Annotated in this window: 60 protein-coding genes (2 of these 60 running past the window's edge); 31 read left to right on the top strand and 29 right to left on the bottom strand. The window is 49.4% G+C overall.

Features of this window, described 5'->3' with window-relative positions; translation table 11 throughout:
• Positions 1-698, bottom strand: the 5' portion of a protein-coding gene (locus OSH01_RS03405; protein ID WP_266122636.1) for a LysR family transcriptional regulator. 271 nt of this gene lie to the left of the window's left edge; 698 of the gene's 969 nt are visible here — the first part of the coding sequence; its start codon is at positions 696-698; the stop codon falls past the left edge of the window.
• 184 nt (positions 699-882) lie between these two features.
• Here OSH01_RS03405 and OSH01_RS03400 point away from each other — a divergent pair, with 184 nt between their 5' ends.
• The 19 genes from OSH01_RS03400 to OSH01_RS03310 all read left to right on the top strand — a co-directional run bounded on the left by OSH01_RS03400 (position 883) and on the right by OSH01_RS03310 (position 21,436).
• Positions 883-1,491, top strand: a complete 609-nt coding sequence (locus tag OSH01_RS03400; protein ID WP_266122635.1) for a cysteine dioxygenase family protein — start codon at positions 883-885, stop codon at positions 1,489-1,491.
• Between the two features lie 16 nt (positions 1,492-1,507).
• On the top strand, positions 1,508-2,515 hold the full coding sequence (locus OSH01_RS03395) for a membrane dipeptidase (RefSeq protein WP_266122634.1): 1,008 nt from the start codon (positions 1,508-1,510) through the stop codon (positions 2,513-2,515).
• A 65-nt stretch (positions 2,516-2,580) separates the two neighbouring features.
• Positions 2,581-3,480 carry a branched-chain amino acid ABC transporter permease gene (locus OSH01_RS03390; RefSeq protein WP_266122633.1) on the top strand — a complete coding sequence of 300 codons (900 nt, stop codon included), beginning with the start codon at positions 2,581-2,583 and terminating at the stop codon, positions 3,478-3,480.
• Positions 3,477-4,364 carry a branched-chain amino acid ABC transporter permease gene (locus OSH01_RS03385; protein WP_266122632.1) on the top strand — a complete coding sequence of 296 codons (888 nt, stop codon included), beginning with the start codon at positions 3,477-3,479 and terminating at the stop codon, positions 4,362-4,364. The genes OSH01_RS03390 and OSH01_RS03385 overlap by 4 nt, the downstream gene beginning before the upstream one ends.
• On the top strand, positions 4,354-5,106 hold the full coding sequence (locus OSH01_RS03380) for an ABC transporter ATP-binding protein (RefSeq protein WP_266122631.1): 753 nt from the start codon (positions 4,354-4,356) through the stop codon (positions 5,104-5,106). The genes OSH01_RS03385 and OSH01_RS03380 overlap by 11 nt, the downstream gene beginning before the upstream one ends.
• 2 nt (positions 5,107-5,108) lie before the next feature.
• Entirely contained in the window at positions 5,109-5,828 is a 720-nt protein-coding gene (locus tag OSH01_RS03375) for an ABC transporter ATP-binding protein (RefSeq protein WP_266122630.1), read from the top strand.
• Positions 5,829-5,872: 44 nt separating this feature from the next.
• On the top strand, positions 5,873-6,997 hold the full coding sequence (locus OSH01_RS03370; protein ID WP_266122629.1) for an ABC transporter substrate-binding protein: 1,125 nt from the start codon (positions 5,873-5,875) through the stop codon (positions 6,995-6,997).
• Positions 6,998-7,064: 67 nt separating this feature from the next.
• Complete coding sequence (locus tag OSH01_RS03365; protein ID WP_266122628.1) at positions 7,065-8,759, top strand: FAD-dependent oxidoreductase; 1,695 nt, start codon at positions 7,065-7,067, stop codon at positions 8,757-8,759.
• A gap of 2 nt (positions 8,760-8,761) precedes the next feature.
• Entirely contained in the window at positions 8,762-9,532 is a 771-nt protein-coding gene (locus OSH01_RS03360) for a VOC family protein (protein WP_266122627.1), read from the top strand.
• A 306-nt stretch (positions 9,533-9,838) separates the two neighbouring features.
• On the top strand, positions 9,839-11,302 hold the full coding sequence (locus OSH01_RS03355) for an MmgE/PrpD family protein (RefSeq protein ID WP_266122626.1): 1,464 nt from the start codon (positions 9,839-9,841) through the stop codon (positions 11,300-11,302).
• Positions 11,303-11,312: 10 nt separating this feature from the next.
• The gene (locus OSH01_RS03350) at positions 11,313-12,557 is read left to right on the top strand and encodes an NAD(P)/FAD-dependent oxidoreductase (RefSeq protein WP_266122625.1); all 1,245 of its coding nucleotides are present in this window, start codon (positions 11,313-11,315) and stop codon (positions 12,555-12,557) included.
• Between the two features lie 1,040 nt (positions 12,558-13,597).
• Positions 13,598-14,011 carry a hypothetical protein gene (locus tag OSH01_RS03345; RefSeq protein WP_266122624.1) on the top strand — a complete coding sequence of 138 codons (414 nt, stop codon included), beginning with the start codon at positions 13,598-13,600 and terminating at the stop codon, positions 14,009-14,011.
• Positions 14,012-14,061: 50 nt separating this feature from the next.
• The gene (locus tag OSH01_RS03340; RefSeq protein ID WP_266122623.1) at positions 14,062-14,619 is read left to right on the top strand and encodes a fimbrial protein; all 558 of its coding nucleotides are present in this window, start codon (positions 14,062-14,064) and stop codon (positions 14,617-14,619) included.
• Positions 14,620-14,671: 52 nt separating this feature from the next.
• The gene (locus OSH01_RS03335; RefSeq protein WP_266122622.1) at positions 14,672-15,214 is read left to right on the top strand and encodes a fimbrial protein; all 543 of its coding nucleotides are present in this window, start codon (positions 14,672-14,674) and stop codon (positions 15,212-15,214) included.
• Complete coding sequence (locus OSH01_RS03330) at positions 15,180-15,932, top strand: fimbrial biogenesis chaperone (protein ID WP_266122621.1); 753 nt, start codon at positions 15,180-15,182, stop codon at positions 15,930-15,932. The genes OSH01_RS03335 and OSH01_RS03330 overlap by 35 nt, the downstream gene beginning before the upstream one ends.
• Positions 15,933-15,952: 20 nt before the next feature.
• Positions 15,953-18,439 (top strand): fimbria/pilus outer membrane usher protein, encoded by a 2,487-nt coding sequence (locus tag OSH01_RS03325; protein WP_266122620.1) that lies wholly within the window; start codon positions 15,953-15,955, stop codon positions 18,437-18,439.
• Positions 18,430-19,524, top strand: a complete 1,095-nt coding sequence (locus tag OSH01_RS03320) for a fimbrial protein (RefSeq protein ID WP_266122619.1) — start codon at positions 18,430-18,432, stop codon at positions 19,522-19,524. The genes OSH01_RS03325 and OSH01_RS03320 overlap by 10 nt, the downstream gene beginning before the upstream one ends.
• Positions 19,525-19,742: 218 nt before the next feature.
• Positions 19,743-20,177: an acyl carrier protein gene (locus OSH01_RS03315; RefSeq protein WP_266122618.1), complete on the top strand. Its 435-nt coding sequence runs from the start codon at positions 19,743-19,745 to the stop codon at positions 20,175-20,177.
• A gap of 38 nt (positions 20,178-20,215) precedes the next feature.
• Positions 20,216-21,436: a beta-ketoacyl-[acyl-carrier-protein] synthase family protein gene (locus OSH01_RS03310; protein WP_266122617.1), complete on the top strand. Its 1,221-nt coding sequence runs from the start codon at positions 20,216-20,218 to the stop codon at positions 21,434-21,436.
• 172 nt (positions 21,437-21,608) lie between these two features.
• On the opposite strand, the gene OSH01_RS03305 is transcribed toward OSH01_RS03310, so the two are convergent.
• A complete protein-coding gene (locus OSH01_RS03305) occupies positions 21,609-21,896 on the bottom strand; it encodes a hypothetical protein (RefSeq protein WP_266122616.1) in 288 nt (95 codons plus the stop codon).
• A 227-nt stretch (positions 21,897-22,123) separates the two neighbouring features.
• On the opposite strand from OSH01_RS03305, the gene OSH01_RS03300 reads away from it, so the two are divergent.
• Positions 22,124-23,491, top strand: coding sequence for an MFS transporter (locus tag OSH01_RS03300; protein WP_266122615.1), 1,368 nt, complete (start codon positions 22,124-22,126; stop codon positions 23,489-23,491).
• 68 nt (positions 23,492-23,559) lie between these two features.
• Here OSH01_RS03300 and OSH01_RS03295 read toward each other — a convergent pair whose 3' ends face one another.
• Positions 23,560-24,135, bottom strand: coding sequence for a BspR family type III secretion system anti-sigma factor (locus tag OSH01_RS03295; protein ID WP_266122614.1), 576 nt, complete (start codon positions 24,133-24,135; stop codon positions 23,560-23,562).
• 444 nt (positions 24,136-24,579) lie between these two features.
• Here OSH01_RS03295 and OSH01_RS03290 point away from each other — a divergent pair, with 444 nt between their 5' ends.
• On the top strand, positions 24,580-25,143 hold the full coding sequence (locus OSH01_RS03290; protein WP_266122613.1) for an RNA polymerase sigma factor: 564 nt from the start codon (positions 24,580-24,582) through the stop codon (positions 25,141-25,143).
• Positions 25,144-25,182: 39 nt separating this feature from the next.
• Here the strand turns inward: OSH01_RS03290 and sctC are convergent, their stop codons facing one another.
• The 20 genes from sctC to OSH01_RS03190 are packed head-to-tail and all read right to left on the bottom strand — an operon-like array spanning position 25,183 to position 40,231.
• A complete protein-coding gene (gene sctC / locus OSH01_RS03285; RefSeq protein WP_290459106.1) occupies positions 25,183-27,003 on the bottom strand; it encodes a type III secretion system outer membrane ring subunit SctC in 1,821 nt (606 codons plus the stop codon).
• A complete protein-coding gene (gene sctU / locus OSH01_RS03280) occupies positions 26,984-28,051 on the bottom strand; it encodes a type III secretion system export apparatus subunit SctU (RefSeq protein WP_266122612.1) in 1,068 nt (355 codons plus the stop codon). The genes sctC and sctU overlap by 20 nt, the downstream gene beginning before the upstream one ends.
• Positions 28,048-28,848 carry a type III secretion system export apparatus subunit SctT gene (gene sctT, locus OSH01_RS03275; protein ID WP_266122611.1) on the bottom strand — a complete coding sequence of 267 codons (801 nt, stop codon included), beginning with the start codon at positions 28,846-28,848 and terminating at the stop codon, positions 28,048-28,050. Before sctT ends, sctU begins: the two co-directional genes overlap by 4 nt.
• 10 nt (positions 28,849-28,858) lie before the next feature.
• Positions 28,859-29,122: a type III secretion system export apparatus subunit SctS gene (sctS, locus tag OSH01_RS03270; protein ID WP_266122610.1), complete on the bottom strand. Its 264-nt coding sequence runs from the start codon at positions 29,120-29,122 to the stop codon at positions 28,859-28,861.
• Between the two features lie 23 nt (positions 29,123-29,145).
• A complete protein-coding gene (gene sctR, locus OSH01_RS03265; RefSeq protein ID WP_266122609.1) occupies positions 29,146-29,814 on the bottom strand; it encodes a type III secretion system export apparatus subunit SctR in 669 nt (222 codons plus the stop codon).
• Positions 29,811-30,929 (bottom strand): type III secretion system cytoplasmic ring protein SctQ, encoded by a 1,119-nt coding sequence (gene sctQ, locus OSH01_RS03260; RefSeq protein ID WP_266122608.1) that lies wholly within the window; start codon positions 30,927-30,929, stop codon positions 29,811-29,813. The genes sctR and sctQ overlap by 4 nt, the downstream gene beginning before the upstream one ends.
• Before the next feature lie 4 nt (positions 30,930-30,933).
• Entirely contained in the window at positions 30,934-31,536 is a 603-nt protein-coding gene (locus OSH01_RS03255; RefSeq protein ID WP_266122607.1) for a hypothetical protein, read from the bottom strand.
• Positions 31,533-32,039, bottom strand: a complete 507-nt coding sequence (gene sctO / locus OSH01_RS03250) for a type III secretion system stalk subunit SctO (protein ID WP_266122606.1) — start codon at positions 32,037-32,039, stop codon at positions 31,533-31,535. Before sctO ends, OSH01_RS03255 begins: the two co-directional genes overlap by 4 nt.
• Complete coding sequence (sctN, locus tag OSH01_RS03245) at positions 32,036-33,373, bottom strand: type III secretion system ATPase SctN (protein ID WP_266122605.1); 1,338 nt, start codon at positions 33,371-33,373, stop codon at positions 32,036-32,038. The genes sctO and sctN overlap by 4 nt, the downstream gene beginning before the upstream one ends.
• Before the next feature lie 2 nt (positions 33,374-33,375).
• On the bottom strand, positions 33,376-34,014 hold the full coding sequence (locus OSH01_RS03240) for an HrpE/YscL family type III secretion apparatus protein (protein WP_266122604.1): 639 nt from the start codon (positions 34,012-34,014) through the stop codon (positions 33,376-33,378).
• A gap of 5 nt (positions 34,015-34,019) precedes the next feature.
• Positions 34,020-34,637, bottom strand: a complete 618-nt coding sequence (locus tag OSH01_RS03235) for a SctK family type III secretion system sorting platform protein (RefSeq protein ID WP_266122603.1) — start codon at positions 34,635-34,637, stop codon at positions 34,020-34,022.
• Positions 34,634-35,416: a type III secretion system inner membrane ring lipoprotein SctJ gene (gene sctJ, locus OSH01_RS03230; protein WP_266122602.1), complete on the bottom strand. Its 783-nt coding sequence runs from the start codon at positions 35,414-35,416 to the stop codon at positions 34,634-34,636. Before sctJ ends, OSH01_RS03235 begins: the two co-directional genes overlap by 4 nt.
• On the bottom strand, positions 35,413-35,838 hold the full coding sequence (sctI, locus tag OSH01_RS03225) for a type III secretion system inner rod subunit SctI (RefSeq protein WP_266122601.1): 426 nt from the start codon (positions 35,836-35,838) through the stop codon (positions 35,413-35,415). The genes sctJ and sctI overlap by 4 nt, the downstream gene beginning before the upstream one ends.
• Positions 35,835-36,353, bottom strand: coding sequence for a tetratricopeptide repeat protein (locus tag OSH01_RS03220; protein WP_266122600.1), 519 nt, complete (start codon positions 36,351-36,353; stop codon positions 35,835-35,837). The genes sctI and OSH01_RS03220 overlap by 4 nt, the downstream gene beginning before the upstream one ends.
• A complete protein-coding gene (locus OSH01_RS03215) occupies positions 36,350-36,838 on the bottom strand; it encodes a tetratricopeptide repeat protein (RefSeq protein ID WP_266122599.1) in 489 nt (162 codons plus the stop codon). The genes OSH01_RS03220 and OSH01_RS03215 overlap by 4 nt, the downstream gene beginning before the upstream one ends.
• Positions 36,839-36,852: 14 nt before the next feature.
• Positions 36,853-38,037, bottom strand: a complete 1,185-nt coding sequence (sctE, locus tag OSH01_RS03210) for a type III secretion system translocon subunit SctE (RefSeq protein WP_266122598.1) — start codon at positions 38,035-38,037, stop codon at positions 36,853-36,855.
• Between the two features lie 31 nt (positions 38,038-38,068).
• Entirely contained in the window at positions 38,069-38,809 is a 741-nt protein-coding gene (locus OSH01_RS03205; protein ID WP_266122597.1) for a hypothetical protein, read from the bottom strand.
• A 21-nt stretch (positions 38,810-38,830) separates the two neighbouring features.
• The gene (locus OSH01_RS03200) at positions 38,831-39,343 is read right to left on the bottom strand and encodes a SycD/LcrH family type III secretion system chaperone (RefSeq protein ID WP_266122596.1); all 513 of its coding nucleotides are present in this window, start codon (positions 39,341-39,343) and stop codon (positions 38,831-38,833) included.
• Between the two features lie 15 nt (positions 39,344-39,358).
• Entirely contained in the window at positions 39,359-39,892 is a 534-nt protein-coding gene (locus OSH01_RS03195) for a hypothetical protein (RefSeq protein WP_266122595.1), read from the bottom strand.
• Between the two features lie 33 nt (positions 39,893-39,925).
• Positions 39,926-40,231 (bottom strand): hypothetical protein, encoded by a 306-nt coding sequence (locus OSH01_RS03190; protein WP_266122594.1) that lies wholly within the window; start codon positions 40,229-40,231, stop codon positions 39,926-39,928.
• Between the two features lie 202 nt (positions 40,232-40,433).
• Here OSH01_RS03190 and sctX point away from each other — a divergent pair, with 202 nt between their 5' ends.
• From sctX to OSH01_RS03160, 6 genes are all read left to right on the top strand, one after another.
• Positions 40,434-40,805 carry a type III secretion apparatus assembly protein SctX gene (gene sctX / locus OSH01_RS03185; protein ID WP_266122593.1) on the top strand — a complete coding sequence of 124 codons (372 nt, stop codon included), beginning with the start codon at positions 40,434-40,436 and terminating at the stop codon, positions 40,803-40,805.
• 11 nt (positions 40,806-40,816) lie between these two features.
• Positions 40,817-41,179 carry a hypothetical protein gene (locus tag OSH01_RS03180; RefSeq protein WP_266122592.1) on the top strand — a complete coding sequence of 121 codons (363 nt, stop codon included), beginning with the start codon at positions 40,817-40,819 and terminating at the stop codon, positions 41,177-41,179.
• 3 nt (positions 41,180-41,182) lie between these two features.
• Complete coding sequence (sctV, locus tag OSH01_RS03175) at positions 41,183-43,264, top strand: type III secretion system export apparatus subunit SctV (protein WP_266122591.1); 2,082 nt, start codon at positions 41,183-41,185, stop codon at positions 43,262-43,264.
• Between the two features lie 22 nt (positions 43,265-43,286).
• The gene (sctD, locus tag OSH01_RS03170; protein ID WP_266122590.1) at positions 43,287-44,534 is read left to right on the top strand and encodes a type III secretion system inner membrane ring subunit SctD; all 1,248 of its coding nucleotides are present in this window, start codon (positions 43,287-43,289) and stop codon (positions 44,532-44,534) included.
• Between the two features lie 98 nt (positions 44,535-44,632).
• Positions 44,633-44,863 carry an EscE/YscE/SsaE family type III secretion system needle protein co-chaperone gene (locus OSH01_RS03165; RefSeq protein WP_266122589.1) on the top strand — a complete coding sequence of 77 codons (231 nt, stop codon included), beginning with the start codon at positions 44,633-44,635 and terminating at the stop codon, positions 44,861-44,863.
• 34 nt (positions 44,864-44,897) lie between these two features.
• A complete protein-coding gene (locus tag OSH01_RS03160; RefSeq protein WP_266122588.1) occupies positions 44,898-45,167 on the top strand; it encodes an EscF/YscF/HrpA family type III secretion system needle major subunit in 270 nt (89 codons plus the stop codon).
• On the opposite strand, the gene OSH01_RS03155 is transcribed toward OSH01_RS03160, so the two are convergent.
• A complete protein-coding gene (locus OSH01_RS03155) occupies positions 45,164-45,598 on the bottom strand; it encodes a CesT family type III secretion system chaperone (protein WP_266122587.1) in 435 nt (144 codons plus the stop codon). The two genes, OSH01_RS03160 and OSH01_RS03155, sit on opposite strands and share 4 nt — an antisense overlap.
• 105 nt (positions 45,599-45,703) lie before the next feature.
• Here OSH01_RS03155 and OSH01_RS03150 point away from each other — a divergent pair, with 105 nt between their 5' ends.
• Positions 45,704-47,221, top strand: coding sequence for a glutamate-cysteine ligase family protein (locus OSH01_RS03150; RefSeq protein ID WP_266122586.1), 1,518 nt, complete (start codon positions 45,704-45,706; stop codon positions 47,219-47,221).
• An 8-nt stretch (positions 47,222-47,229) separates the two neighbouring features.
• On the opposite strand, the gene OSH01_RS03145 is transcribed toward OSH01_RS03150, so the two are convergent.
• Together OSH01_RS03145 and OSH01_RS03140 are read right to left on the bottom strand one after the other, a co-directional pair.
• Positions 47,230-48,384 (bottom strand): ABC transporter substrate-binding protein, encoded by a 1,155-nt coding sequence (locus OSH01_RS03145; RefSeq protein WP_266122585.1) that lies wholly within the window; start codon positions 48,382-48,384, stop codon positions 47,230-47,232.
• Entirely contained in the window at positions 48,381-50,414 is a 2,034-nt protein-coding gene (locus tag OSH01_RS03140) for a SpoIIE family protein phosphatase (protein WP_266122584.1), read from the bottom strand. The genes OSH01_RS03145 and OSH01_RS03140 overlap by 4 nt, the downstream gene beginning before the upstream one ends.
• 157 nt (positions 50,415-50,571) lie before the next feature.
• On the opposite strand from OSH01_RS03140, the gene OSH01_RS03135 reads away from it, so the two are divergent.
• Positions 50,572-52,971 carry an MFS transporter gene (locus OSH01_RS03135; RefSeq protein ID WP_266122583.1) on the top strand — a complete coding sequence of 800 codons (2,400 nt, stop codon included), beginning with the start codon at positions 50,572-50,574 and terminating at the stop codon, positions 52,969-52,971.
• Here OSH01_RS03135 and alr read toward each other — a convergent pair.
• Both alr and OSH01_RS03125 read right to left on the bottom strand, forming a co-directional pair.
• Positions 52,937-54,076, bottom strand: a complete 1,140-nt coding sequence (gene alr, locus OSH01_RS03130) for an alanine racemase (RefSeq protein ID WP_266122582.1) — start codon at positions 54,074-54,076, stop codon at positions 52,937-52,939. The two genes, OSH01_RS03135 and alr, sit on opposite strands and share 35 nt — an antisense overlap.
• Positions 54,060-54,485, bottom strand: a complete 426-nt coding sequence (locus OSH01_RS03125) for an ATP-binding protein (RefSeq protein WP_266122581.1) — start codon at positions 54,483-54,485, stop codon at positions 54,060-54,062. Before OSH01_RS03125 ends, alr begins: the two co-directional genes overlap by 17 nt.
• Positions 54,486-54,724: 239 nt before the next feature.
• Here OSH01_RS03125 and OSH01_RS03120 point away from each other — a divergent pair, with 239 nt between their 5' ends.
• Positions 54,725-55,063 (top strand): STAS domain-containing protein, encoded by a 339-nt coding sequence (locus OSH01_RS03120; protein WP_266122580.1) that lies wholly within the window; start codon positions 54,725-54,727, stop codon positions 55,061-55,063.
• 61 nt (positions 55,064-55,124) lie between these two features.
• Here the strand turns inward: OSH01_RS03120 and tssE are convergent, their stop codons facing one another.
• Positions 55,125-55,562, bottom strand: coding sequence for a type VI secretion system baseplate subunit TssE (gene tssE, locus OSH01_RS03115; RefSeq protein ID WP_266122579.1), 438 nt, complete (start codon positions 55,560-55,562; stop codon positions 55,125-55,127).
• A gap of 53 nt (positions 55,563-55,615) precedes the next feature.
• Between tssE and tssF the strand changes: the two genes are divergently transcribed.
• Positions 55,616-56,273 carry the 5' end (the start) of a type VI secretion system baseplate subunit TssF gene (gene tssF / locus OSH01_RS03110; protein ID WP_266122578.1) on the top strand. It continues 1,073 nt past the right edge of the window, so only the first 658 of its 1,731 coding nucleotides appear in the window; the start codon lies at positions 55,616-55,618; its stop codon lies off the right edge, out of view.

Below are 56,273 nucleotides of genomic sequence, written 5' to 3'. Positions count from 1 at the left end.
TTTAGCAAGGGGAAAGTGGCGTCGAACTCATACCTGATGGGGGCATTCACCTCTAGGCGGCGTAAATGCCGGGCAACCTGTTGGCCAATTGTTGAGCGGGCGCTATAGCGGATGAGTGGGAGCTGTTTAGCAAGAGAGTGCAGGTCTGCCGGCGCTCGATGCAGCTCGGTATCGGGTGGGAGCACCAGTACGAATGGATCGCGAAATAGGTAGATGCTTTCGTAATCCTCTTGATCCTCCATCGGGTCAGTAGTGACAATTAAGTCTACTTGGCGCTGAGTTAAAGACTCTGTCAAAGAGGGAGTCAGCCCACTCCAAGCACTGACGGAGTGCGCTCGATTTTCCAGTGCGTTAATGAGTTCAGCTCCCAGCGCGGAGGCAAAAGAATCAACAAAACCGAGCCGAATCGAACTGAGGGGTTTATGGGTATTTCCTCTGACTAAGTCAGGAAGTTGCTCGGCTTGTTTGATGAGCTCGCTCGCGGCCTGGCGTAATCTTTCCCCCGCCGGCGTGACTGCCATAGGACGACAATCTCGATCGAAAAGAGTGACTTCCAAGTCAGTCTCTAGTTGACGTATCAACTGAGAGACTGCCGACTGAGTCACATTCATTCTTTGTGCCGCAGCGGTCATGGAACCGGTCTCGCAAATCAGAATAAATGCGTAGAGCTCTCGTAGGTCGGTGGGTAAAAGACTCATATTATCAATAATGATAGGCGTAGATTGAGGAGAGGGAAGAATAGCACGGGGCTCAGTATAAGAGCGATTACAGCTAAGTATAAGTTTGCATGAACTGGATCAGAGTTGATTTTTCGCTGATAGACTCTGCTCCATTACCAATATACAAAAAAACAATACTTACGTATTCTCTGGAGCAACACACATGTCGCAGATAACGTCACAGCGTGAAAAAGTGGTTCAAGAAGTGATGAGTCACGTAAAAAAAATCACAGCAAACTTCGAATCCCAAGAGCCCGAGCTTCACGAACTGAGGCAAATTAGAGATTTGGTTTTGACCTTAGCGGATCACCCAGAGCTGTTTCCCGACGAGCATTTTCCGGGGCCGGTAGGAAGTGAGATCGAAACCCTTTACGAAATATCTGTAGAGTCAGATTTAAGTAATGCTTTATATATATATCGTCCCGCGCCCGGTAAAGTGTCGCCGGTTCATGATCACGCGACATGGGCTGTAGTGGTTGGCTTGGAAGGGGAAGAAAATAATTTGGTATGGAAGCGTATGGGTGACAGCAGCCAGCCAGGACAATGCAAGTTAGCAGTTGAGCGCCTTGTTACGGTGGGCCCTAATCAGGGTGTTTACTACCGCAGCTCTGACATACACAGTATTTCTGTACCTTGCGACAAGCCGATTAAACATTTGCACCTGTACGGACGTTGCCTTTTGAATTTACCTGAGCGATGTGACTTTGATCCTGTCAGCGGCACTTACACCAAGCAGAAATCGGTGCCACGTGTGCAACAGCCCCGTGCCTAACGATCGCGAGAACTCTATGACTACCTACGCTGACGAAACCCTTGCCTTACATCACTCTTCATTCATATTTGATGGGCTGAGTCTGTTTTACACGCTGACTGAACCCTATTCTGAAAATATCCTCAAAGCAGGCGTTAACGCGATGAACGTTACCTTCGCTGCTGACGAGGACTGGGACACAACACTGCGAAACCTAGAGCGAGGGTTAAACCAAATCGAGGCAAGTCCTTACTTGAAGCTCGCGGTCACGACGCAAGATATCTGGCAGGCGAAAGCAGAAAATAAAGTGGCTGTGATACCTGGTACTCAGGGGTCTAGGATGCTAGAACACCGCATGGAAAATCTGGATGTTTTGTTCCGTTATGGTGTGCGTTTTTTTGGTTTGGCGTACACAGGAGCCACCCTATTTGGTGATGGCTGCGGTGAGCGACGTGACGCTGGGGTTTCGAGTTACGGGCACGAGTTAATCGACGCAGTCAATGAGTTGCCCATGATGTTAGATCTATCACACTGTGGCCACAGCACTCGTTTGCAAGCTGCTCAGCGAGCCCGAGCGCCTGTGTGCACGCACTCAAACTCGTACACAGTAAACCCGAATGACCGTAACACTCATGATGAAACCGCTTTGCTGATTGCCCAAAAGGGGGGCGTGATGGGGATGTGTTGCCTACCTAAAAGCGTGAGTCCGGTTGCTCCCTCTTTGGAGACCTTACTTGAGCACCAAGATCACTATCTTGCATTAATAGGTGATGAGCATATTGGTTTAGGACTGGATTTTACAGAAGGTTTAAAAAGTACGGGCAAGCCCTTCAGTGCGGGCTCTGTGCGCTGGCGCACCTTACGCCCCGATATTTTTGGCACAGTCGATGAGTTCTTCACTATGCCTTACCCAGCAGGGCTGGCAGGGATTGCCGACCTTCCTAACTATACCCAAGCGCTGATTGACCGTGGTTACACCCACGATCAAATCAAAGGCTTCTTAGGTGGTAACTGGTTACGCGCTTTCGAGAAATTCATCGGCTAACCATAGATTCCAACTACTTCGATAACGTTTTAATAATAATGATGTCACGAGACAAAGGATGAGCCATGCTCCTTGTTTTACAACAGCTAATAAACGGCTTAGTGATAGGCAGTGTTTTAGCCTTGTTCGCTTTAGGTTTTACTTTAGTTTTCGGTGTGCTGCGGAGCATAAATCTTGCGCACGGCGCCGTCTTTACGTGGGGAACGTTTAGCGCGTTATACGCGATTACAGAGTTAGGAACACCATTGTGGCTGGCCTTCTTGTTAGCAATGGTTGGCGGTGGTGCGGTGGCCGTGATACTAGAGATTCTGGTCATGCGCCCCTTACGGAAACGTAATGCAACCGAATTCTCGACCATGGTTGCCAGCATAGGAGCGGCGTTGATCTTAACGAGTCTGGCGCAGCAGGTCTCCAGTACTAAAGTGATGCGCTTTCCTTTCGATACTTTCCCGATAGTGTTCTATCAGTTTTTAGGCATACGCATCAGCTTGCTGCAACTAGTCATCGTTGCCAGCGTTGTGTTGCTCGTTCTTGCCTTGTTTTACTTCATGTATAAAACCGACTTCGGGCGACAGGTCCGCGCCGTCGCGGTGTCGGAGAAAACAGCGTCCTTGCTGGGCGTTAACCCAAACATGATTTACGTGCTGACATTCTTTATTTCAGGTGCACTGGCTGGAGCTGCAGGCGTCATTATTGGGCTGGCCTTTAACTCCGTGCACTTCTTGATGGGTGAACCGTATTTGTTGCTTGGGTTTGTGGTTGTCGTCTTGGGTGGTATGGGTAGCATTGTTGGCGCTGTACTGGCTGGCTTATTCCTTGGCGTGGTTCAAACCATGTCGCTGGCTTTTTTACCCAGCGGCCTGAGTAACACCATCATATTCTCAATTCTATTTTTAGCATTGCTATTCAAACCCACAGGACTCTTTGGTGGTTTCCAGGCAGATGCGAGGGTGGCACGAAAATGATCGATTTATTTTATGCCTATAGGCCATTATTCGACTTTATTTTAATTAATTGTGGCTTAGCGTTAAGCCAGTACATTGTCTTGCGTGCCGGGGTTTTTTCACTGGCCAGCGCGGGATTTGCGGCCATTGGTGCTTACACGGCCGCTATTTTGACCATGCGTGCCGGGGTAGGGCTGTGGTTGGGGTTATTCATCGCGTTGCTGGCTGGAGGCCTTGCGGGAGCGATACTAGCTGTTCCTTTGGCGCGGTTACGTGGCATTTTCCAAGCGATTGCTACCTTAGCTTTTGTACAAATTGTGATGTCTTTGAATCTGTATGCAGAGCCTATCACTGGTGGCGCGGCCGGATTAACCGCCATACCAAGGCTTGCAGAAACTTGGCATATTTTTGCTTTTCTAGCCTGTTTAATTTACGTTTTTATATCCATTAACCGTAATGGCATGGGGCGTGTTTTTGACACGCTACGGCAAGACGAAGCAGTGGCTGTTTCGCTGGCTATTTCAGTGACGCGATACCAAACGCTGTGTTTCATCATGAGCGGTGCTATAGCCGGAGTAATGGGCGCATTCATGGCCTATCGAAATTACGCTATTACTCCCGATGACTTTGGCTTTCCAATGTTAGTTGGCATTCTTGTCTTCGTGGTTCTGGGGGGGCGTTCGACGATTATTGGTCCATTAGTGGGGGCAGTGATTATGACGATTCTGCCCGAGTTGGCCCGTCCCTTGGCGGAGTATAGGACCTTGATTCAAGGTGCCGTTCTGATTTTAGTCATGATTTATTTTCAAGAAGGCCTGGTAGACACTGCCATATTCAAGTTGCGTAACATTCTTAGAAAACGTAAGCCTGCGCCTCAGCCCAAGGAGGTTCGCCATGTTGCTTAGTTTGAACAAAATCTCTATTAACTTTGGTGGTGTAGCAGCGTTAACCAATGTTTCATTGGATGCTCCTGCTGGAAAAATTACAGGGATCATGGGCCCTAACGGTGCCGGCAAAACCACACTGATCAACATCATTACTGGCATGCTGGCAGCGCAGACTGGCACCGTTCATTTTAATGGGCGAGATGTCACGACTCTGGAGCCTCATGAAATTGCCGCGATGGGGTGTGCTCGCACATTTCAGAATATTCGCCTGCTGAACGAGACATCCGTACGCGACAACATTGTCGTGGGATGTTATCGGCATGGCCAAGCGGGTTTAATGGCTCAGTTGTTTGGGTTGCCTTCAGCAGTGAAAGAGTTTAAAGGCCAAGAGTCACAGGTGGATGAGCTTTTGGAGCGCTTTGATATGACGCAGTATGCTGACCTTCCTGCTGGAGAGTTGTCATACGGTCATCAGCGACGCGTGGAAATGATGCGCGCCTTGGCTAGCGTCCCTTCTTTATTACTGCTCGATGAGCCAGTGGCAGGGATGAATGACGTTGAAGCATTGGAGTTGGGTCGGATCTTCAAAGATCTCGTCAATGATGGCTTGGGAATTATTCTGGTCGAGCACAATCTGCGGTTCATGCAAGCATTAAGTGATTATGTTTATGCACTGGATGTTGGTCAGCAAATTGCCCAGGGATCTCCAGCAGATGTACTTAACGACCCAGCTGTCATTACGGCTTATCTGGGAGAATAACAATGCTAAAAATTAATCAATTAACCACTGCCTATGCAGGCATTAAAGCGCTTAGAGAGGTAAGCCTGCATGTACCAGAAGGAAAAATTGTCGCTCTGATAGGTCCTAATGGAGCAGGCAAGACTACCTTGTTGAATACGATTAGTGGGGTGTTGCGGCCCAGACAGGGGACGATCGAGTTTCAGTCTACGAACATCGTTGGCCTACCCGCCCATAAAATCGCTAGAAGCGGTTTACTTCATGTGCCAGAAGGACGTCAAATTCTTGGCCCTCTTACCGTAGAGGAAAACTTGGAAGTAGGACGGCTGGCGTTGGGTGATCGACGTGCTCAAGGCGATGTGGACATCGAAACCGTTTACCGTTTATTTCCAATTCTCAAAGAGAAACGGCTTCAATTTGGCGGCTCTCTGAGCGGCGGTCAGCAACAAATGCTGGCGATCGGACGCGCCCTGATGGCGCGCCCCAAACTGTTACTGCTGGATGAGCCTAGCTTAGGGCTCGCCCCTATCATCGTGAACCAAGTATTTCAGACCTTAAAGGAGCTTCAATTGAAAGGCTTGACCGTTCTATTGATTGAGCAAAATGCCAAAAAAGCGCTTGAGTATTCAGACTACACATACATTCTTGAGGGGGGGCGTTGCGTTTACGAAGGAAATAGCTCAGAGCTGGCCAATGATCCGACGGTGCAGGATTATTACCTAGGGCATGAGACGAGCGCGTAATGAATACTTGCCCGTCAAAACAATAATTTATTCAGGAGATAACCATGAAAACTATGATGAAAAACCTTACCGCTATCATCGCGGTTGCTGCGACCGGTTTAGGTGCAGCAAGCTCGTCGATGGCTGCTCCCGTAGTGATTGGGGTGCCATTAGCGACCACAGGTATTTATGCTTTTGCAGGGGCGTTGCAGCGCAACGGCTTAGAGCTCGCACTTGAGGAGCTGAAGGCAAGCGGTAATGACAATCTAAAAATTATTATTGAAGATACGCAAAGTGAGCGTAATCAAGCCATTACCTTGAGCAACCGCTTAGCGCAACGGGACAATGCTGCGTTAATTATTGGCTTGACCTCTACCGTGGAGACGCTGGCAGCAGCGCCGATTTCGACAGAAAACAAACTACCGTTTTTATCGCCTGCCTCGGGTAATGTAACCACTGCAGGAGAGTACATTTTTAAAGTGATTGCAACGCCCGCCACGATTATGCTACCGGTTGCCGATTACATCGCTAAGCGTGGCGATATTAAGTCCGTTATTTATGTGTTTAATCGAGATAACGAATCCTACGTAGCACAAAAAGACGCCGTAAAAAATCACCTTGAAAGCCAAGGAATAAAAACTATTTCCGAAGAAGGTGTATTGGGATCCGACACTGACTTTCTTGCCTTGGCGACTAAGCTGGCATCAAGAAATGCGGATGCTATTGTGTTGGCCAGCACTCCAGAGTTAAGTGCAAACGTCATCATTCAGTCGCGCCAAGCGGGCATTGACCCTAAAACCTTGTTTGTAGGCACCCCAAGTATGGCCTCGCCGCAGTTTCTGAAAGTAGGCGGTAAAGCGGTAGAAGGTACTGTCTATGTATCGGATTACTTTATTGGCGGGGATTCCGACTTGAATAAGAAGTTCGTGGAAAGTTACCGCGCTCGTTATAAAGAGGATCCGGATATGTGGGCGGCTGTTGGCTACACAGAAATGCAGCTTGCAGCAGAAGCTGTCCGACTGGCAGGCGATAACCCAGACAGAGCGTCATTGACCCAAGCGCTTGGAAAAATAAAAGATTTTCCTGTTGTTCTAGGTAATGGCAACTTTAGTATTAATGACCAACGTTTGCCTGAGTATGGTGGATTTGTTCTCCAGATTAAAGACGGAAAACAAGTGTTGGTTGACTAATCCTAGATCACTGATGAGGAAGGACACTGGTACCTAAGGTACCAGTGTTGCGCTGACAGGAAACGATATGACTCAGAAAGACGTAAATAAAGACGATATTGAAACCACGTCTTATGACTTTATCTGTATTGGGTCGGGAGCGGCTGGGCTGATGGGGGCTTTGCGTGCGGCCGATCGAGGTGCCCGCGTATTAGTGCTAGAAGCAACAGATCTCCTAGGTGGAACGACGTCATTTTCTGGCGCCAATCTTTGGGTTCCGTTTAACCGTTGGGCACGGCAAGGCCCCGACGCGGACTCTCGCCAGCGAGCTGAAGCTTATGTGAAGCGTTGCTTGGGTGATAGGGCAGACGATCCTCGATGGAGTGTGTTTTTCGATAGAATCAATGAGGTTGTTGAGTATATAGAGCAGCGTACCGCCGTGCGATTTTTTCCGACGCGGTATCCTGATAGCTTTGGCGAGTGGCCTGAGGGCACGTGTAAGCGCCACATTGGAACTGATCTACTCAAAATTCCTGATTTAGGAGTATTCAACAATCAGGTGCGGCGCCCTCCCGGTTTGACCGTGCACCTCCGATATCGTGATTTTGATTCCATGCGTATCCCTTTTCTTTTCACTCGTGCAGCAAAACTGCGCATGGGTATGCGGATACTTTTCCGCCGCTGGCAAGGCAAGGTGGGCATGGGGTATGCGTTTGTGTTGGGGATGCTAGAGGCCTGCTTACGCATGGGCGTGACGTTCAAGCTTGAGCATAAAGTGCAGCGGCTTGTATTCCAAGACGGGAAAGTTTGCGGTGTGGCGGGGCAATCACCAGCGGGACACTTTGAGTTTCACGCTAAGCAAGGGGTGTTGATTGGGTCTGGTGGGTTCGACCACAACATAGAGCTGATGAAAGAATACCTGCCTGGCACAATCGAAGAGACCATGACACCCCCCGTGAATCAGGGCGATCACATTCACTTTGCAAAACAGGTGGATGCTGAGCTTGCTCATATGGACGAGGCTTGGTACCTACCGGGTAAGGTGTTGCCAGGGGCTAAACCGTACGAAGGCAAAAAAATAGGCACCTGGCTTACCGGAGATCGCATCTGGCCACACATGTTATGGGTAAACAGTAAAGGCAAACGATTTGTTAACGAAAGCGCACAAAATAGTGCGAATGCTTTTTATGCGGTGGATTCCGAGTCTGGAGAGCAAGCGAACCTGACGTCATGGACCATTTTAGACAATCAGTTCAGGCAGCGGTATCCCATATTAATGAGCTTGTATCCTGGGCAAGAGGATCCAGAGTGGCTAATTAAAGCAGACTCGATCAAAGCCTTGGCAAACAAAATTAATGTACCAGCAGATGTACTGCAGTCCACGATTGATCGTTTCAATCAGTTTGCCCAAAAAGGTAAAGACGATGACTTTCAGCGTGGCGAGGGTGCATACGACCATTATTTTGGCGACCACCGGTTGCCGCATCATACGTTGGGAACCATCGAAAAACCCCCATTTTACGCTTATAAAAATAGCCGTTCTTCTGTGGGTACCAAAGGCGGCATCCGTATTAATCAACATAGCCAAGCAATCGCCAATGATGGCAGTGTCATCCAAGGGCTTTATGTTGCAGGGAATGCTTCGGCTGCCCTGAATGGGCCTATTTCTGTGGCTGCCGCGGCCACCATTCCACCTGCTTTAGTTGCTGCAATGGTTGCAGCAGATCACGCAATCGATCGCACTGACTTCTCTGTTCGCGATACATTAATGAAAAAGGGATAAGGATGAAATTTCCAGTAGCCGCCATTACAGGGCTTGATCATGTCGACCTTAGAGTATCCAATATTATGGATATTTGGACAGACTGGAACAAGCTGGGTTTTCAAATTGCGCCGCCTAGCGTCAACCGTACAGAAGGTGTCGCCTCATGTGCTGTTGCATTTCAAGATGGTACTTATATTGCTATCTCAGGCCCCATCGCTAAAGGTGAGGTTTTTCGCCACACCGTAGACGCCGGTGTGAATGCCGCCTTGCTGCGCGTTAACAATCGTGACGAGGCAGTGATGCAAGCGATCGCCGCTGGGCTCACCATTAAAGAAAGCTTTGAGTTTTCACGTGCCATTGAGGTGAACGGTACAGACGAACAGATTACCTTCAAGCTTGCTAGTATTCTTTGCCCGGATCAAGAGAGTGACATTCAAGAAATTATGCTCATTGAGCATGTCACGCCTCAGTGGATCTGGCGGGATGACATGATGACTCATGCTAATGATGCCCAAGGCTTACAAGAAGTCGTTGTGCCATGTAGCCATCCTGAAAGCTTGCAGCCTCTCTATGCACGTCTTTTAGGCGATGCACGCGTACAGTTGATCAATGGCGTCCTACGCCTTGATTGTGGTAACGCGATTATTCAATACATGCGCCCAGAAAACACGGGTCTAGAGCGCTATGCAGAGACTGCAGAGCGCCCTGGTCGAGTCGTGGTTTACGGCAGTACGGGGGAGCGCACTGAGGATTTGCCTGGCCAAGCCGGCGAATTAAAATTCGTTTCATGATAGTTCCACTCGTTCACCAGAGCTAGCTCAGTTCTGGCTGGCTGCTCAACGTAACGAAGGTTGAGCGGCCAGCTATCTTTACGCATTAAGCGTTTCATCCACCAATACGGCTCTAGCTATTCAACGTTGTGCACCGCAATGTTGAAGGGTCTGCGCGCCTGTCTGTAGTGCGTTGATTAAAGTTTCTGCTACTCACTATTAGCTTTTCTCAAACTGGCCTTGGCATAGTCAAGTCTTCGTATAGTGCGTGCACTAACACTTTTCTTTGTTCAATTAACCTCAACACTCAGATGGAGAGTGTACCGAATGCAGCCATTACTTCAGAAAAATAATATCACTCAAGCTCTAGAAAGTACCTCACCACTTCTACGGGAGGATGATCAAATTGATGTGTTAGCGGGTCAGTGGGCCTATAGCCTTAGGTGGGAAGACTTGCCTGCCGAACTAATTGATCGCTGCATTCAAAGCATGGTTGATTCATTTGGTGTCGGCTTAGCGGGTAGTCAGCATGAAAGCTTTCAAACTAGCCTAAGGATCTCTCACCTTCTATATCGCGGCTCCAACGGCTCAGCAACCGTGTTGGGACAAACGAATTTATACGATATGCCAGTGGCGGCGTGGTTGAATGGCACAGCCATGCACGCGTTAGACTTTGATGACACAAGCTTTGTGGGTGTGCTTCATCCCTCCACGATTGTGGTGCCTGCTTTGTTAGCACTGGCCGAAGAAATGAACGCCAGTTATCGTGATTTTTTACTCGCGTATGTGGCTGGGGTGGAGACAGAGCTATATCTGGGTGCAACACTGGGTCATCATGCTTATGATACAGGCCATTGGACCACTGCGTCTTTAGGCGTTGTAGGAGCTGCCGTCGCTTGTGGAAAACTTCTTGGCCTATCAAAGACGCAGTTGACCGAAACCATTCGACTCGCTCTACATCTGTCAGCAGGCATGCGTAGCGTTCATGGTTCTCTTGCCAAGGCTCATTTAGCAGGAGTAGCGTCACGGACTGGCTTGGAGTGCGCCCTAGCGGTGCAAGAGGGTTTGGACGGTGGAAAAGGTGCTTATATAGGGCAGTATGGCTACTTAACCTTACTAGGCCTGCCCCGTGACTTGCCGGCTGCCTCGATACCAGGGCAACCATATCGTCTGGTAACGCCTGGTATATCTTTTAAGCAGTATCCACTTTGCTCTGCTACACAGGCGGCAATCGATGCTCTACTTATTTTACAACGACAGCATCGGTTTGATGCCACGGATATAGACCACATCACTTGTTATGGGACACCGCTCGTGGTGGGATGTCTTAAACATGGCGTTCCAGAAAATGCGTCACAGGCTCAATTTAGTATGCCCTTTGCCTTAGCGACGGCTGCTATTGACGGGACAGTGTCTATTGCACATCTGAAAACCGATTGGCTAGCAAATGAACAGATGAGGGCCTTGGCCAGCAAGGTAAGACTGCATCAGGACGATAACCTGGTATCACTAGAACAGTTTCAAGATTACCCAGAGGCAGCAAGAGTTATTGTCACGCTAAAAAACGGGGACTCTCACTCAGAAGAGGTCTTTGCGGCAGCAGGTATGCCTAAAAATCCAATTAGCTCAGCCAGTTTAAACAAGAAGTTCATTGAGTGTGCGGCACCGGTTATCGGGCATAGCGCCACAGAGTTATATCGACAACTCCATCGCACCGAAGACACGGCCAAGGTGAAAGATATTTTGAAGTGGTGTGCCGCCCTCACTAACCAGGATTCAGCGACTCGTTAAGGAAATCTTTGTGAAAACGGACGTCATTGTACTTGGAGCGGGAATTATCGGTGTCAGCGCTGCACTACACTTACAGAAAAAAGGGCGTAAAGTTGTATTGGTAGATCGACGAGGTATAGGAGAGGAGACGAGCAGCGGCAATGCTGGAATGCTCGTTCGGGCGGGCATCCGCCCTTACCATTTTCCGAAAGATCCAGTCTTGCTTGCGCGCAGTATTACCAAGCAATTTGGAGGGTTTAACTACCACCCACAGTTTCTCTTGACGCATTTCCCTTGGTTAATCTCGTACGCTTGGCACTCACGCGCTCAATCTATTGAGCAAATTAGTGCAGATATGTTGCCGTTGATTGAGACCTGTGTGACAGAGCATCAAGCCCTTGCTTTAGAGGCAGGAGCGCAGAAACTCCTGCATGCGGCCGGATGGTTGACGGTGTATAGAAGCGAAAAGTCCTTCCGGCGGGCGGTAGCAGCTGCGCAAGGGATGGCTAAAAAATATAATCTTGACTTTGATGTGATCGAACGTCAGCAATTGGCGGCGCGTTTTCCGATTAAGGTAGACAAGCTACAAGGAGGCCTATATTGGAGAGATCCGTACTCTTGTAGCAACCCGGAAAGCTTAGTTAAGGCCTATGGTGCGTTGTTCGAGAGAAATGGCGGAGTGTTCATACGTGCGGATGCCCGTAATGTCACTGGTCAAGCGAATCAATGGAGGCTATCCACACCAAGCACCTCTATTGAAGCGAAAGAGATAGTGGTAGCCCTGGGGGCTTGGTCTAAAGAGATCTACGAGCCCTTAGGTTACCGCTTTCCTATGGTAGATAAGCGTGGCTACCATATGCACTACAAGAGTAGCTGGCCGGATTCTTTCCATACTCCCGTTACCGATATGGATCATGGCTATGTCCTTGCCCCTATGGAGCAAGGCTTACGTATGACGACAGGAGTAGAGTTAGCGGCACGCGATGCCCCTTATACTCCAGTCCAATTAAAACGCTTGGAAACGATAGCCAAAGATATCGTCGACCTAGGCCAGCGCGCGGACTCCACAGCATGGATGGGAACACGTCCGTGTTTTGCGGATATGCGACCTATTGTAGGAGCAGCGCAAAATCATGCTGGTCTTTGGTTTTGCTTTGGTCACAATCATGTAGGGTTTTCGGTAGGCCCGGGATGTGGCAAGCTACTGGCAGAGATGATGACCGGCGACACTTTGTTTATGAACCCACTGCCTTTTTCCCCGAACAGGTTTTCATAACAAGGATGAGGTAAGCGAGCCCACAGCTAATGCAGAGCTGGGCCTCAGCTTAGCGGTAAGAGGCGGGTCTCGTGCGATCACATCGCCCATGAAACCTTAATTCTGAAATGTAGAGCGAAGAACCCCAGTATCGTTGAACGACATGCTGGGGTTCTTTGCGTACGGGCAGGCGAATTGATCATACGAGTTGCTTTTAGGCACCGAGTGCAGAGCCTTAACGTTGTTGTAGCGTCTCAATAAAAATATTTTTACTAGAAAAAGTAGACGGTTTAGTTACGTTCGAACAGATGTGTCGGATTAACGCTGTTAACTAATGCAGTTTTCATTGCGATATATAACCATTAAAACGGCTCTACTGCATAAGTGTAACGGCCATAGGGGCTGTTGCTAGGATACCCGACTTTACACACTAACAAACTCCAAGAATGGCTTGCTTCATAAGGTACGGGGATTGATCAGCGTAAGGTGAAATTTTGAGAGTGTTGTCATGACTAACGATATTATTTTCAAATAAATGCTTACCTAATCAATTTTGTTTATTTATTGCATTTTGAATGACAAATTATTTCACTATTAATTTGCAATGATGTGATTTACCTATTCTGTATATATCATTTTTTTGGATACTACTTGTATGTTCTTGTAGCATTTTCCTCGTTGACGGATTTTTTCCCTATCGTTAACTTAGGACACAATATAAATAAATTTGTATGAACTGTTTTTCTAAAAATAACAATAAATTTACGGATGAAAGTATTCAGCTGGTTCGAAAAAATAGGAAAAACAATATACCAATAGAGTTGGTGTGTTCAGTGTTAATAAATGGTCTAGATAAGTAATAGGCTTGTGAGGCAGTGCTAGCAGTTTAGAGAATTATATATTTAATTTTATTTATCGGATTTTTATTCTGAGAGTCTTCTGTTGCCTTTCTGATTTGTACTGTGCTACGAGTTTTTTATATAAGAATAATTAAAATTTATAAAAGTAAGTTTTATTTCTGGATTTAAATTGATTCATTTTAAGCTTATAGAGGGGTGAAAATGATTGAGCTAGAGAAGGAAAATAAAGATGATTTCATTGTAAATAATTGGAGAGCTCAAGAGGAGCTAAAAATAATTTGCCATCGATTGATGGTAAGAGATTTTATATCTTATTCTGATTGGGTGGTAGACGTAACCTACTTTTCTCATCAGAATTCAGCGGAAATAAAAAGCGGATATTATTTATGGGCGAGGCCGCTACTCAGCTTAATGAAGAAAAGTGTCCTGGCTGAAAGCTTGGTTGCTTACCCAGCAAAATGGTTAATTGAAGACATTAAGTATAAAAAAGGTCTTAGGTTGAAAGCGCATAAGCGAGGTTTTTTATTGCGACACCTAGTATTTAATCCGTGTTCTTGGTTCTTGGGTAGTTGTTTCCTAATTGCTAAGAGTAAAAGGCAATTGGGGTTGCGGTAAGGGCACGTCATATAAGGCGTGTAATTTCATCTTTATTAAGGAAGTAGATAATGAAAAAGTACGCATTAAATATTGCTGTAGCTTCAGCATTGGCTCTGCCTTTTGGTTTGGCGAATGCATCTACAGGAACGATTGACTTTGTAGGGGAAGTAACAGATGAGACATGTTCTTTAGGTGCTGATTCTATTCAAATTACAGTGCCTATGGGTTCTTATGCCGCTCATCATATAAGTGGCATCCCAAATACGGAAGCTAGGCAGTTTGCTATTAATTTGACGGGTTGCGATGCAAGCTTAGCGTTAAATACTGCTGAGTTCACGTTTTCGGGAACTCTGGCTGCAGCTGGAAATGCCAATCTTTTAGCTTTGGATCTAGATGGAAGTAACGCTGCTACAAACTTGGGAATTGCTATTAGTGGCACCAACGGTGACTTTACTACTAACCTGATTTCCTTTGATGGCTCACCGAACGCTTTCTTAGATACGCCGCTTGTAGATGGTACGAATACCATTCGTCTTTACGCTTTTTATAAAAGGATAGATGGTGCTCAGCCAGTAACGTCTGGTTCGGCTAATGCGACAGCAACCTTTACGGTTTCTTACTCCTAACTTTAATTAGCGCATGGCTAAGTGATTGATCACTTAGCCGTGTGCAATACCTATGATTAAAAAACTATCTATCAGCTTAGGGTGTTATCTGTTGCTTTCTTCCTCAATCGGAATAGCAAGCAATGTAACGCAATTAACTATTACAGGAGATGTCCTCGCTCCCACTTGTGGCAATATCGTTGTTAATAGTGGGAATGCTGTGGATTTTGGCTCTATTAATTCTCGTGAGCTAAAAGAGATCGGTTTTCATAGGCCCGTAAGGTTTTTTATTACATTCGAGAATTGTGATAGTAACGTTAAGCAAAAAGTAGCAATGGCGTTTGCGGCGACCACCTTGCCAGGGTCTGCTGATGAACATATAGCTTTAGACGTTACTCCAAGCTCAGCTAGTGGTATTGGTATTTCTTTAAAAGATCCGCTTAATAATGATATTAAGTTTAATAACAATATGGGTTTAGCGCCTGAGTATATGTTAAATGATGGGCAAGTTAACTTGGAGTTTACTGCTTATTTGGTGCCTGTTAATTCAGGGTGGGTGGGCATCCAACCAGGAACCATTAATGCAAGAGCAACTTTCTCAGTTGAATATAGATAACGAATTGAAGGGGGGAAGGATGAAAGCACGGTACGCTATTAAAAGTTTTTTCTGGCTAATCGCTTTTTTCATTAGCTCATCTAGTTATGCTGCTATTCAATTAAATAATACCAGAGTAATTATTAACGAGGAAAAAAATTTTGGAACAGTAAGGGCTAAAAATGTAACGACAGAACCTTTTGTGATTCAAAGCTGGATTGAGGGTACCGAAGGGGAGATGGAAACTCCATTTTTTGTAACTCCTCCGTTAAATAGAATGGATGGTGGAGAAGAGTTTTCACTAACGATTAGAAAATTAGATGGAAAACTACCAGAAGATAAGGAATCGTATTTCTGGTTGAACGTGTTAGAAATACCAAAAACGGATAATTCTGTACAAAATACTTTAAGCTTCGCAGTCAGAACTCGAGTTAAGGTTTTCTATAGACCTAAAGGAATAGGTAGGCCAGCGGATATTGATAAAGTATTGAATTGGGAAGTAAAGAGAGAAGGGGGAAAGTGCCAGCTATTAGTTAAAAATACATCTCCATTTATAGTTAATTTCGCAGATGTGAAAATAAACGATAAATTGTTAGAAACAGCCAAGGGTTTCATGGCTATGCCTTTTAGCGAGCAATCTCTCGATCTCTCTTCGTGTGATGTAATAGGTAATCTTCAAGCTAGGTTTATTAATGACTATGGTGCTGTGATCAACTTGCCCATCGTAAAAATCAACTAAATCTAAGATGGGGAAGGAACATGAAAAAGCGATGCCGAGTTTTTTTTTGCGTCTCCAGTTTGATACTTGCTAAAGCTGCTTTGGCTCAAGCAGAAAACGGTGATTTTTTTGATAGCAAATTTTTATTTAGACCAGCAGGCCAGTCTTTACCTGCTGATTTATCTGGTTTTCGTAACTCCAATCGTATTCTTCCTGGTGATCAACAGGTTCAGGTAGTGGTGAACCAACGTAGTTTTGGCGAGCATATCATTAGATTTGTTGATTCGGAGCAAGCAGATAAAGATGCCGTGCCGTGTTTAACTCCTGAACTGTTAAGAACGGTGGGAGTAAAAACAGCATTTTTTGGTAAAGCAGAGGAACTGGCCCCCGATCAGTGCCTAGATTTGAGCCTAATTCCTGAGGCAAATTATGCGTTTAGCGCATCGACAGCGACGTTGACATTATCCGTACCGCAGGCAGCGTTAGATGCAACGGTACGAGGTGCCATACCTGTGGAAATGTGGAATCAGGGGGAAAGCGCCTTTTATACTTCATATCAGTTGTCTCATTTCCGTTCCTCAATGGAGTCACTGGGAGTTAAACGCAATCAACATACGACCTTCTTAGGGGTGCGTGGTGGGTTTAACTTGGGTGCTTGGCGTTTTCGTTCCAATGGTAGTTTGTATGATGCGGGCGGGCAACGGCATTGGAATTTTAATGAAAATTACTTCGAGCGTGATATTCCTGCTTGGCGGGGGCGTATCCGGCTGGGTGACAACACCACTAGTAGTAGTACCTTTACTTCGTCGCGCATCCGTGGCGTTAAGTTAGAGTCGGACGACTCCATGTTGGCTACTAGTGAACAAGGTTACGCACCAACAATAGAAGGCTTCGCCAATACTAGTGCGAAGGTGACGATTTATCAAAATAGCAATGTTATTTACTCAACTTTTGTTGCCCCAGGTCCATTTATTATCAACGATCTTTATGCCGTTCCCGGCGGCGGTGACCTGGAGGTTGAAATTGAGGAGACCGGTGGGCAGGTAACCCGTTATTTACAGCCCTACGCAGTATTGCCGGCCATGCTGCGTGAAGGGCGATGGCAATACAGCGCTGCATTTGGTAAGTACCGAGGCAACCGTTATGATGACGCAAAAGAGCCTATGGTGGGTCAAGTAAATTTGGCTCACGGCTTGCCCGGAGGAGTAACAGCTTATGGCGGCTTGATGGGGGCTAAAGATTACTTTGCTGGCTCTTTGGGTTTGGCGTTTAATTTACAGCAGTTTGGTGGCCTATCCGCGGATATTATTCAGTCTACCGCTAAGGATACGCGTAATTTACGCCATAGAGGCCACGCTTTACGTATTCAATATGCCAAAAACTTATTAGAAACAGGGACTAACTTCCGTTTTTTTGGCTACAAATATAGTTCAGATGGTTATCGTAGTTTGGATCAAACGTTAAGTAAAAGCCAAAATACAAACTTATCTTGGAATAGATCACACGAATATCAGTTTTCAATCTCTCAAAGTTTGGATAAGTATGGCTCTGTTTCCGCCAACTATTCAAAAGTGCAGTTTCGTAATCAGGGTAGGTCCTCTGACACCATGGGTTTGAGCTATTCCAATAATATTAAGGGAGTTGGTGTATTTTTATCTTACAACATGATTCAGTCGCAGTGGCAAGAGAAGAGACGCAATATTATGTTGAGCTTCTCTATACCTTTAGGAGTACGCTCGACTTACGCAGGCTATAGCTTCTCGCGTCAAAATAATGGCGATTATGCCCATAGCGCTAACCTGTCGGGTTCAACGCTAGAAAATAATGCCCTCTCGTATAATTTACGTGCTGGTGTATCTAAGGAAAATGGAGACCGAGGCAATAATTTCTATGCGGGCGGTAGCTACAGAAATTCTATTGGTCAGTTAGGCTTGAGTACGGCGCGTAATCATAAAAATACTCAATCACAAATCGATTTTAGCGGTTCAGTGGTGATAGATAAGCAGGGCCTGTTGTTAGGACAGTATCTGTATGACACAGCGATTATTGTCGATGTTCCTAGTGCACCTGATGTGCAACTGCAAAGTCATCCAAGCATTAGAACAAATCAGTCAGGGCGGGCTTTGATCCCTTATGCGTCTCCCTACAGAGAAAATAGTGTGAGCTTGGCTCCTGGTTACCTAAATGACTCTGTCACGTTGACACAAAATATTCAATCTGTAGTCCCAACACGTGGCGCTATCGTGCGGGTGCTGTTTGAAACCGAGCTAGGCCGATCATTGATTATCTCACTAAAACATAACGACGTATTTGTTCCGTTCGGAGCCGAGGTCTACGGTGCGGATGATCAGCAAAAAGGCTTAGTGGGACCAGTGGGTAGGATTTGGCTAACAGGGCTAGAAGGAAATCAAGCCTACACCGTCAAGTGGGCTGAGGGTAGCACCTCTGTAAGCTGTAAGTTCAGTCTTGATGCTGATAATTTGCCAGTGTCTCTAGGGATGATAGATAAGGAGGCGGTATGCGAGTAGGCGTGGCAGGTATAAGTTTAGCGCTTGGAGTGGGTGTATGTTATTCGGCTGTGTCCATAGGGGCCGAGGTTTGCATTGCGAATACAGGTGGTGGTTTTTTCCCGTATGTGCCGGCTAACTCGTTGGTGTCTTTTGCACCGACACTTACTACGGTGACAGTACCCCTGACGCAACCAGCCTCATCGGTGATTTTTACTGTCCAGGGCACGCCAGTACACGATCCTGTACCGGGCTTCACGGGTGATGGTAGGGCCGCCTCGCCTTATGTGCCCTATGTAAATTGTCCCGCAGGCTCTTTGGAGCAGTTTCAAATGTCCATGAACGAAGTGGCCGGGATGCCGGGTACCTACCATACGAATGTAAGTAATATAGGTTATCGAACTTATTACCCTAGTCAAACGGTGGCAGGTCCAATAACTAACGTCGCTCCAAATAATAGCGGTAAAGGGAACGCCTTATACTTTCCTGGGGGGACGCCAAAGATAGAGTTTGTATTATTGGATAACGATTGGAGCGGCACTAGGGAGGTTGAGTTTGCTGATTATTTTGCTTTCACATTGCTGAACGGCAATATAGCCGATAAAGATCACTTACTGCGGTATCGACTAACGTCTAAGATAGCGTTTGTGCCAGCACCCTGTCAGTTTGTGACAAGCCAAGCGATGACCGTGGCGTTGGATTCTGTGCTGGCAGATGATTTGATTACTGTCGGCACAGCCGTCAACACAAAAGGGTTTTTTATGCGCATGCAGTGTGCGCCAACCGCAACTCCACCTCTTATTACGTTTCAAGGTACGCCCGATGGCAGTGGTTTGAGCGGAGTTATTGCGAATGATCCTAATCTCCCTGCAGGGGCACAAAATGTATCGATTTTGCTAGAAAGCCTAGATTTTGGGGCAGTGGCTCATCCGGTAGATTTATCGGGCACGAGTACGATTGATACGCTGACTAACTTAGGATCCTGCGGTGCGAACTGCAGAGAGTGGCGGCTCGACTTGCAGGCGAGCTATGTCAGAACGAACAGCAATCCAGTGGTAGAAGGAAATATAGTGGCTCGAGCCGAGGTCACGGTAGAGTATCCGTAAGCGAGCGCGAGGATGACGTTAGGATTGAAGGACGGCTTGCCGTCCTTCAATTTTGTCCGCAGTTACCCGTATAGCATTTAGATAGGGCTGTTTTACACTGATTAAATAACAAATTGAGACGGTAAATGGGGGAGGTTGTTGTAATCTTTGTCTCGTAATAGGTGTTAAGTAAAGTTAGCTCATAGTTGTCTCAAGAATTCATTGAATAAGGAACGAAAATGATAGTGCTTCCCGAACGCTCGGAGTTTCGTACCGTATTGGCTGACATTATTGTGGATGTTTGCCGTTGTGATAAAGAGCTGTTGCTAAGTGATGCGCCGTTTGAAAGTTTCATTGAGCATTTTGACTCGTTAGCCATGTTAGAAATTTTATTAGGCATAGAAACGCGTTATGACGTATCCACCGAGGTATTGCTACCTGCCGAGGTACGTAGCCAGGAAGAAATGATGACGGTTTTTCCAAAAAACCTGAGCGAATTAGTTGAACACGTTTATACCGTAGTCGAGCAGCTCAATACACAAGAGCAAGAAAAAGCCTTACTGGGCGATACGCAAGCAGAGCACGTAGAAGAGTACGTAGAAGTAGAGACAGCAACGATAGAACGGGTGGAGAGCGAGGTAAAAGCAGCGGATTCTTCCCAAGTGAAACCATAGTTTTCCTTATCAGAGTAATAGCCTAGAGTTCGCAACTTATGAAACGACGTGTTGTAGTCACGGCCATGGGGGTGGCCAGTCCGGTGGGTAATACCCCAGAGGACTTTTTTAATGCGCTATGCCAAGGCAAAGAAGGTGTCAGACCGCATACCAAGCAGACCTTGACTCGTTCTGTGGGGTGGGTAGAGGCGGATGTTGATCAAGGCCTACAAGGCAACCAAGCAGTCATGCTCGATAGGGTCACGAAGCTGGCGCTATATGCCTCTAAACAAACCTTGGGCGCCAGTGGTTTGTCCACCGAAGCGATGGAACATACGGGGGTGTATTTGGGGACAGGCATTGGGGGAGTGAAAGCCCTTTCCGATGCGGTGGCGGGTTTTTATGGGGCTATACCGAAAGTTGTTCAGCTAGTCGTTCCAGCAGCCATGCCCAATGCGCCTGCTGCGCATGTGGCACAGATTATGGGTTGCACACAAGAGGCGCAAACCTACGCAACCGCTTGCACAGCGGGAGCGGTCGCTATTGGTGAGGCATTTCGTCGTATACGAGACGGCTATGTGGACAGCGCCTTAGCCGGGGGTACCGAGGCGATGATACAGCCCGAGTTGATCCGCTCATGGGAGCAATTGCATGTCCTGTGCCAAGAGCCCACCACGAATCCAGAAGGCGGTTGCCGCCCTTTTAGCATCAAACGTAGTGGTTTTGCCTTGGGTGAGGGCGCCGCTACGCTTTTACTGGAAAGCCTAGAGCATGCTTTGGCACGTGGTGCCGTGCCGTTGGCCGAGGTAATCGGTTATGGCGTAAGCAACGATGGACGGCATCCCTTAAGGCCGGACCCAGACGGCCAAGCCCTAGCAATTTCTCGTGCTTTAAAAGATGCACAGATTGTTCCTGAAGACGTGGCTTATATCAATGCGCATGCCACTGGTACGACGGTGGGCGATCGCATTGAAACCCAAGCCATCAAAGTTGTATTTGGCGAACATGCACAGACGTTGGCAATAAGCAGCATTAAAGGAGCCATTGGCCATTTAATTGGAGCCTGCGGTGCGGTAGAAGCCATCAGTACAATCATGAGCTTACAAAAACAAGTCTTACCGCCCACCCTGCACTTTGCAGCCGGGGACGAGCAGTGTGATTTGGATTATGTGCCCAATCAAGCCCGCACTGTTAACGGCGTCAATATTGCGCTGAGCAACTCGTTTGGTATGGGCGGCAATAACGCGGTCTTGGCATTCAAGCGTTACGATAATAATTAATGCTTTTTTGTACAACAACGCGTTCAGCTTAACGCGATTGATAGGTGTTGCGGATAGCGCTAGGTACGTCAGCGCTATCCCATCAAGGCAGCGTGGATAGGGACGCTTTGCAGACACAAGCGTGTTGTGGCCATGCTCACACTAAACGGCGTACAGTCTTCCCTGTGCAGTCTTAAATAAATGAGACTTCAATTATTGTTTTGCCTTGTTGTTGGTATTGCTTGACCAATAAGCGCTCACTTTGAGCCATATGCGCTAGCCCAACGTCGGCATTCTTACCCTGGGCTGCCGCCAGTTGGGTGGCGTACTCACTTATTAACTGCGCTTGATCTCGTATGGCGGTGTCATCGTACACATAGCCTTGAAAATAGATAACGCCAGATTGAACACCTGAGGTGGCGAGAGCAGGAGATACTAAGGCCGCGCTTATTGCTAAGGCTGAGAGAGATGTACGAAACACAGAGTTAATCCAAAAAGTTAAGAAAAGTAAAATGATACCTTTATTTCATTAGGTTTATGTTTCTTAACCTTTGTAACGAAAATACTGTGGTAGATACAGCAAAGTTTGGCAACAAAAGGATATGCATTTAAAGAAACAGACTTCGCTTGGTTTTGCTAGCATGGGTCTTATGCCCAGCGCCGCTTCTCATGACGCTTTCTCCACCTACACCTGCTCGGAGAGTAGAAATGACAGACATTGCTGCAAACCACGCACCGTCCGAGTTACGACGCTCGGTCTCCAATATTATTAAAGGCTCGTCGGGTAACTTGGTCGAGTGGTACGACGTTTACGTGTACTCCGTTTTTGCGGCATCGTTTGAGCATCACTTTTTCAGTGCAAACGACAAAAACGCTGATGTCTACATTTGGGCAATTTTTGCGCTGACATTTCTGATGCGTCCCGTAGGCTCTTGGTACTTTGGGCGCTATGCTGATCGTAAGGGGCGTAGAGCCGCTTTGAGTCTGTCCGTCACCATGATGTCCTTGTGTTCATTTGTGATCGCCATCACGCCTACACAGTTATCAATTGGTGTTTGGGCTGCTGTTATTTTGATTTTATGTCGCCTTGTGCAAGGCTTTGCGACTGGCGGTGAATATGGCACTTCCGCTACATACTTAAGCGAAGCGGCTGTGCCCAAGCATAGGAGCTTTTTAGCTTCCTTCCAGTATGTCACGCTGGTAGGCGGGCATGTTTTAGCCCAAGCTTTATTTCTAGCCTTATTGTTATCGACATCTCACGAGCACATTTCTGACTGGGGATGGCGATTAGCGTTTGGGTTGGGGGGCGTAGGTGCTTTAGTCGTGCTTTGGATGCGCCGTACCATGGACGAATCCATGAGCTCAGATGCGATGCAAAATGCCCAAAAAGACAAGCATTCTGGCTCGATGGCCGAATTGCTGAGTCAATACTGGAAAGAGCTATTGGCGTGTTTTCTGGTGACTATGGGGGGCACCGTGGCGTTTTATGCCTATTCGGTTAATGGGCCCAACATCATTAAGCAAACGTTTGCACAAAGTAGTCCGGTCATGGGGGCGGTGGTGTCTTTAATCACGCTAACCATTCTTATGTTATTGCAACCATTAGGGGGCTATGTAGCAGATCGTGTGGGCCGGCGTAGCTTGCTGGTGTTTTTTGGCATTGGCGGCACGCTGTTTACTTGGGTGATTTTCACTGTTTTGCCGCAGACGACGAATCCTTGGGTGTCTTTTGCTATTTTGACGATGGGCTTCATTATTCTTACCGGTTACACCTCTATTAACGCCGTAGTCAAAGCAGAGCTGTTTCCCACTCATATACGTGCCTTAGGGGTTGGTTTCGGTTATGCCATCGCCAACTCAGTGTTTGGGGGCACAGCGCCTGTACTATATTCGGCAGCGGTAAAAGGGGGGCATGACACGATGTTTATGGTGTATGTCACCGTGCTTATTATGGTCTCCTTGGCTGTCTATGTATTTTTGCTTAATAACCACGGCCCCAATTGGCTCGATAATCCAGAAGAAATGCGCCGACGTAAAGACAGCGCCGAGCATAAGGTATTTCCGATGGGGGTGTAGCGAGCAACGCAGTCCGTTTGTACGACGCCTATCTGTATAGGATAGGCGTCGTCTTTACTTTAGGGTGCTTAGCGATTGATGTGCTGCAAAATGGCCTGTAACCACGTAGCGGCTTGCTGGGGGCTAACTGGGCTGTGCCCATTGATGCTTGCCGTTTGGAAATGTTTATCCATGGCAAGGTCGATCTGTTGGCGTTGCTGATCGTCAAGCTGTTCGGGTGCTATGTCTACGGCGCGACAGGCCTGATTAAAGTTTTCAGTGTGTGCGGTAGCGGAAAGCTGTAGTTGAGTGAAAAAGTCCACCCCGCTTAGCGCCTGCTGAGCGACATCCAGCATGTGCAGCGCAGCCTGCACCGTGCGTGAGCTTAAGGCTTGGCCTGGCGCCGGCGACAGATTTAACTCACTGGCAACGGCTTGACTTAATCCTGCACCGTAATTGCGTTGAAGGGCATCCAAAAAGGCCTGACTAGCGTCATTGTTTGTTTGCACCCACTCAACACGGCGTCCGGAAGGAAGCTGGCCTTGATCGAGCACGACCAGACGGTTGCCATCTAAATAGATGTCCGATTGCTGTGCGGCAGCTTCTTCGAAAGCTTGTAATGACGGGCCGGCCGTCGTTAAATGCGTGGAAGATGAGATGCTCATAAGGGCGGGTTATCCGGTCAAGACGTCAAAAGAGGGTGGCATGTAACGAGTTTTTGTCATCGAACTAAGTTATGCATTCATAGACTGAGTAACAGAGCCTACGTTTAAGTTTCATAAAAAATTAAACGCCTCCTAAAAGATATTGTCGTCGAAGTAGGTTTTTTTTTCTATAGTGTGCTTTTAAGAAGCGTTAAGTTATAGAAATAAGGGCTTCGCCGCCCTGGAAGTATTACGTGTCACTATGCCTTGTAGTGCAAAAAGGCCAGATAAATCTTGATGAAGGTTTTATTTTGACTGTCATTCAAGTAGTGTCTTGTAGTACTCTATGTTTATTCATGTCTGTACTTGACATTTTTATTCTTGCAGTAACATTGATGCGGAATAATTTCTCTGTTATTTGATTGATAAACTGTACATAGATCGTAGTTGCTCGCATTCCTGGATATGCTGAACAAAACTCAAAAACAGCCTAACTCATTGGCTCAAACAGAAGAAGACTTATTGTTCCGAGACCTGGTGCAAGAACACTCAACGCGTCTATATCGTTTTATAGTCAAGCACATTGGCCACGGTACGGAGGCCGAGGAACTCACTCAGCAGGCCTTCGTTGAAGCAGTCAGTTCTTATCGTAATTTTCGTGGTGAATCGCAGCTTTCCACGTGGTTGTACGGTATTGCCTTGAACTTAGTGCGTAATTACTTATCGCGTGCGCCCGAGCGGCGCTACGAGTTCCTAGACGATGGGCCGTTGGAAAGTAGCGAGTCAGAAATGCTCTCGCCTGATGATCAGCTTGAGCAAGGCCAAATGCTGGCGGCGTTACACGCAGAGCTGCAAGAGTTGCCCGAACATATGCGCGAACTCTTACTTTTAGTAGGCATTGAGGACGTTAGCTATGAAGAAGCCGCTGCGTTGCTCAGTGTCCCGGTGGGTACCATTCGTAGTCGTTTGTCGCGTGCGCGAGCTGCGTTGAAACAAAAATTGCAAGCTCGTGGGGTATTAGACGACTAGGTTGATCTGTTGATAGATCAACCTGCCGGCTAGCTGTATTCAGTCTGACGCCCACTTGGGCTTTTTGTCATAGGCAGTCAGTTTTACCGACGGGGCAATGTGCAACTGTTGCAACCTACGACGCTGAATTTCTCGGTCTGCTTCGTCTTGGCTAAAGCGTTGTTGCGCTTCGATGGTATCCATATCAGGGCGGGTAATGCGAGCCCCATCAATAGAAACGATGCGTGGACGTATTAAGAACAAACGCTCACGTCGCTGCCAGCTTTTTGAGCGACTGGAAAACAATATACCTAAGCCAGGAATGTCACCCAACAAAGGGACCTTATCCACGCGCTCTGACTCTTGGCTGGTGTTGTAGCCCCCAATGAGCAGTGTTTGCGTATCGGAAACGATGGCGAGCGTACTAACATTGCTTTTACGCACGGTCGGTAGATTGTCAATTTTACGCTCTTCTTGAATCTGACCATCTTCGATATCAATGGCTAACTCTACTTGGGACTCATTGGTACCCCGTATATAGCGGGGAGTCACGCGCAACGACGTGCCGACGATGACAGGGGTGACCTCAGCCACGCGTTCACCCCGAGTTTGAATATAAAACGTTTCGGATAGATCTATCATGGCACCAAGATTGTCGGTGGTTAGGATAGAGGGCTGTGACAGAATTTGGGCATCTCCTCTACCTTCTAACGCACGTAAACGGGCGACCAAGTTATTACCCACACTCAAACCAATCAGCCCTGGCGTGGCTCCTGCTCCTGCGCTGAGCGGCAAGCCGGAAGAGGGTGATAGCCCCATATTGCCATAACCGAAACTGGTATTGCCCGAGCGCGCACCCCAGGTTACCCCAAGTTCGCCGACCACCTCAGCATTCACATCAACGATCATCGCTTCGATCTCAATCAATGTACTGGGTACATCAAGCTGGGCAATAAGCTGGCGATATAAAGGGATGCGGCTAGGAATATCTTGCACGATAATTGCATTTAAGCGTGCATCGGATTGTATCGATGGTTCGCGTTGGCGACGATTCAGTGAGCGGGCGGCGGTTGGAGCCGCCGCTACTTTTTGAGTGTCCGCGGTGTCTTCGGCCTGATCTTTCGAGGGTGGAGCAACGGTGGTTAGCGCCTGCTCACCAGAGTTCGTACCTGACATAAGGCCCCGCAATATGCTGGCGACACCGGGAGTGGTAATTTGTGTGTCGCGGTAACTGACGCTGCGATCGTTTACCGAAGCGTGCCGTAACTTGAATACCGCTACCTCTTGTCCGCTCTCACCTTTGGGCAAGGCGGCTACTGTGCGCTTGACCAGAGCAACATACGAAGGGGGCCCGGATACCAAGGCCAGCCCTTGTTCTGGCAGCTCTCCCCAGCCAAAGCGTGGGTCTAAAACGCCCATTTGTGTAAGGGCTTGCCGCAAGTCAGCGATGGAGCCATCAGGTAACTCGATGCTTTCTGTACTTTGCTCATTGGCTGGGCTGATGTAAAGCGTGCCTGCGTGTACATACCAGTTAAAGCCATATACACCGCCTAAACGATTTAAAAATTCGGTAGGGGTGGCAGTATTAAAGCTACCGTTAACCAAGGCATTGAGCTTGGGACTAATACGTAGCGCAAGGCTAAAGCCGGCGGCGAATTCGCCCAGCACTGTATTCAGCGTTTCATCTTGTGCGTAATAGGTATAGTTGGCATTCGGCCAAGGCGTCTGTTGGGCGTGGGCCGTCGAGCCCAAGGCTAAGGAAAGCCCGAGTCCTATACTTAGTTTAGTTAAGGATAAGGTGAGGGGCGTAGTGAGAGTTTTCATACGTGCGGCCAAAGAGGCCTGGCTACGTACAGGACGTTTAGCGTGTGGGTGGCTCATAGCTGTAGGTCGGTTCTAGTTCACGCAGTAGCTTTAACACTTCAGCAACTGCTTCAATAAGGGGTTCAGGAATGTATTGTTCAAGTTCACCCTGGGCAATCAGGGCGCGAGTTAATGGCACATCGCGCATAATAGGTATCTGATGAGCGCTTGCTATTTTGATCATTTGCTGTGCTACGTGGCCTTGCCCCATCGCTAAAATAAGGGGCAAGGGAGTTTCCTCTTCCTGGTAGTACAAAGCCACCGCATAGTGGGTAGGGTTTGTTAGCAGCACAGAGGCTTTACTGGTTTGTGCAGCATTCGATTGCATGCTCATTTCTTGGTGTAATTGTTTGCGCTTACTTTTAATGTAGGGGTCACCTTCCATTTCTTTATATTCTTGCTTGACCTCTTGTTTGCTCATCATCAGGCCACGCCGATACTGAAAGCGTTGCCAAGCAAGGTCGGCGACAGCAATTACGGTATAACCCAATGCCACATTAATCAGCAGTACTTTTAAAAGGCTGCCTAGCGCTACCTCAAGGCCTGCGATACCACTGTGCGGGATGCGTGCCAATTGCGGTAGGGCATCACGTATGACTAAAAAAACCAGTACAAAAAGCAGGGTGATTTTTAATACCGACTTCAGGAATTCCATTAAGCTTTTCTTGGAGAAAATATTCTTTAAGTTCTCCACAACATTAAGTTTTTTGCCTGAGGGTTTGAGCTTTTCAAAGGCTAATACAATGCCAACCTGCAGAAACTCAGCAAAAAAGCCGATAATCAAGGTAATTAATAAAAAGGGTAAAGCTAGCCACACCGCCTCGCGTAGCACTTCTTGCAGTACTAACGGCCAAGCATGCTCGAACTCCATATGCAAAGCGCGTGTAGGGGCTAGTATCAAGCGACTGAAGCCATCTGTGATGTTGCTACTGTTGAGCCATAAATAGCCCAGTAAAGCGATCACTAATAATGTTTGGGTAAAGTCTTTACTATGAGAAATATTGCCCTGTTTGCGCGCATCACGTAGCTTCTTGTGGGTGGGCTGTTCTGTTTTTTGTCCACTCATGGCGCCCTCCACCCGGAGTCGTAAAGAGGCAGTATGTCCTCATAGGCGGTGAATAACTGGGCACCATATTCGAATAAAGCGGGCGCGTAGATAATCATGATCAACACTGCCAAGGCACTTTTTATGGGCATGGCCAAGAAAAACACCTGCAGTTGGGGGGCAAAGCGGTTCACTAGCCCTAGTCCGAGTTCGGCTAACAGCATGGCAATCATGGCGGGTGCTGCAAATAGCACGGTGAGCTGCATCATGCGATTGAACTGTTGTAGCAGTAAAGGCAGTTGTTGGGGGTGTAAGCGTGGATAGAACTCATGGATGCCCCAGATCAGATAGCTGTCATACAGTATCGAAAGCATCAGCGTTAGCCCGCCGCTGAGCATGAAAAAAACCATAAAGGCTTGATTCAGCAATACGGCTAAAGGCGATGCTTCATTGCCCGTAGCGGGGTTGAAACTGGCACTAATGCTGGCACCGCGCTGGGTATCGATAATATTGCCCATGAATTCAAAAATCCAAAAGGGAAACACGAAAAGAAACCCAAGCGCAAAGCCAATAAATACTTCCTTCACGAGAAGCACCACTAAGCCTAGCCCTTGCACCTCAAGCAAGGCCTGTTGTTGTGTCAGAAAAGGGACGAGAACGAGCCCTAACGCTGCACAAATGGCGTAGCGTAAAAGTCCTGGTAGCAATTGCCGGCTGAAGATAGGCAATAAGGCGCATGCGGCTATTATCCGGGGCTGGCTTAGGGCCAGCGTCTGGAGAAAAGCATGAATATCCGCAAACTGTGCGCCGTTAATCATATCTGTACGCTCAGATAGTGTGGAGGAGGTCGAAAATGGACAGCGCGTAGTTGTACAGCTCTCCTCCTAGCCAGCGTGCTGTCAGCAAGATAGTGATGAACACAGCGATCATCTTGATGGCAAACGAGAGCGTTTGCTCCTGAATTTGGGTTAAGGCCTGAAACAGTGAAAATAGCGTACCCACGATGGCTGCGACAGCGATCGGCGGCAGTGATAGCCAAAGCACTAAATAAAGGGCCTGAGACAAATAGGAGGAAATGTCGGCAGCTTGCATATTAGTAGCGCCGTTGGCAATGATTAGGCATAAGACAGCACCAGTCCTTGTATAAGACGGCTCCAGCCATCGACCATAACAAAGAGAAAAAGTTTGAACGGCAGCGAAATCGTTACCGGCGAGACCATCATCATGCCCAGAGCGAGTAAAATATTGGACACAATAAGGTCAATAATGACAAACGGCAGGTAAAGTAAAAAACCTATTTTGAAGGCTGAGGTCAGCTCAGTGACCAAGAAAGCGGGTACTAGTACCAATAAATTATCGGGTTTTAGCTGTGCAGCTGCCTCGGGGCCCCAGAGTAAATGTGCGCTACGCATGAAAAAATCGCGGTGCTGCATATCGCTATGGCGCAGCATAAAAGCTTTAAGCGGTTCTATTCCTTGCGCTAAACCGTCAAGTAATGATTGTAAAGCCATCCCTTGGCCTGTTTGTGCCGACGATTGAGCCGCCAGTTGCAGTTGCTGAGCAATATCGGTGAAGACTGGCCCCATCACGTACGCAGATAGAATTAAAGCCAACGCATATAAGGCCATGTTGGGGGGCGCTTGTTGCACCCCCAAGGCATTTCTAACCAGCATAAGCACCACGGCGATTTTAATAAATGACGTGGTTAAAATCGCCGCGATAGGTAACAGCGCTAGCAGTGCTAATGCACCGGCTAAACTGATAGGGTCAAAATTAGGATTCATGGCTCGGTGGTCAGGCGCGATATTTGTACACCTACTCGCCCGTCTATATTGATGAGCGCGCCATAAGCGACCAGTAACTGGTTAGCGCGTATGTGCACCACGCCGTCACTCAGAGGACGCTCTAAATCAAAGACTTGGCCCACTTGTAGGTTTTGTAATTCACTTAAGGTAAAGCGGCGCTCACCCAAGTCAAAACTAAGCTGCACGGGTAACTCACCTAGTGCCGCAACGGGCGGCTCGGAACCGCTGTGATCAGTGGCTTTCCGCTCAAGATCCGCATCATCTGGTGTTGACTCAGGAGTAAAGTGATCAGTAGGCGAGGTTGACGAGGTGCTCATGAGTGAGGTCCATCCTTGGGTAATTAAATAGCGCGAGTTTTCGACTCGAACGCGCAGGCTAAGTGGGCTTGCTGTATCTAACCAAAGCTCCCCCTCCGTAGAGACCAGATACTCGTCCAAAACAATGACATCGCCCACCTGCAGGGAGTGCAATTGTTGGAACGAGATGTTGGTTCGACCCAAGCGCGCGCGTATAGGTACGCTGATGCAAGGCAAGGGCCTAATTTTTGGAGTAGGGGTAAACATGTCGGGCCACGTGTTGGCCATATTGCGCAAAGCAAGGTCGGAGAACTGTACTAAGCCATACAGTACGGCGCCTCCGGGCTTGGGTTCAATTTGTAGTTGCCAGTTATACGCCGTGCGGCTTAGTTGCCAACCTTGCTCTAGACGATGTTGTTGTACGCGTAGAGGCAGATTGTGAGTATCGCTGCTGGGTGGTGTCATTAGCTGCGCCAGCATAATTTCTAGCGCGGCATTGATCAGGGCTGCAGGCACCGTCTGGAACTGAGCCTGCGGAACAAGTTGTTCTAAGCAAAGGCGTACAACGCTTTGCGGCAGTTGTAGCACTAAGGGCAGCTCATTCCAGAGCAGATCGATGTAAATAACGGCGCCAGTCAGAGCCGGCTCGGCGTCGCAGGGCCGGCATTCGCAGTGCCAAGGTTGTTCGCCCCAGTGCACCGTGAAGGCGTGGCTGCGAGCCAGTAGCGTGTTCCACGCCTCTACACTGTCCGAGGGCAACTGTTTTAGGTAGGGAGCAATCGCGTCGTAGTGAGGCATGCGGTTACACCTTGACGGGTTGTGCGAGGGACTCATGCAGACGCAGATCGCCAGGGTCGTCGGTTTGCACTTGCACAAGCACATCCCGGTGCAGGCGGTTCGCCAGTGTTTGTGCCAAGCGCTCAACCTGCCGGTCGAGTTGTCTGCGCACAGGCTCTACGGCACAGCTAAAGCATACCAACACACGCCCCTCGATCTCTTGCAGGCGTATTGACACGCCTGGTAAGAGCTCTTGTCGTACTAGCAGATTCAGCTCAGCTTGCGGTGCAGCGGGAGCCAGATACAGACGTTCCACCTGTTGCAATAGCTGCTCTTGAACGGCAGGGCTTAATGAGGCCGCAGGAGCGTACTCTACTCGCGCGGGCAGGCTGAGCATCGTTATTGGTTGCGCCGCACTCTGGGGTTGACGTTCATCTGGCTCAGCGTGGTGTTTTTTTTGTTCTGGAGTGGACGTTTGCTCTTTTTGTGCAGGGGGCTGCATCGCCTGCTGAAAAGCGTCCTGCTCTGCTTTTAGGGCCAGAGGTAAGGCAGCGGTGCCATCTTTAGGCTTGAGCGTGTAGTCGGCACGTTGATGGGCAATGTTGGGGGGGGGAGTAGGGGAGATCATGCCAGCTCTACCTCATCGTGATTAGTCCATTCGTCGGAGTCGCGCCGTAGGGTAGCGACTTCTTCCAGCTCTAACTCTTCTTGGCGATCGGATTCGTGCAGTGCTGCATTAAAACGCGCTTGTGCAAGCTCGACAAACTTTTCGCAGTGACGTTGGCTTTCTTGGTGGAGGGCACGCTGACGGTTATAGCTGTCTTGTGCCTGTTGCTGTGCCTGCTCGGCTTGTTCTTGTTGCTGACGCAGTTCATCTTGCTGTATTCGTAGGTGGGCAACGCAGGCAAGCGTGTAGTCTAGATCAGGGGCCTTAACTACGTTCTGATAAAGTTGAGCATACAGTTGACGCTCCTTTTCCTGAGCATAGGCGCTAAAGTCCACCAGCGCCTGTATGCATTGCTGGGTATGCATTTGGGCCTGTTCTAACCGATGCATGTATTGCTGCAATTGCTGCGCCGCACGTTGCTCACGGTAGCGCTTAATAGCGAGTAATTCGTGAAAAATAGTCATGGCGTTTTACTCAACGAAATTAGGGCATCAAGCGTGTCAGAAAACGGGGTAAAGTCAGTGGTCTCTTGGCGTAGGAATTGCCGGATGGCATCGATTTTGCTAATTGCCTCGTCAATTAAGGCGTCACCACCGTGCTTGTACTCACCGATACGCAATAGCAGCTCTACCTCATCGTATTTAGCCATCAGCTCGCGCACTCGCCCAGCCGCCAATTTGTGTTCGGGCGAGGCAATCGCACTCATGACCCGGCTGGTAGAGGCCAAAATATCAATAGCGGGGTAATGGTTAGCGGCAGCCAGTTTGCGCGATAGCACAATGTGGCCATCCAAAATGGAGCGTGTTTCATCAGCGATGGGCTCGGTCATGTCATCGCCCTCGACCAATACCGTGTAAAGTGCGGTAATCGAGCCATGCTCGTTCATGCCCACACGTTCCATCAGTTTGGGTAAAGTAGCAAAGACTGACGGCGGGTAACCCCGACGCGTAGGAGGTTCGCCAGCGGCCAAGCCAATTTCACGCTGCGCTCGTGCAAAGCGGGTAACCGAGTCCATCAAGAACAGCACTTTCATGCCTTGGTCTCTGAAGTACTCGGCGATGGCCGTGGCGACGTAAGCAGCTTTAGCGCGCTCCATCGAGGAGCGGTCGCTGGTGGCGCACACAATGACACTTTTACGCCTGCCCTCAGGCCCTAGCTCACGCTCTAGAAATTCACGTACCTCACGGCCGCGCTCGCCAATCAGGGCCACGACCGTAACGTCTACCGCAGCGCCTTTAACCAGCATGCCCATCAGGGTGGACTTACCACCACCTGCAGCGGCAAAAATCCCCATCCTTTGCCCTTCACCGCAAGTCAATAAGCCATCTAAGGCTCGCACGCGTAGCTCTAGGGGCTGATCAATAATGCGTCGTTTTAACGGATCGGGCGCCTCGGCAAACACAGGGTAAAACTTGCTGGCTTCTAAGGGGCCGTGGGTATCCGTATCAATGGGCCGCCCTAAGCCATCCAAAACGCGCCCTAATAAGCCCATGCCTACGGGCACGCGGTGAGCACTGCCTGTGGGGATGACTTCGGTGGCGGAGGAGATGCCGTACATATCGCCTAAAGGGGTTAGCAAAGCGGCATCGCGAGCAAAGCCTACTACTTCGGCGCGCATTTCAAAGTCTTCGCCCGGGTTACGCAGTATGCATACCTCGCCTATTTTTACCGCAGGGACGACGGCTTTGATAATGGTGCCCACCACCTGAGTCACTCGGCCTTTAATGCGTAGAGTGGGCGTATCGTTAAGTGCAAGCTCCATCATATCGGTGATGTAGCTGAACTGATTTTTCCCCATGATTACACGCGGCTCCCTAAGATGCGCTCGAATGCACTACGCAAAGCGCCCAGTTGAGCATGTAAATCTGCCTCTATCATGCCAATTTCGCTTTCAATAATGCAGGCATTCGGTGCTACGCGTGAGTCGGGAGTGACATCGATATAACCGACAATGGGGAAGGCCGCCAAGAGCTCGTCCATTCTTTGGCTTACCAGCTTGGTTTGCGTCGGGTGTAGCCTTAACACCAATTGCTTTTGATTGCGCACGGCAGTCAGTGCGTTACGAGTCACTGCCATTACCTTTTCTTCATCATCGAAATCGTTGATGATTTTTTCTACGGAAGACATCACCAGCGTTACAATTTCTTGCTCAAAGTTGGCAAGGTAATCCACCGTACGGCCTACCGTTTCAATAATTTTTTCTGACTGCTGTAGGCGTGCCTCTAGGCTGCCATCCTCATAGCCGCGCTGTTTTTCTTGTTCATAGACTTGCACGGCTTGGGCGCGGATCTCGTCGGCCTCTTGTTGGCTTAAGGTAAGTAGCTCTTGGGCATCACACCAAGCGGCATAATCTTCTCGGCGTATTATTTTGCTTTCACTAGGGCAGCGCCTGCTGAGTGTTTCGGGTTGCAGCGCATTGCGAGGATAAAGAAAACTCATCAGGCTTAACTCTCGATGTGGGCCAAGCATGTGGCACGAATCAGCGTAGGGTCTGGCAAACCTGCCCAAGGCTCTGTGTGGGGCAGTTTTAAACGTAAACGTTCTATCAAGCCCGCGCCGCCATCGTGGCAGGCATGCAATAAGGCAGCACGGCCCAGAGGCTGGTAAAAATCTTCCACTTTTTCAGCGTCCCACGTTTGCGCCGGCAAATACGCTAAATCGCTGTGCTCTAGTCGAGCCTGTTGGACATACTGAGCATGGGCACCATTGAGCAAGCGTTGTATATCTTGGGCTTGAATGAATTGTTTTATGCGCTGTTGACATAGTTGCAAACCTAGCCAAGCACATAGTTGCTCTAAAGTGTGCCTGTCTAGTAAGGCTAACTGCAACGGAGGGTTAGGTAAACAAGGGCTAATGCTAGGCTCTAGTTGCAATTGGTGCAAAATATCGTGCGACCAGTGGCGATGCACGATAGCCGGTTCTGGGCTAAGCGCTAACAGATGCTGCCAGTGGCCCTGAGGGTCTAGCCGTGGTAAGTGGCTGGGATGTAGGTCTAAGCTAGGCAGTAAGGTAAACGTGCTGTATTGTCCCAGCCATAGCACGTTAGGGGTAGAGTGCTTCATGGCCGTTCGCTGCTAGGGGCCTTGCTGGCGGCTTTGTTGCGGCGCTCCAGCCACAGTTTATGGCCCAGTACACCACTACTAGCCAAGCTTATCAGCAACAAAATGATGACCGCCGTAATAAGGCCTGTGTCCTGCGCACTAAACCAGGTGGCCGTATCGGTGGTGCTACCAGGATTAGCTCCATTGCTCATGCCGTTAGCAGGCTGAGCAGGAATCAGCACCACGCTGACTTGGCTTTCTTGAAGGCCGGGGATGCTGTGGGTGACCAACTTGCGAATTTGAGGTTGTAAGGCATCAAGCGTGTAGTCGCGACGGTGCTTAATAAACACGGCCGCGGTAGACGGCTGGGCGGTTTCTCCTAGGCTCGCGCGTTCGGGTAGCACGACATGGACGCGTGCCACCAGTACTCCATCCATTTGGCTGAGCGTATTGGAGAGCTCTTGAGACAAGGCATACAGATAGCGAGCCCGTTCTTCTAAGGGCGATGAGACTAAGCCTTCTTTGCGAAAGACGGCTCCCATACCGTCAAAGCGCTCTCTGGGTAAGCCTTGTGAACGTAGTATTTCTAAGGCGCGTGCAGTCTGTGTCGGATTCACATTGATGCTCACTCCGTCTTTGGTGACTTGTCGTGTCGCCGTGACACCGCCTGTCAGTAAAACGGATAACACCTCATTACTTTCGGCATCCGACATATTGCTGAGCAGGTTGACGTTCTGTGTGCAGCCAGCCAGCCCTATTACTACCAGACAAAAAAGAGTAAAAAACCAGCGTTTTATCATTGCATCTTTACCATTGAGTCTACGTTTTGCGTGGCCTTGGAGACGGCTTTACTGATCAGTTCGTAATGCACGGATACTTGCAGCAGTTGCGCCTGGGTGTGGAGTAAATGGCTGACGTTGGGCTTGGCGGCAGTATGAGCGGTATTCAGGTTATTCGTAATATGTTGCCATTGCGTTTGCAAATCACCTGAGGTGTGTTGCAACTTGCCTAAAATTTGCTCACCTAAATTAAGAATGGACTTAGGCGTCTCAGGGTTGGTTGGTACGGCAGCCAAGCCAGGTGTGAAACTTGCGCTATCGGCTTGCATCACCGCATTAAAACGTTCAATTTGAGCAGTGCTGGGGGTAGCGGGTAAGCCGGGTACCGTTTGCGGTTCAATAGCAGGCGCGACAGCAACGTTTAAGGGTATAGGAAGTGTCATAGAGGCCTCTGTGTGGGTGGTAAGGCACTGTTTGGCTCATGCAGAGCATGGGATGGGGTGGCTCGAGAAGGCGCAAGCAGCCCCCTAGCTAATTGTTGTAGCGGTTCGTTTTCTGACAGCGTTGAGGAGGCTATAAACTGCTGCAGTATGAGCTGTGCAGCGTGCGGTGAACCGGCCTGTTGCAGGGCAAAACCTAACCATACCTGGAGTTGTTCGTGTTCTTGGGGGGCGGTTAAGGTGGTAGCTTGTAACAGTGTGACAGCGTGCTGAGCCAAACGTTGATTTAAGTAGGTGACGGCCAAGCCAATAAAAGGAAAAGCTTTTTGCGGCCTAAGTTTGCTTAAGCCTAAAAAAATGTGTTCAGCTTGGGTGAAATGCCCTTGTCCGGCCGCTAGAAATCCGATTTCTGTCAGGGTGCGTATCTCGTGCTCTTGAAACACCAAAGCCGTCTGCTCAGAGACGGCTGTTTTTAAGGGGGCAGGAACCCCGCCTAGGCGGGGAGAGGGTTCGGTCATGCGCAGTCGCCTTGTAAAAGTTGCCGCATGGCAAGCACTTTGGGTAGCCAAGCCGGCGCTGCGCTTTGTTGCTGAGCAATTTGCACTAAGTTATCCAGAGTAGCTAGGGCTTGATCTAGTTGTTCGCTGGCTAGCTGACACTCTACCAAACCTATGGCTGACTCATAGTGTTCCGGAAACAAGGCCCAAACCAAAGCATATATATTGCCAGCCTCTAAGTATAGTTCTTGCTGCTGTAAGCATAGCGCGAAACCACATAAATAATGCTGGCGAGTAGGCCCATACAAACACAGTAGTGAAAACAAAGGCAATGCTTGTTCGTACTGCTGTTGCGCCACCTGGGCATAAGCCAAGGCGTACAACACCTCCAACTGCTCATCACTTAGCCTTTGGGCTGAGGGAAGCGCTTCAAGCTTGTGGCGTAAAGTTTCGCTGACTTGTTGGCGAATGCTGTCCAGATTAGACGTTGAATTGTGCTGTTCCATGGCTGACTCCTGATTTAAACCGTAGGGGCTGTGCGCAAATTGCTAGAGACTTGTTCCATGCTGTCGCTAGAGTCATTCAGCATGCGCATCAAAATTTGAGCGGTCTCTTCAATTTGCTTGATGAGTTTTTGTATCGCCTCTTGGTTTTCTTCCAAGGCTTGTTGTAAGGCTACGGCGATTGCTGAGAGCGCCTGTTTGGCAGATTGCGCCGACATAGCTTTAAAGTCACCTACGTTTTTTAAGACGTCGTTAGTGATGTTAACGGCTACAGGGACAAGAGCCTTAGTAAGGTCGCCGATAGTCTTCATTATGCCTTGAGCAGCCTTAGATACGTTAGCGGATGCAATGCTCATCACTAATCCTATCGTTAGGGATGCCACGGCAGTGATAACAGTTTCGATAATCGCCAGTTTTTCTTTATCTACGCCCGCCAAATCGCAAATGCCACCGATTAAGTCTGTTAATAAGCTAGGCTCGACTAACAAAGCGCTCATGGTAAGAGTAGCCAGCGCACCCGTAATGACACGGGCCACTTTACTAGCAGTCTCTTCAGACACACCTAAGGCGGCTAACACGCTGGTGACCAACTTACTGACCATTTGCCCAAGGCTGAAACCGTCTTTACCGGCTTCTTTGCATGCCTGATCCACAATGCCGATACCAGCGGCAATTAAGCCTGCACCAGCCAGTAGCATCAAGGGGGAGGCTGCACCAGCCGTAGCGGCGGTGACAGCAACAGCCGCTACGGCAGCGACCAGAGCCAGGATTTTACCTGCCCAGCCCAGAATACGTTGTAGCAAGCTAGGTTTAGCGGTGCTTTTTTCCACCCACTCATTAATTTTTTCCATTTGAGCTTCATGGTTTTTCTGCAGCTCTGTTTCTTTGGTTTCAAGTTCAGCTTGAGCGCCTTGCAACTGGCTTTGCTGCGTTTTTTCTTGCAGAGTGCGCAGCAGGGCCACCATTTCGTCCGCAGAAAAAGAGCGGGTCGCGGGCGGGAGCTCGGGCGCGTTATCGGCTTTGTCGTTGCTGCTGGCGCTGCTGTAAAAGGATTGCGCAATAGTGGCGAGTTCTTTCAGCAGGCTGGGTACATTTAACCCAATCGAGCCTGAGGCTTTAGTGCTTTGAGCTTGTGTGCTGGGTGCATCATTGTTATTGATGGTTTGACCAAGCGCAGCGGTAGAGTTTTGAATACTAGTCATGGTAGAGATTCCGTTTCAAAATGGGTGAGGCTTAAACTTGGCTGGCTAGGCCACTGTTTGCTTTTTGGCGTGACTGCATAATATCCACAAGTTTTTCGCCGACGTCTTTCAAGGCTTTTTTAGCTTCTGCCGTAACACGATTGAGTTGTGCCCGTAACTGCTCTTGCTCTTGAGCGGTAGCGCTATCGCTCATCTGAGCTTTTATTTGCTTTGCCGCGACCAAGCCGCCAACAAGATTGGGAAGCAGCGTGCCTATGGTTTTGCCTATCTCAATCTTTCCGTGATGCTTGCTATCTAGGGCAGCAGTAAGGGCACCCGCTATGGCACTGACAGCAGAGGTGATAATGCTGGCGACCAGCTGCGTAATGGCCGCTTTATCCATTTTGGCCGCAGCATCCAGCTCTAGATTGACTTGTTTTGTCGTTTGAGCGCGCTGGGTTTCCGTTGAGCTTTTGCTCAATTGCTCGGCCAAATCTTTGAATAAAGCCAGTAACGCAAAAATATCGGTAGAGATTGTCTTGCTCAGGTCAGCAACAGCTGTTTGTGTTTCGCTCGTCTCCTCAGCATTCTGCAAAGAGGGTGCGGGCAACTGTATGCTTGAGCTTTGCTGGCTCAGACGTAGGGCTGCTTGCATATCTGCTTGGCTGACATCGGCTTTTTGGGCACTGGCTCCGACCTTGGCTGCGGTGGCGGTTTGCGCGTCTTGCAGGGCTGCATGCTCAGGAGTCGTAGTAAGACCTGATGCGGCGGAGTTTAAGGAGGTGATATTCATGGGATAGTTCTCCAGTGAAGCTTATTGTATTGAGTCGTGCTGGCTTGCCTCGGCGTGGCGTTGGCGTAGCAACGCTAAAATGGCACGCGACTTAGCGGTATAACCATGTTGGTCTTCTGGATCCATTTCTATGGCTAACTCTAAGGTGTCAATGGCATCATCAATGCGAGCTAGGGCAACTAAACACTCACTGCTATGAAATAGCGGGGAGGGGTCGTCAAGGCGTAGCACGGCTAAGGTGGTGTAATGTTGCAAGGCGTCTTCATAGCGTTCCAACATTTGTGCGGTGTTAGCCAGTGCTTGCACATTGCGCTCGTTCAGATGGTCGGTCATCGCCAACAGAGAAAAGGCTTTAAAGGCTTCGTTGTAGCGTCCTTGCTCGTATAGACCATGACCAAGCTGATAAAGGGCGTCACTTTCGTCTGTACTGATATTAACCAGTTGTCCTAGGTTCCCCCCTTGTTGTAGAACGTGTTGTAGGTGCTGAATTTGCTGTTGTAGCTGATCGGTATTAATAGAGGCTGTTTGTGTCATGTTAAAACTCCTGAATTAACGCATATTGGCAATGATAGAGTTACGGCTATCTTGCATTTTCTTCACGAAGTTGGTCATTACATCAAAGGCTTCGTTGCGCTTACTAGATAGGGATTGCAGACGCAACATATCCATTTGCTGGGTATTGTTGGCTTTATCCACGGCGTTTTTGGTTTCCTGTAACATGGTTTCCAACTGACCTTTAGTGGTGTCGCCGCTGATAGTTGTGTCAATGCCTGCTGCTTTTAGCTTTTCATTGATGTCTTTGATGGCTGTGTTCAAATTACCTTTGTAGACATCTTTAAGCTTTTTGTCTGCCTTGGCATCGGAGCCGAAGTGTTGCAATAGTTCATTGATTCCAGTTTGCACTTCGGCTAACTTGGCGATTTGCTCGTTGCGAGCCTGAACTTCTTCCATTTGTTGCATCAACTGCTCGTCAAGCAATTGCACGCGCTCTGTTTGAACAGCCAGTAAGGCTGTTTCTATATCCATGTTGCGTAAGTCCATGCCGGAACTGGCGATAGGGCTGGTTGTAGGGATCGTATTCATGGTGTGCTCCTGTGTACGCAATTGCAGTTAAATTTAAGCAATGTGGTTGATATTGAAGTGGCTCGTTAAGGGGGCGGGCGATTGGGCAAACGCTAACCGGGCGCTTTCTTCGGCAACTTCTTGCTCTACATCGCGTAAATCTGTGTCAAGCTGGGTTTGTATTTGTGCCTTTGCTTGCTCATTCAATGCCTGCTCAAGCAATTGACCGGTTTTTTCAGGATTAAACCCTTCAGCGGTATAAAATTCGTGCAGGCTTTGGTGCTCGCTCTGAATTTTTTGAATCAGGGCTTGGGCAGCTAGAATCGTTGCTTCTGATTGGTTGGTAGTGGCTTGAGACACATTAGCTCCTGTGTGTAGACGTTGAGTGAAGTCCGCTTTTCGGGCTTACGAGGATTAAGTAACCGGCTCTCGCTCAGGGTTCCGTTTTTTATTATTTGTTTTTTAGGGAACTGTTCGGGCCCTGCGGTTACTCATTGTTTTTCTTCATAATGCTGTAGCGTCTTTTATATAGCTTGCGGCCCACTGCCTTTCTGGAGCGTTTATGTCAGCTGTTTCTGTCCTTCGCCCAGACTCCTATACGGAGCTGGCTTATTCGGCTACGTCGGACTCTAACGCGAATACGCCAGCTAACAAGCCATCTAAGTCGTCCTTGTTTACGCCAGAGACTGGCCCAGCGACTAGGCCTAGTCTTGATGCTTTTCTTGAGCAAGCTCTGGCTCCCGAGTTGTCTATCACTTACTCTCCAGCACAGGCGCTTGAGGCCTTGGCGCACGTACAACAAAGTTTTATTATTCACGCACAAGAACAGCCTGATTCGGCTCTGATACTTAACCGTGCTGCCAGAGTGCTGGCTGATGAGCTAGATTTGCGCCAGCTTATTGCCATGTATCGTGGCGCCTTGTTGCAAGGTTAGGGTGCGCCGATATGTCTCTATCTATTGATGCTGTCCACTTATTAGATACCTTAATTCAAACGTATTTAAGCAACCAGCAGCCGGATAAAGCCTTGGCCTTATTGCGTGCCCAGCAAGTCTATGGCCCGTTAAGCGTAAGGCGTCGCCTTGTGTTGGCGCAGTCGCAAATACGGTGTGGGTTAGCGTCGCAAGCGCTGGAAACGCTAGACCAGGTACTGGCCCAGTCACCTCAGGCTCAGTTGCTGTTGGCGTGTTACCTCTTGCGTGCGACGGCCCTACAGGAAGTAGGACTAGAAGCTCAAGCCGTGCAGGCCATGCAAGATTACGTGCAACTGCGTAGTACCAGTCGGGTAGATCAAAAGGAACAACAATAAGCTATGCAAGTTATATTGCGCACCGTAGGTTGGTTGACAAGTCGTAACGACATTTTCTTGGCATTTTTAATCGTCGCGATTATTTTCATGATGATTCTGCCTTTGCCTACGGCATTGGTGGACGTGTTGATTGGCGCCAATATGACCTTATCGGCCATTTTGTTAATGGTGGCCATGTATTTGCCTTCACCTTTGGCATTCTCTTCCTTCCCTTCAGTCTTATTGGTCACCACATTATTTCGTTTGGGCATCTCTATTGCCACCACCCGTCTTATTTTGCTGCAAGCTGACGCCGGGCACATTATTGAGACTTTCGGTAATTTTGTGGTGGGTGGCAACCTAGTCGTTGGCTTGGTGGTCTTTTTGATCTTGACCATCGTGCAGTTTATTGTGATTACCAAAGGTGCGGAGCGGGTGGCTGAAGTAGCGGCCCGGTTCTCACTCGATGCGATGCCCGGCAAGCAAATGGCTATTGATGCTGACTTGCGTGCCGGTGCGGTCGACATGGAAGAGGCGCGTGAGCGTCGCTCGTTAATCGAAAAAGAAAGTCAGTTGTACGGCGCCATGGATGGCGCCATGAAGTTTGTTAAAGGCGATGCAATTGCCGGCTTGATTATCGTGGCCGTTAACTTGTTGGGCGGTATCATTATCGGCACCATGCAACGTGGTATGACGGCGGGCGAGTCCGTACAGGTATATTCCATTCTGACCATCGGTGATGGCTTGGTGTCTCAAATACCTGCCTTATTTATTGCCATCTGTGCGGGCATTATCGTTACCCGAGTGCAAACGGGAAAGGAAGCTTCTAACGTCGGTAAAGATATCGGTGCTCAGGTGCTGGCGCAGCCTAAAGCTTTATTGATTGCGGCAGCGATTGCGGTCGGGATGGGCTTAATACCAGGCATGCCTACATTGACCTTTTTAATACTGGGAAGTGTTGTAGGGGTAGTGGGCTTTGTGTTAGTGCGTGCGGGCAACAAGCAAAGTAAAACTGCTCAGGGCGGTGGCACTAGTGACAGGGCGCCAGGGCAGGAACAAACTGCGCAACCAGAAGAGGCGGTGTTTGCTCCCGCTTTACCTATATTGTTGGACTTAGCGGGTAATTTTCGCGACTCTATCGATGCCGCCGAGTTGGGCGCCGAGCTTAGTTTGCTACGCAAAGCATTGTACTTAGAGCTGGGCGTGCCTTATCCCGATATTCACCTGCGCTTTAACGATAGCTTGGCCCAAGGCACTTATAGTCTCTTAGTCTATGAGGTTCCTATTACTCAGGGCTATATAAAGCCTGAGTGCGTGCTGGTGCGTGACAAACCACAAAATTTACGTAATTTACAGCTCTCGTTTGTGGAAGGGGCTCCAATCTGGTCAAGAGATCCCTGCCTGTGGGTACAGTCTGAATGGCAGGACACCTTGCAAGCGGCAGGCCTGACCTATCTGACCCAGATACAAGTTATGAGCTGGCATGTCCGCTTGGCATTGCTCAAACAAGCGGCAGATTTCATGGATATTCAAGAGGTCCGCTTTCTGCTCAATGGCATGGAAAGTGATTTCCCTGACTTAGTGAAAGAAGCACTGCGGGTCATGCCAGTGCAGAAAATGGCAGAAATCATGCAGCGTCTGGTGGCAGAAAACATTTCCGTGCGTGACTTACGGAATGTGCTGGGCGCTTTGACCGAATGGGGGCAAAAGGAAAAAGACACGGTACTGCTTACGGACTACGTGCGCGTGTCGTTGAAGCGTTACATTAGCCATAAGTACGCAAGCGGACAAAATATATTACCGGCCTATTTGCTGTCGCCTGCCTTAGAAGATCTAATCCGTGGCGCCATACGACAAACAGCGGTGGGCAGCTATTTGGCCTTGGATCCTGACATGAATCGCAAAGTGCTCGATAGCATCAAGAAGGCGGTAGGAAAATTGACGCCCGGGCATAATCCCGTACTATTAACGTCCATGGACATACGGCGCTATGTCAGAAAAATGATTGAAGCTGATTTGTATGAGCTATCAGTGCTTTCATACCAAGAGTTGACATTGGAGGTCAATGTGCAACCCTTAGCGCGTATTGAGTTGCCGCTGGCATAGTGCTTTTTTCTTGGCTGTTGTGATGAGTCCCACTTATGAACTACGTATACTGTCAGGTCTGCACCAAGGTGCAACGGCGCCGATAAGTTCTGTCTTGCGCCTGGGGCAAAGCAACGATTGTGACATTCTTCTTGCCGATCCAGACCTTCCGCCCGAGCCGGTAGTGATAAGTTGTCAGGAGCAAGGGTGGCGTGTGGGTGAAAGTGAGTTGATAGCCTTTAATCAGGTGGTTCAATGGGGGGCCATCAGTATCACCGTTGCTACGCCACAGCAGCCATGGCCCGTGTTGCCCATACCAACAACAAGTAGCTCGTTATCGGAATCAGACAGCTCTGGCATATCTGCTTCACGGGAGCAGCCCGATTTAGCTCCTACGCAGTCTGTTACGCAGACAACATTTTATGGCCGCTACCCGGTACTGATCGCTGCGGTGTTATTGCTCGTTCTAGGGGGGTTGTTCACGGTGATGGGGCCTTGGTGGGGCGCTCCAGAGCCTAGTGCTGCGCCAACGGCCCCCGCTTTGGCAGACCCCCAGCAAGTAAAAAACTTGCTGGATAAAGTAGTGGGTGGCGAAGCCTTACAAGTAGCGGTGCTCGATGATGGTTCCTTAGCAGTGCAGGGTTGGGTAGGGTCAAGCACTGAGCGTGACGCCCTAGCGCAGGCTTTGACACAAATCTGGCCTATGCCCGCCTTGCAAGTTTATGCATGGAATGAAGTGCTGAGTGAGTTGCAGCAAATGACCGCCAATTTGCCTGTGTATCAGCAGTTTGCCATTCAGCAGGGGCAAATCCAAATTCAAGGCATTGCCTTAGATCCAGCGCAGCGCACAGAGTTGTTAGCCCAAATACAAGCGCGTTATCCGCAAATAACAATTCAGAAAGAAGACTACTTGTTGGCTGAACAGGTTTTAGATAGGGTGGAGACTGACCTACACGAAGCAGGACTGACAGAGGTGCTGCTGCGCTGGCAAGGTAGTCACTTAGTGTTAGATGCTGACGCCCTAGACGCTCAGCAACATGAGCGTTTAAATCAGCTATTACCGCAGTGGGAGCAACGCTTTTGGGCGCGAGTACAGCTGGATCAGGCAGACCAACAGCCCATCTTGCCTTTTATCATTCGTAGCGTAGTAAGTGGGCCAGAGCCTTATGTGGTCCTCGCAGATGGGGCAAAGTTGTTGCAAGGCGGCACGTACCAAGGCTATCGTTTACTAGCGATAGAACCAAAGCAGCTGGTGTTTCAAGCAGGACGCAGACTGACAATACCCCGATAAGCCATAGATTGAGTGAAAAAGCCGACGGGCGGGGAACTTTACGGCTTATCATGTTACTTAAGATAGCACTTATCCGTAAAATTCAACCATGGCGTACCATGACGACAAAGCCTCCTGTCCTACTGACTGACTTAGAGCAACAGCTTGTTGGGGAGCAGGGGCGCCAGAAAGCGCAAGAGCTTCAAGAGCAGTTGCAGCAAATGAGCTTACGTATTCGTCAGGAAATGGCAAAAGGCTTGTCTACCGAGCAATACGAGCTTTATCAGGCGGGAAATCAAGCATGTTTAGCGGCAGTAGATGTTGTCCAGCACTACCTACGTAAGCCGTAGGCTGCAATAGTTACCTTTACACCGGAGCATCACAATGGCAATTGATTCTATGTACGGCGGCTCACAAGGTTTGAGCCTTACACAGGTAAACCAGTCTATTTATCAGGGGCTTAGCACTCAAGAGGCAAAGCTGCGTGATACGTTAGCTAGCATCGGCTCTAAGGCAGATGGCGCGGTAACCCAAGCTGAACTGCTGCGTATGCAACAAGAGGTCCAACAGTGGACCATGCTAATAGACATACAAAGCACAATCACCAAACAAATTGGCGATTCAATTAAAAGTGTGATTCAAAAATCGGGTTAAACGTTTTGGTAGCGCCATGCATCATGCTGGCTGGTGCTAACTTGGGCAGGAGACGACCACGTCTCCCAGCGCTCAAGCTCGGCGAGTAGCGTTTCCAGCGCCTGCATAAGTTTATCGGCATCGCACAGGCTCAGTGCCAAATTTAGTTGTGCTTGTATCTGTTGCTGCTCATCTAAGCAAAACACCACTCCTTCCGCCCCTTGATGCTGATTCGCGCGTAACAAGGCGGGAAACAAAAAGTGATCGTGCTCAGGAGACGGCTTCAGCCCGCACGACAGCATAAGGTAGTGCTGCTTGTAAAGGGCGATGTGAACTAAGTGGCGCTGGTCAACAAGTAAAGTACACAGGCCGTTTTGGTCAAGCTGTAGACCCTGAATACCTAGGTTCAAACCTAGTTGTGATACCAAGCGGCTGGCTGCGGAATGCTGCAAGAGTTTCCCCTTTTGGGCTGCGGGTTTTGCCCATAAGTTGGGCTGTATTCTGCCAGATCACTTCCCCCGCTGCAAGCTAGGAAACTACTTATTTATAGGTCAACTATGTACACATCAAATACTGCTAGTACCTTAGCTGGGGCGCAGTTGGGTCTAGAGTTAGAGATGGGAGTAGTCAGTACGGCTAGTGGTCAGAGTGCGGCAGTTAACAATTACTTTGCTGAACTACAGCGGATCAAAGCCCACACGGAGCCTAAGGCTGAACTCGTTATGACGGGCGACCGAGCGACTGCCGTGCAAACATCACAGGCGGATTGCGGCCTAGATAATGGTTTTAATCTATTAGAAACGGCATTACGGCCTGTGGCCAGTAAGCAAGGCGGGCTGTTAGAGTTAGCCCGTAGGGCGGGTCAAGAGGTTTCTCACAGCTTACAGGCCTTGCAGACAGAAGGCCTCACCATTTTGAATGCTGCCCAGCATCCACAACAGACCTGTGACGTAACGTGGTATCGCCATACACGGGTGGATCGGCCTATCTACCAAGAATTGACTGAACATCGAGGCTGGGCTCATCACTTGGGGTTAGACGCCAAAGCGCAAAATGGGGCCAATACGCAAGTGCCGGTGCAGCAGGCGGTTGCCGCAATGAATACCATGTTGGCCTTAGCGCCAGCATTCATTGCTTTATTCGCCAATAGCCCCCTCGAGGCGGGCCAGCAAACGACCTACAAAGAAAACCGTCTTACGCTTTGGCCACGTATGTTTGCGCAAGCCCGCTTTGCAGGCGACAGGCACGTGCAAACCCTACCCAACCGTCCTTTCCATGATTTAGCCGATTACTTTCTATGGATGTTTGGCCGCGCCACGGTAAGCCGTAGCTTGCCGTTGGAGGGAGGGCAAAGCTATAAGTCCCCGCAAAGCGTCTTGCTTTGCCAAAACCTAAGCCTGCAAGATTTTCTGTATGCGGGGCAAGCAAGCGCACATTATTTAGGTAGCCGTGAGTCGTTATCTTTGCAGGCGCGCTCTGAACATTTTGTGTATTCGCAAATAGCCATGTTCTTAGATGCGCGTTTGCGCTATAGCGTACAGGTTTACCCACCGCTATTACAGCTTCTACGAGCGTGGGAGCAAGCGCAGGGCCTAGAGCAACTGCTGGCAGACTGTGGCGCGGTGATGTATATCGAGGGGCGCGCTCCGGGGGCAAATTTCCCTGATGCGGTATTGTTGCAAGAGGCTGGCTCCCACGTAGCGTTAAGCAGCATTATTGCACCACAAGCGTTACAACTGGGTCTGCTGCGTAACGTGGCAGAAGCCACGCAGCTATGGCAACGCTGGGGGTGGGAGCAGTTAGCGGCCTTGCGCGTAAACGCCATGACTGAGGCCTTAGACGACCTTTCCGTGCTTGCTTTGTGTCAAGAGGTATTGGAGGTGGCGCTAGATGGTTTAGACGCCTCTGAGCAAAGCTGTTTAGCTTATGTGCAGTATGGCGTGCAAGCTAAGCGTTGCGGTGCTGATCGTTTGCTGGCGAGTTGGCGCCGTGCACAAGGCTTAAATCCCGCGGAACGCCTGCAATGGATGCTGGAACAGCATCAAGTAATTTCTCCTAACGCCATACAGCAGTAGGCACCAGCTTAGCGAAACACCTCGTCGGCCGCCAACAAAATATCAATCGGTGGATCAAAGCCTATTTGACGAGCGGTCCGTAAATTTAAGGCGATTTTGGCGGGGTCTACCCATATTTGAGTCAGCGAACGAGGCGATGCTCCGTTGAGTATACGGGCGATAACTTCGGCATGAAAACGGCCTAGCGATGACATGCTCGCCTGAGCCATGCTAAGCAATATACCTTGTTTCACATCCGCGGCACCCGCCATAGAAAAGCTGGGTATGCCAGCGTGGCTAAGGATATCGGCAATTTGTTTAATGGTGCCGGCATGTACCCCTTGATGAGTGGTAATGTAAACCGCTTCGACATCTTGCTCAGCCAATTGCTGGTAGCACTGTAGCGCATACTGGCTGGCCTGCTCAGTACTAATGTTGCTGGCGGGTGCATGGCAAGGTACCACGCTAAAACCCAGTGCTTGGCTCACTTCATTAACCGCTTCCCACGCCGCATAACTACGACCTTCGTCACTGTCTTCATAAACCACCCCTAACGAGGTAAACGGCACGATTTGATGAAACAAGGACAATTGCCGTTGGTAACGCTCGGGCTCGACGCGTGCGTGAAGGTTATCTTTGCCGCTATCGAGTGCACTATCCACAATGCCTGATGCAACCGCATCACTGGTAGAGGCCACCACAACGGGTATAGGCGGGCCTAACTGCCGTAGATCTTGCCCTGCCCACGTACCCATAGCAATCAATAGATCCAGGTCGTGCTGTTCAGTGAAACGATGGTGTAGTTGCTCACGTAGCTGAGCGCGTTGTGAACTATCAAAGTTACCAGGTCGCCAATAGGCATCGGGCACGAATTCCAAGTAGTCACTTTGAGCGTGCTGAGCCAGCCACTGCCAGAGTTCTTCACCGCGTAAATCGACGGGAGGGTCGTGGGGCAGGTTAAGCCAAGATAACTCTTGTAAACCGGCCACAATAGCCGCCAAGGTAAGGGGATAGTCGGCATAGTCACCGCCCTCTACATAACCCAAGCGCCGTATTTTTTGATTTTTTTGTGGAGCGGTGCTGATACTATCGTCACGCAGCGCCCCGTCATGGGGTTCAGCATGCGCAGACAGAGTGGGCACACAAAGTAGAGAACATAACAGCGCGATAATCAGCGGTTTCATAGTGGCCTGCGTCGAAGGGAAATCAAAGTGATGTCGTCTGCCTGTTCATGGCCTTGAGCATAGTCTTGTACATCGCGTAATAATGCTTGCACGGCTTGTTCAACCGTAGTGCTAAGCGCCGCAGGCGATTGTAAAAAGCGAAACAGCCGCTCGTTGCCATACTCCTGCTCGTCTGGATTCAAGGCTTCGTCAATGCCATCACTATAGCCAAACAACGTAGCACCTAGTGCCAGCTCAGTGCTAAAGCATTGGTAGGATAAGTCGGTCTGTACGCCACAAGCGGGGCCGCTGCGCCCACTGAGTTGTTGCAGTCGCCCCTGAGTATCCACCACGCATAAAGGAGGGTGGCCACCGTTTGCCCAGAGTAACTGACCCGTATCAAGGTCGAGTACGGCCAGAATCAGGGTGACAAACATCATGTTGGGATTGTTCGAAGATAGCCGATTATTGACCGACTCCATCAGCCGGGCAGGATCGCTCACGTCTTCCGCACAAGCGCGGATTAAGGTGCGTGTCACAGCCATAAATAAGGCCGCAGGTACACCTTTGTCAGACACATCACCAATGGCAATACATAGTTTGCCATTGGGCAGCATGAAGTAATCGTAAAGATCACCCCCTACTTGTTTTGCAGGCAACATCGTCGCGTATAAGTCGACATGCTGCGTGACACTAGCGGGTAAGGGGGTAGGTAACAAACCCATTTGTATGTCGCGAGCAATCGATAGCTCGCTTTCAAAACGCTCTCGACTGGCGCTTTCTTGCAGCAAAGTGCGCACTTTGTCGCGCAATAAAGCATCCATATGTATAAAAGCCGTGGCAAGCTCGCCCACCTCATCGTGCAGCGTGTGAGGCAGTGTTTGGATATAGGCAGGGATCGCCGGCGGTGCATTTAGGTCTTGCTCGGGCAACTGCCGCACAAACTGCCTAAGCTGCTGTAAGGGGCGCGTAATGCGAACCGACAGTAGCCACGCCAGCAGTAAAGACCCAATTAAGCCGGCTAAAAACAGCAGGCCAATGCGATTGCGTAACGCGGTGGCGGGTTGGGCTAACTCATCAGCCGATACCGCGGCAACCAAGCGCCAGTTCAATCCCTTCACGTAGGTGCTTTTAATCAACCAGTAATTCGATGTAGATTCATCTTGCTTGGTGTGGGGGTCGAAAATAAAATTGGCTTGCGCCTGCTTGGGTGACAGGGCCAATAAATAATCTAATAAACTGATGCCCGCTTGATCCTTTGCGTATAGCAGCGCTTGCTGCGCGGCGGGCAGGGTGTGTAGCCTGTCGTGTTGCTCATCTAAAATAAAGATAAAACCCGTGCCGGTAAGTTGTACGCCTGCAATGGTCTGCTCTACAGCCTGTTGCATGGTGGCATAAAAGCGCTCAAATCTATCATGCATGGACTGCACGCTATCGCTGACCACGATGGTCCAATTCCATATGGGGAGCAAAATGAAGGCGGCATAGCGCAATTCGCTTTGCCCATTAGGGTGTTGGTGACGATAGATGACAAAACTATGGGTGCTGCTGTTGACTTCTTGGCGAGCAATCTCTGCCAGGGCTCGGCCTTTAATGTCTCGACGTTGAGCTAAAGACTGACCTTGCGCTTTATGCTTATTGTCGGCCAAAACAAGTTGCTGAGCATCCAATAGCATAATTTGCTGACTACTCTTAGTGCGTAAGCTACTGGCCCATTGCAAGGCCCACGCTTGAGCTTGTTCGGTACTGAGCAAACCTTGTTCTGCTTGAGCAGCAAAGCTGAGCAAGGTAGCGCTAATGAGGTCGCAGTATTCAATCAGAGGTTGGCGCGCCTGCTGGGTGGCATTGACCTTTTCATTAAGCAGATTTTCCCATCGTGTCGTGCTGTCATGCGCGAGCAGCTCAAGCACGTTATCAATAGCGACGTTCTCATGTTGAGTTATAGTTCTGGTAACGTCATACTGGCTAAACACCATGACTAAGCCCGCGCCCAAGACCAAAATGGTCAGCACAAAAATAAAAATTTTGCTGCGCAACGAACGTAACGACATCAGGCTTCCTTGTTGGTTCAGGCAATGGCATAGGCTTGGTCACCGCTAAGGTGGCGTTCCATGACCACAAATCTGATCCATATCCCTAAGAATGGTAAGTAACAATGCGTGCGCAACAGTTCCCTATTGGGCATTTTTTCACCGTCTTGCTTAAAACATGGCCCTCCCACACCTTGCGCGCGTAAAGGCCATAACCCCTGCTTGGGCCCCCTTGTTTTTGGCGTGTTTGCTTATTTTATCTCTAGCACAGATGTTGATGGGGGGCTTGTCCTTAGCGGCTCTACAGCGATTACAGGCTGATAACACAGCACAAAAATTTGATCTGTATGCAGCGCAAACGGTGGAGCGCATTCAGTTAGGGCTGAACTTGGGTAAATCGCTTGAGCAGTATTATGGTTTGCAGCAAACCTTAGAGCAATTGCAGCGGCGTTTGCCACAGGCGCAGTACGTGGCCGTGGTGTCTGCGCAAGGCAAGGTGATTAGGCAGGCAGGTGCACCCCCAGCATGGTTAAGTGAGCCTACCCGACTATTAACCACAGCAGCTGCTAGCACAGGGCTATCGTTGGCTGGGCAAGTGGAAATAGCGTTGCCCTTCTTGCAAAACAGCGCCGTATCCAAGGCTAGCCCTATCGCATGGCTGGTCGTGGCAGGACACAGCACTTTGGAGCAACGCGTATTGCGGGCCAACTTGATCCTGTTAGCCGTACTCACCGTAGTAGCGGCGGCGGCCATGACGCTAGTATTGAGGCGCTGCGCCCCCCAGCAGACGCGATGGACGCGAATGGCGTATCGCTTTGCGCCGGTGGTCATATTGCTGGCAGCCCAAATGCTCTACGCGGTATACACCATTTATGGATTTCAACATGCGTGGCAAAACATTGCTCAGGAACGCGCGGCCGAGCTTGCTCAGAGCGTGCAAAGCGATTTGGAGCGCTTGGTATCGTATGGTGTGATGTTAGAGCAGCGCACTGACCTTGAGCACTACTTAAGCCAACGAGCCGCCAGCTCATCACTGATTGAAAAGTTCACTTTAAGCTGGTCCGATCAGCCCTTGGATTCCTCACTGGCAAATTCTGTTCAAGTGTTACTTTCTTTGCCGGTGCGTGATCCTGCAACAGACCATGTCGTGGCAATATTGGCCACGCACATCAATCAACAGGCATTGCAAAGTAGTATCCACGAACGTGTCTGGGAGGCATTAACCGTAGCGGTTGCCTCCGGGGTAGCGGCACTGGAACTGTTGCTACTGCTACGTTTATGGCATCAGGGGGGCTATAAACTGCCGATAGGGCGATTGGTTACTGGTTTGACACAGGTGGCCACCGAGCGACTACCTTTACTGGCACGTCCCATTATGTTTGCCTTCTTGTTTGCCTGGGCCATGCCTATAGGTTTTCTACCGCTGTATGCGGGGCAGTTGCTCCCTCCCGGTCTTGAGCCTGAGCAGCAAAGTTTCTGGATGGCGTTACCCATTACCGTAGAAATGGGTTGCGGCCTCTTGGCCGCATTGTGTGCAGGACGCTGGAGTGATAGGCACGGTTGGTCGGGCGTCGTGCTAAGTGGTTTGGTTTTATCTATAGCGATGGCAGGGTTAAGCGCCTGGGCGCCTGATATGACGACATTTTTAGTAGCCCGAGGCGGCGTAGGTTTTGCTTACGGACTCAGTTGGATGGGATTGCAGGGCTTCGTGGTACAGCGTAGCCCTGTCGCTAACCGTGGTCATAATATGGCTAGTATTGTCGCAGGCATTTTTGCAGGGTATTTGTCGGGTGCTGCCTTGGGCGCTATGTTAGTCCAACAGTACGGTGCGCCGGTGGTGTTTGTTAGTAGCGCTCTGTTGTTTGTGTTTCCGCTGCTAGGTGTGTGGGCGTTACGTCGTTGGAGCCAGCACAGCCCGCCTGTGGCAAGGCCCGCGCCACCAGCACAGGATAATCGTAGGGGGCGTATTAGCAGCTTGCTTGCCTGTCGTGGTTTTAGCCTATTGCTTCTGGCCTGCGTGATACCTTTTTCTCTAGCACAAGTGGGTTTGCTTAATTACGCCGTACCCTTGTATTTGGCCGAACTGGGCGCACCCACAGCGGCGGCGGGACGCGTACTAATGCTTTATGGGCTATGTGTTATTTATGTGGGCCCCTTAATGGGGCGTTGGGCAGACCGAAAACTGCATACCAAGTATTATCTGATCGCTGCAGGAGGGGTAGCAAGCGTAGGACTAATGCTACAAGGTACGCTGGGCGGAGTCTGGGGCATCGCATTGGCCACCTTGTGCTTAGCGCTGTCCAGCTGCTTAGCCGCAGGGGCACAAGCAGCTTATATGTTGGCGCTTGGGCCGGTGCAGCACTACGGGGCAGTCGGCGCCAGCAGCGTTTTGCGTGCTGCCGACAAGGTGGGGCAAATGTTGGGGCCTGTGGTTATTGCGATATTGTTGGCGGCGGGGTCCATGAGTACAGCCTTATTTTACTTAGGCCTTGTGTATGCCTTGCTAACCCTATGCTTTATGCTGTTTGCGCCCCCGCAAGAGGTTAAGGCAGATAATGGCGCTGCACCCTCGCGGTAAGGCCCGTGCACAACTGTGCAGCGATAGTACCCGCGCAAGCGGCGACATCTTCAATATGTATGCCATGTTCACCCCATAAACTCACCTGACTGCCTACGCGAGCGTGGGGTAAATGGTGTAAATCGACACACAGCGTATCCATCGAGACACGCCCCAATATCACACTTGCCTTGCCATCTACTGCACAAGGACACCCAGAGCCGATTTGCCGTGGGTAACCAAAACCGTATCCACAATGCACAATACCCACACGGCGACGATGTGGGCTGGTATAACTGGCCTGATAGCCCAAGTGTTCGTTGGGGGCTAATGTTTGTATAGCGATAAGGGGTGCGCGCAGCGTCATCGCCGCTTGTAGATCAATAGGGCTGGGGCCAGGCAAGGGGTTAATGCCATATAAAGCCACTCCACTACGCACCCATTGTGTGTGCGCCGCAAACTGGGGGGATGCCAGTAAAGCACTTGAGTTTTCAGTGCATAAAGGGCCGGGTAGGGCTTTTTGCAGTTCCAGAATGGCAGCACGCTCGTTTTGTAAGCGCACAGGGTCTTCGGCGTACGCATAATGTTGTAGATGGCCAAGCCCGGCGATAATTTTTCTTTTTAGTAGGACTTGCAGTTGTTGGTACGCCTGTGCATAGGCCTGTCCTTTTAAACCGCTAAAGTTCAGTTGCCCAGCGTGTCGTAGCCAAATGTGAAGGTCTAAATGGGGAGGCAACTGCGCCAGAGTGTGAATTTGAGCCTCATCATGCAGGACAAAATGTACCTGCCCTATGCTTGGGTCGGCCAAGGGAAGGACGTCTTGCTCTAGGCCTAACAGTAAAATGGGTTTAGTCCATCCTGCCGCGCGACAGTCATAAAGCTCGGCCAAAGAGCCTACCGCCACCCCATCGGCCAAACCTACGGCACTGAGCGTGGGCACTAAGCCATGACCATACGCATCGGCCTTTAATACAGCCCATAGGCGCGGTGCTGCGCTGCCTGCATAGGCGTGCACATGTGCGCGTAACGCCGCTAAGTTGGTGCTAATCGCCTTGGGGCGTATCAGTAGCGTGGGCGCATTAAGCAGTAAGGTCGGCAGGCCGGTCGTATTAGGGGTAGCGGGCATACAGATAAAGATGGTTGTGACCCTGCAAGTAGGCATACTGGATATCGTGTAGGTAGTGACGCATCAGGCGTATGCCATGCCCACCTATATGGGCCGAGTCCACATCAGTAGCCAGAGCGGAGGCTTCCATTCTGCTAGGGTCAAAGGGGGGCGCATTATCGATAAGCTCGATCATGAACTGCTGGGGTTGTGTGCTGTGCAGCACCAGCTTTATGCTGTCAGTTGGCAAGGGGGGGGCAAGAAAACCGTGTTGCAAAATATTATTCAGCGCCTCGTCTACACTGAGCTGAAAAGCAAAGTAAATAGGTTCTGGCCAGTGATGTAAACAAGCCTGCTGTTGCAGCCAACGCTGGGCTTGCTCTAAGGCTTGCGCCCCAGGCGTTATAGGTAGGCTCGCAAGAATGGACATGGTGCACAATATCCCCGTTGGTTTAACCGACAATCGATGGTAGCCGGCTTATCTAGCAGCGATCCTTTCTATCTGTAACCAGCTTGCCCGGCAAGTTCCATCAAAAGGATATTTTTTTCTTTGGCACTTATGTTAGGTTGTGTTGGTGTTACGATGGCAAAAACAGCGCTAATAGCACTGTCGCTGACGTTGATTCGTCAGGCTACACGCCAGCAACACTCCAGACAGCAAGGGTAGGTATGAACGTTACTCATGAGAACGCGGGTGATCACCTTTTGGTATCCGTCACCGGGCAAATTAATAGTGCCAACGCCGCGCACGTAGAAAGCCAACTGTTAGACATCTTAAGTAATGAGTCAGGTCATTGGATACTCAATTTAACGGGCGTCGATTACATGTCCAGTGCTGGCCTGCGTGTTGTGCTGCTATTGGCGAAACGGTTACGTGAACAGCAAAAGCGTATGGTGGTCTGTGGTTTGCAAGCTCGGGTATATGAAGTCTTCGATATTAGTGGCTTTTTAAACCTGCTTACGGTTCGCGATAATCCCGAACAGGCATTGTTAAGTCTAGCGGGTTAACCTGAGCCTTGCCATGACGCGTTCGCCTGTGCTCCGATTGACAGTTAAGGCATTCCAGGTACTAGCGGTCTGTTTTGGGCTCAACAAACACCTGGCCGTTGGCATTAATACGAATAATCATGGCGAAGGGCTGCGGGCGCTCTCCCTCTTGAATAGGGGCTACTTCTCCCATTAATTCAAAACGTAAAGTAATCACCTCTTTACTCTCTTGCTCCACGGTAACTCGCGGGTTCATTAAGCGTTTTTCATAACGAGCCACTTGCCGAATTAGGGCCTCAGATAGCGACTCAGTAGTACCCAAAGCAAACGAGCCCGCTATATTGCTCATATCAGGCATACCGTAATTAGGATCAATAGGCACCGCACCTTCGCGTGTATTCAATAATTCGCTTAAATGCAGCACAATAGAGTCTCGCAGCAGCCGATCAGGGGAGCGTCCAACCACTAGGCTCGGATTTTCCAGCACAGATAACCGCTCTAATAACCGAATTTCTCGCATGTTAGAACCTTAAACCCAAAAGCCTGAATAACGTATCGGATAATAGCACCGCCATGGCAACCCGTTTCAACCATTTTTATACCGACGAACTGCTCCGTTTGCGTTCCCACGCACTGGAATTTGCTCAAGCTAACCCGGCCATCGCCCCCATGCTAGGAACGGTGTCAACCGACCCGGATGTCGAACGACTGCTTGAGGGGGTTGCGTTTCTGAATGGTTTGACGCGGCAGAAGCTGGATGATGAGTTTCCGGAAATTGCCCAAGAACTGGCGAGTGTGCTGGTACCTCAATTTTTGCGTCCTCTGCCTGCCGCTTCTATGGTGGCTTTCGCCCCCCAAACTGAACTAGCGAGCTTCACCCGTATCGAGGCCGGCACTGAAATTGCAGCCACTCAAATTGACGGCGTGTCATGCCGCTTTAGAACAACGGCCCCAGTAGAGGCTTATCCGATCACACTAGATGTGGTCACCTGCGATGATCTGCCCGATGGCGGCCAAGCACTACGCTTGCAGTTTTCAGCAACCGAGGACAACGACGAAACTCAATTGCCCTCGTTGTTAAGGTTATTTATAGCGCTTGAATCCTCGGCAGCGGCTAATTTGTTGATGCTGCTAGGCAATCAGCTCAAAGCCGTGCATTTGCTGGATGCACAGGGTAATAATTTGGTGCTGTCGCCAAAAATATCATTTCCGGGCTTGGCCGAGTCATTGT

Origin of the sequence: Alcaligenes endophyticus (assembly GCF_026344035.1) — a bacterium.
Lineage (GTDB): Bacteria > Pseudomonadota > Gammaproteobacteria > Burkholderiales > Burkholderiaceae_B > Alcaligenes > Alcaligenes endophyticus.
This window is presented reverse-complemented; position numbering and strand designations above follow the sequence as displayed.

Bases quoted from the DNA above. Each gene is read 5' to 3' on its own strand.
- OSH01_RS03400 (WP_266122635.1), top strand. From the start codon at position 883: ATGTCGCAGATAACGTCACAGCGTGAAAAAGTGGTTCAAGAAGTGATG.
- OSH01_RS03395 (WP_266122634.1), top strand. From the start codon at position 1,508: ATGACTACCTACGCTGACGAAACCCTTGCCTTACATCACTCTTCATTC.
- OSH01_RS03390 (WP_266122633.1), top strand. From the start codon at position 2,581: ATGCTCCTTGTTTTACAACAGCTAATAAACGGCTTAGTGATAGGCAGT.
- OSH01_RS03385 (WP_266122632.1), top strand. From the start codon at position 3,477: ATGATCGATTTATTTTATGCCTATAGGCCATTATTCGACTTTATTTTA.
- OSH01_RS03380 (WP_266122631.1), top strand. From the start codon at position 4,354: ATGTTGCTTAGTTTGAACAAAATCTCTATTAACTTTGGTGGTGTAGCA.
- OSH01_RS03375 (WP_266122630.1), top strand. From the start codon at position 5,109: ATGCTAAAAATTAATCAATTAACCACTGCCTATGCAGGCATTAAAGCG.
- OSH01_RS03370 (WP_266122629.1), top strand. From the start codon at position 5,873: ATGAAAACTATGATGAAAAACCTTACCGCTATCATCGCGGTTGCTGCG.
- OSH01_RS03365 (WP_266122628.1), top strand. From the start codon at position 7,065: ATGACTCAGAAAGACGTAAATAAAGACGATATTGAAACCACGTCTTAT.
- OSH01_RS03360 (WP_266122627.1), top strand. From the start codon at position 8,762: ATGAAATTTCCAGTAGCCGCCATTACAGGGCTTGATCATGTCGACCTT.
- OSH01_RS03355 (WP_266122626.1), top strand. From the start codon at position 9,839: ATGCAGCCATTACTTCAGAAAAATAATATCACTCAAGCTCTAGAAAGT.
- OSH01_RS03345 (WP_266122624.1), top strand. From the start codon at position 13,598: ATGATTGAGCTAGAGAAGGAAAATAAAGATGATTTCATTGTAAATAAT.
- OSH01_RS03340 (WP_266122623.1), top strand. From the start codon at position 14,062: ATGAAAAAGTACGCATTAAATATTGCTGTAGCTTCAGCATTGGCTCTG.
- OSH01_RS03335 (WP_266122622.1), top strand. From the start codon at position 14,672: ATGATTAAAAAACTATCTATCAGCTTAGGGTGTTATCTGTTGCTTTCT.
- OSH01_RS03330 (WP_266122621.1), top strand. From the start codon at position 15,180: ATGCAAGAGCAACTTTCTCAGTTGAATATAGATAACGAATTGAAGGGG.
- OSH01_RS03325 (WP_266122620.1), top strand. From the start codon at position 15,953: ATGAAAAAGCGATGCCGAGTTTTTTTTTGCGTCTCCAGTTTGATACTT.
- OSH01_RS03320 (WP_266122619.1), top strand. From the start codon at position 18,430: ATGCGAGTAGGCGTGGCAGGTATAAGTTTAGCGCTTGGAGTGGGTGTA.
- OSH01_RS03315 (WP_266122618.1), top strand. From the start codon at position 19,743: ATGATAGTGCTTCCCGAACGCTCGGAGTTTCGTACCGTATTGGCTGAC.
- OSH01_RS03310 (WP_266122617.1), top strand. From the start codon at position 20,216: ATGAAACGACGTGTTGTAGTCACGGCCATGGGGGTGGCCAGTCCGGTG.
- OSH01_RS03300 (WP_266122615.1), top strand. From the start codon at position 22,124: ATGACAGACATTGCTGCAAACCACGCACCGTCCGAGTTACGACGCTCG.
- OSH01_RS03295 (WP_266122614.1), bottom strand. From the start codon at position 24,135: ATGAGCATCTCATCTTCCACGCATTTAACGACGGCCGGCCCGTCATTA.
- OSH01_RS03290 (WP_266122613.1), top strand. From the start codon at position 24,580: ATGCTGAACAAAACTCAAAAACAGCCTAACTCATTGGCTCAAACAGAA.
- sctC (WP_290459106.1), bottom strand. From the start codon at position 27,003: ATGAGCCACCCACACGCTAAACGTCCTGTACGTAGCCAGGCCTCTTTG.
- sctU (WP_266122612.1), bottom strand. From the start codon at position 28,051: ATGAGTGGACAAAAAACAGAACAGCCCACCCACAAGAAGCTACGTGAT.
- sctT (WP_266122611.1), bottom strand. From the start codon at position 28,848: ATGATTAACGGCGCACAGTTTGCGGATATTCATGCTTTTCTCCAGACG.
- sctS (WP_266122610.1), bottom strand. From the start codon at position 29,122: ATGCAAGCTGCCGACATTTCCTCCTATTTGTCTCAGGCCCTTTATTTA.
- sctR (WP_266122609.1), bottom strand. From the start codon at position 29,814: ATGAATCCTAATTTTGACCCTATCAGTTTAGCCGGTGCATTAGCACTG.
- sctQ (WP_266122608.1), bottom strand. From the start codon at position 30,929: ATGCCTCACTACGACGCGATTGCTCCCTACCTAAAACAGTTGCCCTCG.
- OSH01_RS03255 (WP_266122607.1), bottom strand. From the start codon at position 31,536: ATGATCTCCCCTACTCCCCCCCCCAACATTGCCCATCAACGTGCCGAC.
- sctO (WP_266122606.1), bottom strand. From the start codon at position 32,039: ATGACTATTTTTCACGAATTACTCGCTATTAAGCGCTACCGTGAGCAA.
- sctN (WP_266122605.1), bottom strand. From the start codon at position 33,373: ATGGGGAAAAATCAGTTCAGCTACATCACCGATATGATGGAGCTTGCA.
- OSH01_RS03240 (WP_266122604.1), bottom strand. From the start codon at position 34,014: ATGAGTTTTCTTTATCCTCGCAATGCGCTGCAACCCGAAACACTCAGC.
- OSH01_RS03235 (WP_266122603.1), bottom strand. From the start codon at position 34,637: ATGAAGCACTCTACCCCTAACGTGCTATGGCTGGGACAATACAGCACG.
- sctJ (WP_266122602.1), bottom strand. From the start codon at position 35,416: ATGATAAAACGCTGGTTTTTTACTCTTTTTTGTCTGGTAGTAATAGGG.
- sctI (WP_266122601.1), bottom strand. From the start codon at position 35,838: ATGACACTTCCTATACCCTTAAACGTTGCTGTCGCGCCTGCTATTGAA.
- OSH01_RS03220 (WP_266122600.1), bottom strand. From the start codon at position 36,353: ATGACCGAACCCTCTCCCCGCCTAGGCGGGGTTCCTGCCCCCTTAAAA.
- OSH01_RS03215 (WP_266122599.1), bottom strand. From the start codon at position 36,838: ATGGAACAGCACAATTCAACGTCTAATCTGGACAGCATTCGCCAACAA.
- sctE (WP_266122598.1), bottom strand. From the start codon at position 38,037: ATGACTAGTATTCAAAACTCTACCGCTGCGCTTGGTCAAACCATCAAT.
- OSH01_RS03205 (WP_266122597.1), bottom strand. From the start codon at position 38,809: ATGAATATCACCTCCTTAAACTCCGCCGCATCAGGTCTTACTACGACT.
- OSH01_RS03200 (WP_266122596.1), bottom strand. From the start codon at position 39,343: ATGACACAAACAGCCTCTATTAATACCGATCAGCTACAACAGCAAATT.
- OSH01_RS03195 (WP_266122595.1), bottom strand. From the start codon at position 39,892: ATGAATACGATCCCTACAACCAGCCCTATCGCCAGTTCCGGCATGGAC.
- sctX (WP_266122593.1), top strand. From the start codon at position 40,434: ATGTCAGCTGTTTCTGTCCTTCGCCCAGACTCCTATACGGAGCTGGCT.
- OSH01_RS03180 (WP_266122592.1), top strand. From the start codon at position 40,817: ATGTCTCTATCTATTGATGCTGTCCACTTATTAGATACCTTAATTCAA.
- sctV (WP_266122591.1), top strand. From the start codon at position 41,183: ATGCAAGTTATATTGCGCACCGTAGGTTGGTTGACAAGTCGTAACGAC.
- sctD (WP_266122590.1), top strand. From the start codon at position 43,287: ATGAGTCCCACTTATGAACTACGTATACTGTCAGGTCTGCACCAAGGT.
- OSH01_RS03165 (WP_266122589.1), top strand. From the start codon at position 44,633: ATGACGACAAAGCCTCCTGTCCTACTGACTGACTTAGAGCAACAGCTT.
- OSH01_RS03160 (WP_266122588.1), top strand. From the start codon at position 44,898: ATGGCAATTGATTCTATGTACGGCGGCTCACAAGGTTTGAGCCTTACA.
- OSH01_RS03150 (WP_266122586.1), top strand. From the start codon at position 45,704: ATGTACACATCAAATACTGCTAGTACCTTAGCTGGGGCGCAGTTGGGT.
- OSH01_RS03145 (WP_266122585.1), bottom strand. From the start codon at position 48,384: ATGAAACCGCTGATTATCGCGCTGTTATGTTCTCTACTTTGTGTGCCC.
- OSH01_RS03140 (WP_266122584.1), bottom strand. From the start codon at position 50,414: ATGTCGTTACGTTCGTTGCGCAGCAAAATTTTTATTTTTGTGCTGACC.
- OSH01_RS03135 (WP_266122583.1), top strand. From the start codon at position 50,572: ATGGCCCTCCCACACCTTGCGCGCGTAAAGGCCATAACCCCTGCTTGG.
- alr (WP_266122582.1), bottom strand. From the start codon at position 54,076: ATGCCCGCTACCCCTAATACGACCGGCCTGCCGACCTTACTGCTTAAT.
- OSH01_RS03125 (WP_266122581.1), bottom strand. From the start codon at position 54,485: ATGTCCATTCTTGCGAGCCTACCTATAACGCCTGGGGCGCAAGCCTTA.
- OSH01_RS03120 (WP_266122580.1), top strand. From the start codon at position 54,725: ATGAACGTTACTCATGAGAACGCGGGTGATCACCTTTTGGTATCCGTC.
- tssE (WP_266122579.1), bottom strand. From the start codon at position 55,562: ATGCGAGAAATTCGGTTATTAGAGCGGTTATCTGTGCTGGAAAATCCG.